At 34.0% G+C, this 57,671-nt stretch carries 48 protein-coding genes (2 of these 48 only partly in view); 32 read left to right on the forward strand and 16 right to left on the reverse strand.

Annotation, left to right across the window (positions count from 1 at the left end; all coding sequences use genetic code 11):
- The 3 genes from mutL to QO182_RS00815 form a co-directional block, all read right to left on the reverse strand.
- A protein-coding gene (gene mutL / locus QO182_RS00805) for a DNA mismatch repair endonuclease MutL (RefSeq protein ID WP_371559379.1) crosses the window boundary here: on the reverse strand, positions 1–780 show its beginning. Its footprint begins 1,077 nt before the window's first position; 780 of the gene's 1,857 nt are visible here — the first part of the coding sequence; the start codon lies at positions 778–780; its stop codon lies off the left edge, out of view.
- A gap of 161 nt (positions 781–941) precedes the next feature.
- Positions 942–1,517, reverse strand: coding sequence for a 6,7-dimethyl-8-ribityllumazine synthase (gene ribH / locus QO182_RS00810; protein WP_371535136.1), 576 nt, complete (start codon positions 1,515–1,517; stop codon positions 942–944).
- A 105-nt stretch (positions 1,518–1,622) separates the two neighbouring features.
- Positions 1,623–2,396, reverse strand: a complete 774-nt coding sequence (locus QO182_RS00815; RefSeq protein WP_371559383.1) for a tol-pal system YbgF family protein — start codon at positions 2,394–2,396, stop codon at positions 1,623–1,625.
- A 245-nt stretch (positions 2,397–2,641) separates the two neighbouring features.
- On the opposite strand from QO182_RS00815, the gene QO182_RS00820 reads away from it, so the two are divergent.
- The 8 genes from QO182_RS00820 (at position 2,642) to QO182_RS00855 (ending at position 9,750) form a co-directional block, all read left to right on the forward strand.
- Positions 2,642–3,721, forward strand: a complete 1,080-nt coding sequence (locus tag QO182_RS00820) for a DNA replication/repair protein RecF (protein ID WP_371535138.1) — start codon at positions 2,642–2,644, stop codon at positions 3,719–3,721.
- Between the two features lie 81 nt (positions 3,722–3,802).
- Positions 3,803–4,198: a rhodanese-like domain-containing protein gene (locus tag QO182_RS00825; protein WP_371535139.1), complete on the forward strand. Its 396-nt coding sequence runs from the start codon at positions 3,803–3,805 to the stop codon at positions 4,196–4,198.
- A gap of 170 nt (positions 4,199–4,368) precedes the next feature.
- Entirely contained in the window at positions 4,369–5,046 is a 678-nt protein-coding gene (locus QO182_RS00830) for a DUF2461 domain-containing protein (protein ID WP_371559386.1), read from the forward strand.
- A 9-nt stretch (positions 5,047–5,055) separates the two neighbouring features.
- Positions 5,056–6,126: a glycosyltransferase gene (locus tag QO182_RS00835; RefSeq protein ID WP_371559390.1), complete on the forward strand. Its 1,071-nt coding sequence runs from the start codon at positions 5,056–5,058 to the stop codon at positions 6,124–6,126.
- 177 nt (positions 6,127–6,303) lie between these two features.
- Positions 6,304–7,317: a UDP-N-acetylmuramate dehydrogenase gene (gene murB / locus QO182_RS00840; RefSeq protein WP_371559392.1), complete on the forward strand. Its 1,014-nt coding sequence runs from the start codon at positions 6,304–6,306 to the stop codon at positions 7,315–7,317.
- A 70-nt stretch (positions 7,318–7,387) separates the two neighbouring features.
- Positions 7,388–8,002 (forward strand): FMN-binding negative transcriptional regulator, encoded by a 615-nt coding sequence (locus QO182_RS00845; RefSeq protein ID WP_371559394.1) that lies wholly within the window; start codon positions 7,388–7,390, stop codon positions 8,000–8,002.
- Positions 8,003–8,101: 99 nt separating this feature from the next.
- Complete coding sequence (locus QO182_RS00850) at positions 8,102–9,208, forward strand: glycosyltransferase (RefSeq protein ID WP_371535146.1); 1,107 nt, start codon at positions 8,102–8,104, stop codon at positions 9,206–9,208.
- A complete protein-coding gene (locus tag QO182_RS00855; RefSeq protein ID WP_371559396.1) occupies positions 9,199–9,750 on the forward strand; it encodes an RNA polymerase sigma factor in 552 nt (183 codons plus the stop codon). Before QO182_RS00850 ends, QO182_RS00855 begins: the two co-directional genes overlap by 10 nt.
- A gap of 223 nt (positions 9,751–9,973) precedes the next feature.
- Here QO182_RS00855 and QO182_RS00860 read toward each other — a convergent pair whose 3' ends face one another.
- Positions 9,974–10,096, reverse strand: coding sequence for a hypothetical protein (locus QO182_RS00860; protein ID WP_371559400.1), 123 nt, complete (start codon positions 10,094–10,096; stop codon positions 9,974–9,976).
- 522 nt (positions 10,097–10,618) lie between these two features.
- Between QO182_RS00860 and QO182_RS00865 the strand changes: the two genes are divergently transcribed.
- From QO182_RS00865 to QO182_RS00880, 4 genes are all read left to right on the forward strand, one after another.
- Entirely contained in the window at positions 10,619–11,446 is an 828-nt protein-coding gene (locus tag QO182_RS00865) for an energy transducer TonB (protein WP_371559403.1), read from the forward strand.
- Between the two features lie 219 nt (positions 11,447–11,665).
- Complete coding sequence (gene lipA, locus QO182_RS00870) at positions 11,666–12,535, forward strand: lipoyl synthase (RefSeq protein WP_371535151.1); 870 nt, start codon at positions 11,666–11,668, stop codon at positions 12,533–12,535.
- Between the two features lie 29 nt (positions 12,536–12,564).
- Complete coding sequence (gene gap / locus QO182_RS00875; RefSeq protein WP_371535152.1) at positions 12,565–13,566, forward strand: type I glyceraldehyde-3-phosphate dehydrogenase; 1,002 nt, start codon at positions 12,565–12,567, stop codon at positions 13,564–13,566.
- 26 nt (positions 13,567–13,592) lie between these two features.
- On the forward strand, positions 13,593–15,761 hold the full coding sequence (locus tag QO182_RS00880) for an ATP-binding protein (protein WP_371535153.1): 2,169 nt from the start codon (positions 13,593–13,595) through the stop codon (positions 15,759–15,761).
- 1 nt (position 15,762) lies between these two features.
- On the opposite strand, the gene QO182_RS00885 is transcribed toward QO182_RS00880, so the two are convergent.
- A complete protein-coding gene (locus tag QO182_RS00885) occupies positions 15,763–16,575 on the reverse strand; it encodes a purine-nucleoside phosphorylase (protein WP_371535154.1) in 813 nt (270 codons plus the stop codon).
- Positions 16,535–17,572: a tetraacyldisaccharide 4'-kinase gene (gene lpxK, locus QO182_RS00890; RefSeq protein ID WP_371535155.1), complete on the reverse strand. Its 1,038-nt coding sequence runs from the start codon at positions 17,570–17,572 to the stop codon at positions 16,535–16,537. The genes QO182_RS00885 and lpxK overlap by 41 nt, the downstream gene beginning before the upstream one ends.
- Before the next feature lie 112 nt (positions 17,573–17,684).
- Here lpxK and QO182_RS00895 point away from each other — a divergent pair, with 112 nt between their 5' ends.
- The 4 genes from QO182_RS00895 (at position 17,685) to rluF (ending at position 21,399) form a co-directional block, all read left to right on the forward strand.
- A complete protein-coding gene (locus QO182_RS00895) occupies positions 17,685–18,779 on the forward strand; it encodes a Nif3-like dinuclear metal center hexameric protein (protein WP_371535156.1) in 1,095 nt (364 codons plus the stop codon).
- 3 nt (positions 18,780–18,782) lie between these two features.
- Positions 18,783–19,562 carry a zinc ribbon domain-containing protein gene (locus QO182_RS00900; RefSeq protein WP_371535157.1) on the forward strand — a complete coding sequence of 260 codons (780 nt, stop codon included), beginning with the start codon at positions 18,783–18,785 and terminating at the stop codon, positions 19,560–19,562.
- 38 nt (positions 19,563–19,600) lie between these two features.
- A complete protein-coding gene (locus tag QO182_RS00905; protein ID WP_371535158.1) occupies positions 19,601–20,443 on the forward strand; it encodes an alpha/beta fold hydrolase in 843 nt (280 codons plus the stop codon).
- A gap of 143 nt (positions 20,444–20,586) precedes the next feature.
- Entirely contained in the window at positions 20,587–21,399 is an 813-nt protein-coding gene (gene rluF / locus QO182_RS00910; RefSeq protein WP_371535159.1) for a 23S rRNA pseudouridine(2604) synthase RluF, read from the forward strand.
- A gap of 41 nt (positions 21,400–21,440) precedes the next feature.
- On the opposite strand, the gene QO182_RS00915 is transcribed toward rluF, so the two are convergent.
- From QO182_RS00915 to argS, 5 genes are all read right to left on the reverse strand, one after another.
- Positions 21,441–22,367 carry a magnesium transporter CorA family protein gene (locus tag QO182_RS00915; RefSeq protein ID WP_371559406.1) on the reverse strand — a complete coding sequence of 309 codons (927 nt, stop codon included), beginning with the start codon at positions 22,365–22,367 and terminating at the stop codon, positions 21,441–21,443.
- A 230-nt stretch (positions 22,368–22,597) separates the two neighbouring features.
- Complete coding sequence (locus QO182_RS00920; protein WP_371559410.1) at positions 22,598–22,993, reverse strand: DUF1801 domain-containing protein; 396 nt, start codon at positions 22,991–22,993, stop codon at positions 22,598–22,600.
- Positions 22,994–23,038: 45 nt separating this feature from the next.
- Positions 23,039–23,929 (reverse strand): bifunctional 5,10-methylenetetrahydrofolate dehydrogenase/5,10-methenyltetrahydrofolate cyclohydrolase, encoded by an 891-nt coding sequence (locus QO182_RS00925; RefSeq protein WP_371535163.1) that lies wholly within the window; start codon positions 23,927–23,929, stop codon positions 23,039–23,041.
- A 115-nt stretch (positions 23,930–24,044) separates the two neighbouring features.
- Entirely contained in the window at positions 24,045–25,400 is a 1,356-nt protein-coding gene (ffh, locus tag QO182_RS00930) for a signal recognition particle protein (RefSeq protein WP_339921147.1), read from the reverse strand.
- A 150-nt stretch (positions 25,401–25,550) separates the two neighbouring features.
- Positions 25,551–27,329, reverse strand: coding sequence for an arginine--tRNA ligase (gene argS / locus QO182_RS00935; protein ID WP_371559412.1), 1,779 nt, complete (start codon positions 27,327–27,329; stop codon positions 25,551–25,553).
- 201 nt (positions 27,330–27,530) lie between these two features.
- Here argS and QO182_RS00940 point away from each other — a divergent pair, with 201 nt between their 5' ends.
- Both QO182_RS00940 and QO182_RS00945 read left to right on the forward strand, forming a co-directional pair.
- Positions 27,531–31,814, forward strand: a complete 4,284-nt coding sequence (locus tag QO182_RS00940; RefSeq protein WP_371559414.1) for a choice-of-anchor L domain-containing protein — start codon at positions 27,531–27,533, stop codon at positions 31,812–31,814.
- 212 nt (positions 31,815–32,026) lie between these two features.
- Complete coding sequence (locus tag QO182_RS00945) at positions 32,027–34,441, forward strand: TonB-dependent receptor domain-containing protein (protein ID WP_371559416.1); 2,415 nt, start codon at positions 32,027–32,029, stop codon at positions 34,439–34,441.
- Between the two features lie 95 nt (positions 34,442–34,536).
- Here the strand turns inward: QO182_RS00945 and QO182_RS00950 are convergent, their stop codons facing one another.
- On the reverse strand, positions 34,537–35,544 hold the full coding sequence (locus QO182_RS00950) for a 3-oxoacyl-ACP synthase III family protein (RefSeq protein WP_371535168.1): 1,008 nt from the start codon (positions 35,542–35,544) through the stop codon (positions 34,537–34,539).
- A 244-nt stretch (positions 35,545–35,788) separates the two neighbouring features.
- Between QO182_RS00950 and QO182_RS00955 the strand changes: the two genes are divergently transcribed.
- The gene (locus QO182_RS00955; RefSeq protein ID WP_371559418.1) at positions 35,789–38,200 is read left to right on the forward strand and encodes a prolyl oligopeptidase family serine peptidase; all 2,412 of its coding nucleotides are present in this window, start codon (positions 35,789–35,791) and stop codon (positions 38,198–38,200) included.
- A 46-nt stretch (positions 38,201–38,246) separates the two neighbouring features.
- Here the strand turns inward: QO182_RS00955 and QO182_RS00960 are convergent, their stop codons facing one another.
- From QO182_RS00960 to QO182_RS00970, 3 genes are all read right to left on the reverse strand, one after another.
- Entirely contained in the window at positions 38,247–39,197 is a 951-nt protein-coding gene (locus QO182_RS00960) for an ABC transporter ATP-binding protein (protein WP_371559420.1), read from the reverse strand.
- A 142-nt stretch (positions 39,198–39,339) separates the two neighbouring features.
- Positions 39,340–40,035, reverse strand: a complete 696-nt coding sequence (locus QO182_RS00965) for an OmpA family protein (RefSeq protein ID WP_371559422.1) — start codon at positions 40,033–40,035, stop codon at positions 39,340–39,342.
- A 21-nt stretch (positions 40,036–40,056) separates the two neighbouring features.
- On the reverse strand, positions 40,057–40,533 hold the full coding sequence (locus QO182_RS00970) for a lipocalin family protein (RefSeq protein WP_371559424.1): 477 nt from the start codon (positions 40,531–40,533) through the stop codon (positions 40,057–40,059).
- A gap of 180 nt (positions 40,534–40,713) precedes the next feature.
- Here QO182_RS00970 and htpG point away from each other — a divergent pair, with 180 nt between their 5' ends.
- The 6 genes from htpG to QO182_RS01000 all read left to right on the forward strand — a co-directional run bounded on the left by htpG (position 40,714) and on the right by QO182_RS01000 (position 48,085).
- Positions 40,714–42,618 carry a molecular chaperone HtpG gene (gene htpG / locus QO182_RS00975; RefSeq protein ID WP_371535177.1) on the forward strand — a complete coding sequence of 635 codons (1,905 nt, stop codon included), beginning with the start codon at positions 40,714–40,716 and terminating at the stop codon, positions 42,616–42,618.
- Positions 42,619–42,876: 258 nt separating this feature from the next.
- The gene (locus tag QO182_RS00980; RefSeq protein WP_371559427.1) at positions 42,877–43,719 is read left to right on the forward strand and encodes an aldo/keto reductase; all 843 of its coding nucleotides are present in this window, start codon (positions 42,877–42,879) and stop codon (positions 43,717–43,719) included.
- 229 nt (positions 43,720–43,948) lie between these two features.
- Positions 43,949–44,542, forward strand: a complete 594-nt coding sequence (locus QO182_RS00985) for a hypothetical protein (RefSeq protein ID WP_371535180.1) — start codon at positions 43,949–43,951, stop codon at positions 44,540–44,542.
- 340 nt (positions 44,543–44,882) lie between these two features.
- Positions 44,883–45,410 carry a DUF4833 domain-containing protein gene (locus tag QO182_RS00990; protein ID WP_371559429.1) on the forward strand — a complete coding sequence of 176 codons (528 nt, stop codon included), beginning with the start codon at positions 44,883–44,885 and terminating at the stop codon, positions 45,408–45,410.
- A 605-nt stretch (positions 45,411–46,015) separates the two neighbouring features.
- Complete coding sequence (locus QO182_RS00995; RefSeq protein ID WP_371559431.1) at positions 46,016–47,473, forward strand: FAD-dependent oxidoreductase; 1,458 nt, start codon at positions 46,016–46,018, stop codon at positions 47,471–47,473.
- Positions 47,474–47,695: 222 nt separating this feature from the next.
- Positions 47,696–48,085: a DUF2721 domain-containing protein gene (locus QO182_RS01000; protein WP_371559433.1), complete on the forward strand. Its 390-nt coding sequence runs from the start codon at positions 47,696–47,698 to the stop codon at positions 48,083–48,085.
- 77 nt (positions 48,086–48,162) lie between these two features.
- On the opposite strand, the gene QO182_RS01005 is transcribed toward QO182_RS01000, so the two are convergent.
- The gene (locus tag QO182_RS01005) at positions 48,163–50,280 is read right to left on the reverse strand and encodes a TonB-dependent receptor domain-containing protein (protein WP_371559435.1); all 2,118 of its coding nucleotides are present in this window, start codon (positions 50,278–50,280) and stop codon (positions 48,163–48,165) included.
- 144 nt (positions 50,281–50,424) lie between these two features.
- Here QO182_RS01005 and QO182_RS01010 point away from each other — a divergent pair, with 144 nt between their 5' ends.
- The 7 genes from QO182_RS01010 to QO182_RS01040 form a co-directional block, all read left to right on the forward strand.
- Positions 50,425–51,810 (forward strand): DUF1800 domain-containing protein, encoded by a 1,386-nt coding sequence (locus tag QO182_RS01010; RefSeq protein WP_371559438.1) that lies wholly within the window; start codon positions 50,425–50,427, stop codon positions 51,808–51,810.
- A 24-nt stretch (positions 51,811–51,834) separates the two neighbouring features.
- Positions 51,835–53,001 (forward strand): DUF1501 domain-containing protein, encoded by a 1,167-nt coding sequence (locus QO182_RS01015; RefSeq protein WP_371559440.1) that lies wholly within the window; start codon positions 51,835–51,837, stop codon positions 52,999–53,001.
- Between the two features lie 68 nt (positions 53,002–53,069).
- Positions 53,070–53,969, forward strand: a complete 900-nt coding sequence (locus QO182_RS01020) for a DMT family transporter (RefSeq protein WP_371559443.1) — start codon at positions 53,070–53,072, stop codon at positions 53,967–53,969.
- A gap of 61 nt (positions 53,970–54,030) precedes the next feature.
- Positions 54,031–54,384 (forward strand): MauE/DoxX family redox-associated membrane protein, encoded by a 354-nt coding sequence (locus QO182_RS01025; protein WP_371559448.1) that lies wholly within the window; start codon positions 54,031–54,033, stop codon positions 54,382–54,384.
- A 608-nt stretch (positions 54,385–54,992) separates the two neighbouring features.
- The gene (locus tag QO182_RS01030; RefSeq protein WP_074724370.1) at positions 54,993–55,271 is read left to right on the forward strand and encodes a DUF2805 domain-containing protein; all 279 of its coding nucleotides are present in this window, start codon (positions 54,993–54,995) and stop codon (positions 55,269–55,271) included.
- Positions 55,272–55,404: 133 nt separating this feature from the next.
- Complete coding sequence (locus QO182_RS01035; protein ID WP_371535192.1) at positions 55,405–57,267, forward strand: peptidase M61; 1,863 nt, start codon at positions 55,405–55,407, stop codon at positions 57,265–57,267.
- A 125-nt stretch (positions 57,268–57,392) separates the two neighbouring features.
- Positions 57,393–57,671, forward strand: partial view of a DUF4369 domain-containing protein gene (locus QO182_RS01040; RefSeq protein ID WP_371559451.1) — the 5' portion only. The gene runs 441 nt beyond the window's last position; only the first 279 of its 720 coding nucleotides appear in the window; it begins with the start codon at positions 57,393–57,395; its stop codon lies beyond the right edge, outside the window.

The following is a 57,671-nucleotide window of genomic DNA, read 5'->3' on the forward strand; positions in this document are numbered from 1 at the left end:
TTTAATAAATCTATCATTCACAAAGAAAAACTGTTCTCCTCTATTTTTTTTAGCAAATTCAGGCTTACTGACAAAACCTTGAATCGTTACGATTTCAGTCTCTTCTTGAACTGGAACCAGCTTTTCATTGGTTTTACCAGAAAACACATTTACAATTCGCTGTCTCATACTTGAAGGAGGCAAATTGAACATTTCACTTCCGTTATGAAAGAAAGTAAAATAGATATTTGGGTGTGCCAAAGCAACACGTTGAAACTCATCGATAATATGACGGTATTCAACCGTATCCGACTTTAAAAAGTTACGGCGTGCAGGAATATTGAAAAACAGATTTTTAACCGCAAAAGAAGTCCCTTTAGGCAGTACTGCTACTTCTTGAGATACAAACTTACTACCTTCAACAATAATTTGCGTTCCTAACTCTTCTTGATCTTGTTTTGTTTTCATCTCTACATGAGCAATCGCAGCAATAGAAGCCAACGCTTCCCCACGAAACCCTTTTGTATGCAAAGAAAATAAATCCTCAGCTTGACGTATTTTTGAAGTAGCATGACGCTCAAAACACAATCGCGCATCGGTAACAGTCATTCCAAGTCCATTATCAATAACCTGAACTAATGCTTTCCCTGCGTCTTTTATAATTAGCTTAATATCACTTGCTTTTGCATCGACTGCATTTTCAAGCAATTCTTTGACAACAGAAGCAGGTCTTTGTACGACTTCTCCAGCAGCAATTTGGTTAGCGACATGATCAGGAAGCAATTGAATGATACTCGACATTAAAAAATATTTATTTAAAGTTTACGTTTTATTTTTAAAACCAAAGTGCACAAATTTAATGAATTTATGTTGGGTTTTAGGGTTTACCCAGTCATAAATAAAACAAAAAACCTATACTATTAACTAAAATAGTATAGGCCTTATAATAATAATTTACTGTTTTATTCTTTTAACTCTAAAGTTGTTCCCTCCTCTATTCTCAAAGGACCGGTTGACAATAAATTTTGATTTCCTTTTTGATGCGTTAATGAAGCCTGCTGACGAATAAAAGCCATTTTAATAGCCGCTATTGCAGCTTCTGTTCCTTTATTACCATGAATTCCACCACTTCGATCAATTGATTGTTGCATGGTATTATCTGTAAGAACACAAAAAATAACAGGAATATCCGTTTGAACATTCAAGTCTTTTATTCCTTGAGTAACTCCTTCACACACAAAATCAAAATGCTTAGTTTGCCCCTGAATCACACAACCTATAGCTATTACAGCATCTACGTTCTGAGTTTGCAGCATTTTTTTACATCCATAAATAAGTTCGAAACTTCCAGGAACATTCCAACGAATAATATGTTCCTTCGGAACACTATTTTCTAAAAATGCCTTTTCTGCTCCATTGTATAACCCTTCTGTTATATCTTCGTTCCATTCGGCAACAACGACTCCAAAACGAAAATTTTTCGCTTTTGGAACACTGTTTTTATCATAAACGGATAAGTTTTTATTTAAGGTCGCCATTTGATATAGTTTTTAAAATTGAATTTTTATATTTCATCAGTTAAAGATAGAATTTTGAAATCAAAAAACTGTAATCTTAATCCAGAAACTTAAACCCTTTTTTTACTATTGTGCTAAACCGATTAAAACATCAACTGAAGCAGCCTCTGGAGACGCCTCGTAATTGTCTTTAATATCAGTGAAATATTTTAATGCATCTTCTTTTTTATCTAAAGCCAAAGCTGTTTTTCCAGCTTTCAATAAAAAACGTGGTGTAGTAAAATCATTTTTATTTGTTTCAGCAGCTTTAACGTAATTTTTCAATGCGTCTTCTGGCTTATTGTTTTCTGCATAAGCATCTCCCATTGCACCAATTGCTAAACTACTCAAAATAATATCTTCTGATTTGAATTTACCTAAATAATCAATTGCTTCAGCATATTTACCTGTGTTTAGGTAAGCCATTCCAGCATAATAATTAGCCAAATTTCCAGCATCAGTACCTGAATACTCATCTGCTATTTTAATGAATCCAAATTTACCTTCAGAACCGTTTAAAGACAATTTATATAATGAATCGCTCGCAATACCGTCTGTAGCTTGTTGAAAGTTTTGTTGTGCGACAAACATTTCATCTGCAGCTTCCAGTTGTTTTGGCTCAGCAATAAATTTTTGATACACTAAATAACCAATAGTTACTAAAGCAACAGCTCCTACAACACCAATAATCCAATTCTGATTTTTAGCAACAAAATCTTCCGTTTTTGAAGCCGTTTCATCTAATGTTGAAAAAACACCAGCAGTCGTACTGTGTTTTTCATCGATGATTACATCCTCAACAGAATCATCTACTGCTCTTTCTTTTGGTGCTTTATATCCTCTTTTACTGTAAGTAGCCATTTATTTTTAATTTAGTGAACGGCAAAAATAAAATTTTTATTCAAACCCACACAAAAAAACTAGGATTTTATATTTAAATAAAAAAAATATTTTGTTTTAGGCATCTCTCATTCTGTTATAACTAAAAATAATTAGCACACAAAAGCTTTAAAACTCCTTTATATCAATAATTTTCAATAATTTGCACCCTCTTTAAAAAAGCCCTTTAAAAATAATAAACTCCTCAATACCTGTAAGCCCTAAAGATGTATTTAAAAAAGATTTCATTATTCAATTACAAGAACTTTTCAGAAGCAAATTTCGAATTTGACGGCAAGATAATTTGTTTTGTAGGTAAGAACGGCATCGGAAAAACAAATGTATTGGATGCTATTTATCATTTGTCCTATGGAAAAAGTTATTTCAATCCATTAGCGGTCCAGAATATCAAACACGGCGAAGAGTTTTTTGTTATTGATGCCGAGTTTATCAAAAATGAAAGAAACGAACAGGTTGTATGCAGTTTAAAGAAAGGACAAAAAAAAGTATTGAAACGCAATGGCAAAGCCTATGACAAATTTTCAGACCATATTGGTTTTATTCCATTAGTCATCATCTCTCCGGCAGATCGCGATTTAATTGTTGAAGGCAGCGAAACCAGAAGAAAATTCATGGATAGCGTCATTTCACAGTTAGACCCGCAATACTTACAACAGCTAATTCAGTACCAAAAAGTACTAAACCAACGCAATGCTTTACTGAAATACTTCGCACTGAACCGCGTTTTCGAAAATGACACACTTTCTATATATAATGAACAACTTGATAGTTATGGAAAATCCATTTTCGAAAAAAGAAAAGAATTCGTAGCGCAATTCATTCCTATTTTTAATAGCCATCACCATGCGATAACGGGATCTCAAGAAACAGTTCAACTGGTTTATGAAAGTCATTTATTCGAAAATAACTTACTGACACTTTTACAAGAAAACATAAATAAAGATAGAGCGTTACATTATACCAGCGTGGGCACACACAAGGATGACTTATCATTTGAAATCGACGGCCACCCTATTAAGAAATTTGGCTCCCAGGGACAACAAAAATCTTTCCTGATTGCCTTAAAGTTGGCACAATTTGAATTTCTAAAAAAACAAAGCGGCGTAAAACCCATTTTGTTATTTGATGATATATTTGATAAGCTAGACGAAAGTCGGGTAGCAAAAATAATAGCAATGGTCAATAGTGACACCTTTGGACAACTGTTCATCTCTGACACACACCCTGAGCGCACCGAAGCAATTGTAAAATCGACACATCAATCTTATAAAATATTTAACTTATAGCATGCTTATTTTAAGATATAAAATGCTCCTTTGCTGATAATTTACTTATTTTAGCCTATTCAAATTTAAAAACAAATTCCAATGAAATTTCGTTCAATATTATTCTTACTAGTTTCTTTCGTTATACTATCATGTAACGGTCAAGCTTCAAAAAACATAAAAATAATTGAAGCAAAAGATTTTGCTGAAACAATTAACACAACCCAAAACCCACAAATCCTAGATGTACGTACTCCTGAGGAATTTACAGAGGGACACATTAAAAATGCTGAAAATGTAAATTGGCTTGGAGACCGTTTTGTTGCTGACGCAGAAACATTTGATAAGACAAAACCAGTTTTTGTTTATTGTAAAAGTGGTAATCGAAGTAGAAAAGCAACTGAAAAGCTTCAGGAATTAGGCTTCAAAAACATCTATGAACTAGAAGGTGGCTATACAAAATGGAGCGCTGCAGGTCTTAATAAATCAACAGACTAAATCATCGATATAAGAAGCTAATATTGCTAGTAAAAAATCATTGATTTTCTCTATGTAAACCGGTCTGCTCCTTAAAAAAGAACGACGCCTTGCCTTACAAAGATGTAAATAGAATTATTCTAACTCTAGAAGTGACGAAGATTTAAGAACATAATTACAACAGCAACAGCATGCTTTCAAAAGACTCACTACAATTCCTCGAAGATTTACGAGCAAACAATAACCGGGATTGGTTTTTAGACAATAAAAAAAGATACGAGATTTTCAAAAAAGACTACCATCAATTGGTCGCTGACTTTCTTGATATCATGAAACCTTTAGACTCTTCATTAGAACTGTTAGAGGTGAAAAATTGCACTTTTAGAATCAATCGGGACATTCGGTTTTCCAAAGATAAATCACCCTACAAATCACATATAGGAGTCTGGCTTTCGTCAGGAACAAAAGGACAAAGTCGTGCTGGCTATTATGTTCATATCGAAAAAGGAGCCAGCTTTATCGCTGGCGGATTCTATGCGCCGCTAGCAGATGACTTAAAAAAAGTTCGCAAAGAAATTGCCTATTTTCATGATGATTTAGAAGAAATTTTAAATGAAAAAGAATTTAAAAAGGTATTTGGAGATTTTGATCGAAATGAAAAAAGCACACTCAAGAACCCACCAAGAGGATACGATAAAGAACATCCAGCAATCGAACTATTAAAATTAAAAAGTTTTGAAGCCAGTGTTCCATTTGACATATCAGAAATCCTGCAAAAAGATTTTGTTTCAAAAACGAGTGAAAAACTAATCCTTTTAAAGCCTTTAAATGAATTTATCAACCGGGCATTTACCACTGATGAATTTTAATTTATTTCGATGAAAAAAAGAAAAATACTTTTTCTTGGCGAATCTTATAGAGCTGATGCCTTAACTTGGACAAATGGTCTAAAAGAATTTGGCGATTTTGAAATAATTAGTTGGGAATTAAAAACACCAAGCGATACTTTTCCCAACAGAATACTACGCATTTTTGAATTTACCTTTGCACTGATTAAAATTAAGGAAATAATAAAATTACAACAACCAGATATGGTCATTGCCGAAAGGACAACAAGCTATGGCGTTCTTGCTGCTTTGTCTGGTAAAAAACCAATGGCAATAGCACAACAAGGCAGAACTGATTTATGGCCTGAAAGTTCTATTTTATTACCATTCAAAAAGATAATTCAAAAACACGCCTTTAAAAACGCGACACTCATTCATGCCTGGGGACCGGTAATGACTATCTCTATGGCTGCTGCCAATGTAGACATGAACAAAGTTATGGTCCTGCCAAAAGGAATTGACCTGACTAAATTTGTAAACAAAAATACCGCAAATCCTGAAAAAATTAGCGCAATTGTCACTCGTTCTCTATTGCCTGAATACCGTCATGATATTATTTTAAAATCATTTGGTCTTTTAAACAAAAAAGGAGTTGACTTCAGCCTTACTATTGTTGGGGATGGAAAGCAGCTTTCTAACTTAAAAGACTTAGCAAAAAAACTAAATATTGAAAAGAAGGTTTTCTTCAGGGGAAGAATTCAAAATACAGAATTACCTAAATTACTACAACAATCAAATTTCTATATTAGCATGCCTATTACCGAAGGGGTATCAGCATCATTATTTGAAGCTATGGCCTCAAATTGCTATCCTATTGTTACTGATATAGCTGGGAATCAAAGTTGGATCACCCATCGCAAAAACGGACAGTTAATCACGGTTGATGATTCAAACATGCTTGCTAACGAAATACTGTGGGCTTTTAAAAACACGACCTACAGAAAGGAATGTGTTTTAAATAACAGAAAATTTATCGAAGACCATGTTGATTACAAAATCAATATGGAAATAATCGCCAACAAATACCACGAGTTAATCAACAGCGCCAAAACAACTAGCTAGGTCTGTAATTAGATAGGATGTTTTTTTTTCTATTTGAGAGATATCAAAAAGACTACTTAAAATGACTCCTTATATAATGCCCTAATTTATGATGCATATCTAGTTAAAAAGCTATGCAAATAAATTTTAATCCTTACTTTTGACTCCTGAAATCATTTATAAAAAGCACTTTCTTTCATGGAAATACAAACTAATTTTTCTCTAAAAAATTACAATACTTTTGGTATTGAAGCTAAAGCAAAACAATTTGTAGCCGTGCACAGTATAGCCGAATTGACAACCGTTTTAAAACAAAACAAATCAGAAAAGAAATTCATTCTTGGTGGCGGTAGTAACATGCTCTTAACGAAGGATATAGAAGCTTTAGTAATTCACATTGATTTAAAAGGAAAAAGAGTTATTGATGAAAATGAAGATTATGTTTGGGTCGAAAGTCAAGCTGGCGAAAACTGGCACGAATTCGTACTTTGGACTATCAACCAGAACTTTGGCGGACTGGAAAACATGTCGCTTATCCCAGGTAATGTAGGAACTACTCCAGTCCAAAATATAGGAGCGTACGGAACCGAGATTAAAGATACTTTTGTTTCCTGTGACGCGCTAACCATTACAAATCAAGAAGTAAAGACATTCACAAAAGAGGAATGCCATTTCGGATATCGCGAAAGTGTCTTTAAAAACGAAGTGAAAGATCAATACATTATTACCTCGGTAGTTTTCAAATTAACAAAACGAAACCACGCTATTAATACATCTTACGGTGATATTACAAATGAATTAGCCAAAAATAATATTACAAACCCTAGTTTAAAGGAGGTAAGTAATGCTGTGATTACCATTAGACAAAGTAAATTACCAGACCCGAAAGAACTAGGAAACAGCGGTAGTTTTTTTAAGAACCCAATACTTTTAAAGACTGATTTCGAAAAAATACACCAACAATTTCCTGAAATGAAATACTATGATGTATCAGAAACTGAAGTAAAAGTACCTGCAGGTTGGCTTATTGAACAAGCTGGTTTTAAAGGAAAACGTTTTGGCGATGCAGGAATCCATAAAAATCAAGCTTTAGTTTTAGTGAATTATGGAAAAGCTACAGGACAAGAAATTCTAAATGTCTCAAAGCATATTCAAGAAACAATCTTTACTACTTTTGGCATTCATATTGAAGCTGAAGTGAATGTAATTTAGATCTTAATTACCATGCAATAATTTTAATTCAGGGATTTAACTTAACTAATCTAAAACCATAAATTAAGCCATGTATATTCCAGACCTTTACAAAAATGAAAACCGAGAAGAAATCCACGCTTTTTTACAATCAAATAGCTTTGGTATCCTCATCAATCAAACGGAAGGTAAATTAACAGCAACCCACATTCCGCTGGAACTGGACACTGACAAAAAAGGAAAAACTATTTTACATGGACATCTTTCAAAAGAAAACCCTCAATGGAAAGGTTTCTCTGAGAATGATCAAGTTCTAGCCGTTTTTTCTGGACCGCATTCCTATATTTCTTCCTCATGGTACGACCATGAAAATGTACCTACCTGGAATTATATCGCAGTACACGTTCATGGGAGAATTAAAATTATCGAAGGCGAAGCTGTTATAGCACATCTAAAGAAATTAGTGGATAAGTATGAGAAAGCATCTGAGAATCCAGTTTGCATTGAAGATTTATCAAAAAAAACCATGATGCAAACTCGCGGAATTGTTGCTTTTGAAATTGAAATCACCGAAATTAATGCGACAAAAAAACTGTCTCAAAATCGCGACGATAAAAATTATCAAAATATCATATCAGAATTAGAAAAAACCAAAGAAAATCAATCAGTTGCACTTGCAAATGAGATGAAGAAATGTCCTCGATAATTTTTTAAAAATTCAATAATTTATCATTTACAATTCACAATTCTATTCATACCTTTGCGCTTTCCCGAAAATTCGGGTTTAATAACTCATAAAACTCAGATGCTTATAATAATTCTTTACTTTTTTATTGTTGTCGTTGCCATTCAACTCTCCTATTATTTAGGTATTTTCGGGAAGTTTTCTTTTGCTAAAGAGCAAAAAACAACACCGAAAAGACTTTCTGTATCTGTTATTGTCTGCGCCAAAAACGAAGAAGAAAATGTGGTTAATTTTATTCCGCTTCTTGCTGAACAAAACTATCCTGATTTTGAAATCGTCTTAATTGATGACGCTTCAAGTGACGGTACTTTGGATATATTTGAAGACTTTGAAAAACAATATCCAAATATACGGTTGGTAAAAGTCCAAAATAACGAGGCCTTTTGGGGAAATAAAAAATATGCCCTTACTTTAGGAATAAAAGCGGCTAAAAACGACTATTTATTATTCACTGATGCTGATTGTTATCCTACTTCTAAAGAATGGATTACAGCAATGAGTTCTCAATTTACTATGCAAAAAACAATTGTGCTAGGATATGGAGGATACGAAAAAATAGCCAAATCTTTTCTTAACAAATTAATCCGTTTTGAGACTTTAGTTACAGCAATGCAATATTTTTCATGGGCAAAAGCAGGACTCCCTTACATGGGAGTAGGTAGAAACTTAGCCTATAAAAAAGAAGAGTTTTTTAATGTAAACGGATTTATAAATCACATTCAGATACGATCTGGTGATGATGATTTGTTTATAAATGAAGCCGCTACAGCAAAAAATACAACTATTGCTTATACTCCGGAAAGCTTTACTTATTCGAAACCAAAAACCAAATATAAAGACTGGATTACTCAAAAAAGAAGACATATAGCTACAGCAAACCATTATAATATAGTAGACAAATTGCAATTAGGCCTTTTCTATTGTTCACAGTTACTCTTTATCTTACTCCCTATTATCTTATTATCCTTTCAATTTCGTTGGATTCTAGTATTGAGTTTAATTGCCGTGAGATATATTGCTGTTTGGATTGTTGTTGGTTTTTCTGCAGCTAAATTAAAGGAAGACGACTTAAAATATTGGTTTCCTATTGTTGAGTTAGTGCTTATATTCACACAAATCAATATCTTTATATTGAATACTTTCTCAAAACCGGTACATTGGAAATAAATAATCAAATCGAAAAAGCAAAACAGGGCGATCAAGCCGCCTTTACCTTTCTATTGAATCATTATTGGAATGAGGTTTATGGCTTCATGTTAAAGCGAGTAGAGAACGAAACTACTGCTGAGGATATTACTATAGAAACATTTTCAAAAGCCTTTGATAAATTAGCTACTTACAATCCTGAATTTCAGTTTAATACCTGGCTCATTAGCATCGCAAAAAACGTCCATATTGATATGCTTCGCAAAAAGAAATCTAGTCTTTTTGTCGAAATTACAGACCAAGAAGACAAGAAAGCATATAACATTGCAGACACAACTCCGTCTAAAGAAGACGAACTAATCACAGAGCAAAATCTTTCTCAGTTACTAAGATATATTAAAGAGCTCAAACCACACTATCAGGAAGTAATCCAATTGCGATATTTTCAAGAAATGAGTTATCAGGAAATTGCTAATGCGATTGATGAGCCTCTAAGCAATGTTAAAATTAAACTACTTCGCGCTAAAAAATTATTGGCAGAAATCATTAGGGATAGAAGGTGATTTTCAACTATCTATACTCTCAAAAAATAATACAAGCTAAATAGAATTTCGCTTCTTTTTATAAGTGACAACAAGGGTTCTATTATTTACGGAAACTGTGGTTCATCTTTTAAATTATGACCTCAAAAAAATTAGTGCAGACAAAAAGTATCGACAATTTAACAGCCCCCATTTTTGATTTATCAGTTAGCCATCAAATGGCCTGAATAAAATTTAATTGACCTTAAAACTTTCCAGTGATCCCTAAAACAAAATCATCCCAGTCCTTAATTACTTGTACTATAATTATAAATAGTAAGGCAAAAAGATAAAGAATTGCTTTATTAGATTTTTTTTCTTTTTTCATTTTTAAAATATCTTATTTGTCTATTTCAGAATTTGCATCATGTCGTTTATCATAATTCACACAATCCTTTCCTAAATGATATATACCAAAGGTAATAATAGTAATTAATATAATGACAGACATAACTTTCGTTGGTTTTGCAGCTCTTAATTTAGAGGATAAACCAAAAATCAAATAATCCATATTCTAAGTTTTAAAAATTAAACATCTATAGTTATTAAAAACTGCTAATGGGTTTATAATAAAACCAATTCATTTGCTTACTTCAAATCTACAAATAAAAATCGCAAAAAAACTGGCAATATTGGATTTCGGCTCTTTAGAATTATTTAAATCTAACTCTGCTTATTCCATTTACCGCAGCACATGTTATTTTAAAAAAAATTGCTATTTAAGTTTAAATTCGGTAATTATACAATAAATTAACATTTTAAACAATATAATTCTCACCATTTGCGTTAGTATCTAAAACAGCACATGCCTATGATTTAACTGATACTTAACCCATTAAATCCATGAATTATGTCAAAACTAAGTCTTTACGAAGCCAACTGGATTAATCTAGTTTTCGAAAACAAAAACAAAGAATACGGGGCATATCAATTGCGTCAGGAAAGCGCCAAAACTTCCTTGCTTGCACTTTTTACGGGTTTATTATTATGTGCCACCCTTGCTAGTATCCCAAGAGTCATCAGCCTAATTAATCCTGAGAAAGACATTCCTGCACTAACTCCTGAAAGTATTGACCGCATTATTCAGGTCACAAAAATTTTCCCGAGTCAAGTAAAGAAAATTAAAGAACCAGTAGTCTCGAAGGTAATCCAAAAAAAAACGGCGGTCCTCATTGAAAAACAACAGTTCACAAATCCAACAATAGTAAAAGCTGAATTAGCAACTCCAAATATTGCAAAAAACATTGAAAACACAGCAGCTATAAGTGACAGCTCTGATGGACTTGCTATAATTGGCGTAAATCCCACTTCATCAGAAGGAACAGGAAATGGTACTCCGGCAATCATTGATTTCGGAAACACGGTTGTAACTAGTGCAGTATTAGACAAACTTCCTGAATTCCCCGGAGGAATAGCTAAATTCTACACTTACATCGGTAAGAATTTTGAAAGTCCTGAAATAAATGAAGCAAGAAATATCAGAATATATGTTTCTTTTGTGGTTGAAAAAGACGGTAGTATGACTGATGTACAAGTAAAAAATGATCCAGGTTACGGACTAGGAAAAGAAGCAATTCGAGTACTGAAATCTTTGAGAACAAAATGGACTCCAGGAATGATTGGCTCTAAACCAGTACGAACTGCTTACAACCTCCCCATTACAGTTCAAATGAATTAAGTTTCAATAAAAAAGCAGAATCGAGAGGTTCTGCTTTTTTTTAATACTAATTATCCAAGACAAAATACGAAAAACCACCCATAACGACATCCCAGATTGCAATGAGTAGCTATAAAAAACAGTACAAAAAAGCAATATAAAAACCAAGCTCAAGCTTCATGCCCGAAATACCTAATTTTAAATCAACATTCCTTATATTTGCAGTCTGAAAATTGATTTATGGAAACTGTTTTAGAAAATACTTTACCTGTTCAAAAACCAAAATGGTTAAAGGTAAAACTCCCGATAGGACAAAAATACACTGAGCTTCGAGGCTTAGTCGATAAATATAGTTTGAATACGATTTGCGCGTCAGGAAGTTGTCCAAACATGGGCGAATGCTGGGGCGAAGGAACTGCTACATTTATGATTCTAGGAAACACCTGTACCCGTTCATGTGGTTTTTGTGGTGTAAAAACTGGTAGACCCGAAACGGTAGACTGGGATGAGCCTGAAAAAGTAGCGCGTTCGATAAAAATCATGAATATCAAACATGCTGTAATTACTAGTGTAGATAGAGATGATTTAAAAGATGGAGGTTCTATTATTTGGATAGAAACAGTAAAAGCCATCCGAAGAATGAATCCAACCACTACTTTAGAGACTTTAATTCCTGATTTTCAAGGTATCGAAAGAAATATAGATCGTATTGTAGATGCTAACCCTGAAGTAGTTTCCCATAATGTGGAAACGGTACGCAGACTAACTCGTGAAGTGCGTATTCAAGCAAAATATGACCGAAGCTTAGAAGTTTTAAGATACCTAAAAGAAAAAGGAATCAAGAGAACAAAGTCTGGTATTATGCTTGGTCTTGGCGAGCAAGAAGAAGAGGTTTTCCAAACTATGAGAGATCTCCGTGACGCTAATGTAGATGTAGTTACAATAGGTCAATACCTGCAACCAAGTAAAAAACACTTACCTGTTAAAGAATTCATCACACCGGATCAATTTGCCATCTATGAAAAATACGGATTGGAATTAGGATTCCGTCATGTAGAAAGTGGCCCATTAGTTCGTTCCTCTTATAAAGCACAGAAGCACATTTTATAATTATGTTAACTGTTGAACGTTATTTTTAAATGAATAAAAAAACAAAAATTGCCATAAATGGTTTTGGAAGAATTGGTCGAAATTTATTTCGATTGCTTTTAAACCACCCTACTATTGAAGTTGTTGCCATAAATGACATTGCCGACACAAAAACAATGGCCCATTTATTAAAATACGATAGCATTCATGGCGTTTTACCTTACAAGGTAAGCGCAGATGAAAAAGGAATTCTTGTAGAAGAAGACCATTTTTTATTTTTCCATGAGAAACAAATTGCAAATTTAGATTGGAAAAGTTTAGATATAGATTATGTAATTGAATCTACTGGAAAATACAAAACTTTTGAAGAATTAAACGCCCATATTATCGCAGGAGCTAAGAAAGTAATTCTATCCGCTCCTTCTGAAGTTGATAGTATAAAGACTGTCGTTATAGGTGTAAACGATAACATTCTTGATGGTACAGAAACTATTATTTCTAATGCCAGTTGTACGACGAATAATGCAGCACCTATGATGAAGGTAATTGATGAGCTATGCGGCATAGAACAAGCCTATATCACTACCATTCATTCTTATACTACAGACCAAAGCCTGCACGATCAACCCCATAAAGATTTACGCAGAGCTCGTGGCGCGAGTCAATCCATTGTACCTACAACAACTGGAGCAGCTAAGGCATTGACAAAAATTTTCCCTATATTAGACGGCAAAATAGGTGGTTGCGGTATTCGCGTACCCGTGCCTGATGGATCACTAACAGATATTACATTCAATGTAAAGCGTGCTGTTACCATAGATGAAATCAATGAAGCCTTTAAATATGCTTCCCAAAATAATTTAAAAGGAATTTTAGATTATACCGAAGATCCAATTGTGTCAGTGGATATTATTGGAAACAGAAACTCATGCTTATTTGATGCACAACTTACATCCGTAATCGATAAAATGGTAAAAGTAGTGGGATGGTACGATAATGAAATTGGATATTCATCAAGAATAATAGATTTAATATTATTAACACTAAAATAAAAATTGCTTAGAAAAATAAATAACAGATGAGATACCTTTTGGTTTTTATGTTTTTTATTAATTCACTTCTTTATTCTCAAACAAAAGAGAGTACAGATAGTATTTCCTATTATACTAACCAAGCGAATTCTAGTATCAAAGAAGACAAGTACAAAGAAGCCTTACTTTATACTCAGAAAGCAATAGATTATTGCGAGAAGAATAATGAAATAGAATCTCAAGCCATCCAAACGTATAATCTAGGCAAAATTTATTATGACCTTCATAAATACAATGATGCAAACGACATCTTTAAAGAAAGCATCTCTTTATTCCAATCTTTGCCTACTTCGGCCGAAGCTGCTAAAAGTTACTATTATTTGAGCCTTTCTTATATTGAAAAAAAGAATTACAAAGCTGCTGAAACCGCACTTAATAAGGCTCTATCAATTTATAAACAATTGAATATCGATACTTATGACGATCTACTAAATCTTCAAAAAGGAATTATCTACAGAGCAAACGGCAATCTTAATGCGGCATCATTCTGTTTTAATTCGATAATATCTAAACCAGACTCTCCGGCTATTCTCAATAGTAAAACAGAAGCATTATACCAAATGGGGCTTATCGAAGCCTCTAACAACAGAAACAATCTAGCACTAAGTTACCTTACCAAAGCCTACGACCTTAACTCCAAAGAGAGCAACTTATATCAAAAATCTACAATTTTATTAGCACTAAGTAAATTATATGAAAAAATACTTGATAAGAGTAACGCTTACTTGTATTTAAAACAACACCTAAACTTAAAAGAAAGTTTAGAAATTGCTAATAATGAAAAGTTAGGCATCGATGATTATGAAAATTTTAAAGAAATGCAGCGCCTTGCAAAAATAGAACGAGTCAACGAAAAAAATGCAGAAGAAGAGAAAACAAATAAATTCTCTAAACTGATCAACATCTTGGCAATTGCGTTAATCACCATTCTATCGCTGTTAAGTTTATCATTGTACAAAAACAACATCATCAGAAACAAATCGAATCTACTACTAAAAGATAAAAACAAGGAATTATTAATTGAAAAAGAAAAGACAGAAAAAGCCTCAAAAGCCCGATCTGAATTCTTATCAACAGTAAGTCATGAGCTTAGAACTCCTTTAAATGCTATAAACGGAATTACCCATCTACTGCTTTTAGAAAACCCAAGGAAGTCACAATTACATTACTTATCCTCTTTAAAATTTTCAGGGAATTACTTAGCCACCTTTATCAATGAAATTCTTGAAATCAATAAAATTGACTCTAATAAAACTGAAGTAGAATACACCCATTTTAATATCAAAAAACTTCTAGAAGACATAAAGAACTCCTTACAAGGACTAGCAGTTACAAATAATAATACTTTCACGCTTAATATCGATTCAAAGATTCCCGATAATGTAATTGGAGACCCCACTAAACTATCTCAGATATTCATGAATTTGATTAATAACGCATTAAAATTCACCAAGAACGGTAGCGTTACGGTTACAGCTAAAGTAACCCAATTCGAAACTGAAACCGTTATCCTATCTTTTGAAATCACTGATACCGGAATAGGAATATCCAAAGACAAATTAGAAACTGTATTTGAGAGTTTTTCACAAGGATCAGTAGAGATCAATCGTAAATTTGGAGGAACTGGCCTTGGATTAACCATCGTAAAAAAACTAATTGAAATACTGGGAGGCGATATAAAGTTGCAAAGCATCTTGGGAGAAGGCTCTACTTTCTTTTTTGATCTGCAATTTAAAGTAGACAAAAATCAACTACCTAAAGAAGCTCCAGTACAAACTTATGATGATGACACATTAAAAAATAAAAAGATACTGATTGTTGAAGACAATAAAATCAACCAAATGATTACCAAAAAAATGCTTGAAAACAAGGGTGTTTTTTGTGAAATTATTGATAATGGTGAAGAAGCAATTGAAACGGTTAGAAACAATAATTACGACATGGTTTTAATGGACGTTCATCTACCTGGAATCAATGGTACCATTGCAACAGAGCAGATCAGAGAATTTGACACGCTTATTCCAATTATTGCAATAACAGCCATTTCTCTTGACGAAAACAGAGAAATGCTGCTATCCTTTGGGATGAATGATGTAGTTACTAAACCATTTGCTCCTGAAGTTTTCTATACTGTAATTGCAAATAATCTTTCTTAGCTTAGTATTTTAAAATCAACTCTCTGATTAACTTTCTTACATTAGGTTCCGCGTTTTGCGCTGCCTCTAACACTTCGTCATGAGAGATTGTATCAATATTAGCTTCATCCCCTATATCTGTAATTACTGAAATTCCAAAAGTTTCTAAATCCATGTGACGTGCAACAATAACTTCTGGCACAGTAGACATCCCTACGCAATCAGCACCTAGAATTTTAACCATTTTGTACTCTGCTAACGTTTCAAAGCTAGGCCCTTGTAACCCTAAATAAATCCCGTCTTTAACTTCGATATTTAATTCTAAAGCTAGCTCTTTTGCTTTTGCAATCATTTTTCTAGAATAGGGCTCACTCATATTTACAAATCGAGGACCAAAACGTTCGTCATTTGTACCACGTAACGGATGCTCTGGCGTAAAATTAATATGATCCTTTATGATAATAATTTCTCCAATCTTATAAATAGGGTTTACTCCTCCTGATGCATTTGAAACTATTAGCTTTTTAACTCCTAAAAATTTCAACACGCGCACTGGAAAAGTCACTTCTTTCATCGAGTATCCTTCATAGAAATGAAAACGACCTTGCATCGCTACTACTTTTTTATCCCCAATAGTACCAAAAACCAAAGCCCCTTTATGACCCTGAACTGTAGATACCGGAAAATTAGGTATTTCATTATACGGTAACGTAAATTCTATTTTAATGTCTTCCGTAAAACTTCCTAATCCCGAACCTAAAATAACTCCATATTCTGGATTGAAATTATTTATTTTATTGATATAACTTACCGTCTCTTGTACTTGTTCCCACATAATTCATAATTGTTTTTCTAAACAGTTCATCTCCTTTGAGAAAACGACTTTTTATCGGTAAATAAAAAAGTTGATCAGCAGGAATTCTCCCCAGCAATCGAACATAATCCTTTTCAGTAGTAATAATGATCTTGTTTAATGATTTATTTTTAATGTCTAAAATATCTTTTTCACTAAAATGATGATGGTCTGGAAAGGCTATACTTACATCATTTGCAGCCTGCAAATATGCAAAAAAAGATGCTGGTTTTGCAATACCAGCCAAAAGTAATTTATCTGTACCTAAAATATCCTGTACTGCTCTTACTCCCTTTTCTGAATAAACAAATTCATCATACTCAATAGTCGTAAAATACAGCTCTTGGTTTTTAGCTGTTTTCAATCTGTTTCTAATACTATTTTGCTCTTCTGTTGATAGGTTTGAAGGGCATTTTGTAACGATAATCACATTGGCTCTTTTTGCGCCACTTCTACTCTCTCTTAAATTCCCCGTAGGAAGCATAAAATCATCACAATACAACTCGCCATAAGAAGTAAGCAAAATATAGAAACCCGCTTTTACTTTCCGGTGCTGGTACGCATCATCAAGTAATATCACTTCTGGCTTTTGTGCTTTCGAAAGTAATTGTTCAATCCCGTTCTTACGATCAGCATCAACAGCCACTTGAATGTTCTTAAATTTTTTATAGAATTGGAATGGTTCGTCACCCAGCACTTCAGCATTAGATGAAGCATCAGCTAATAGAAAACCTTCAGACTTTCGTTTATATCCCCGACTCAATGTAGCAACGCTATACTCCTCAGATAGCAATCGTATTAAGTATTCGATTTGAGGCGTTTTTCCAGTACCACCCAAGCTTAGATTTCCCACAGCTATAATAGGCAACTCAAAAGTATAGGATTTTAAAATTCCGAAATCAAACAGAAAATTCCGAATACCCGTTATGAAACCATATAAAACAGCAAACGGAAAAAGTATTTTTCGCAGTAAAATCATTATACGAAAGTATAATAAATTATCTTTGAAATAAATATTTTGTTTCTTTTGTTTAAAGTTTAAAGTTAAGCAATCATCAAACTTTAAACCTTAGACTTTAAACCAAAAAACCATGAAAATAAAAGAAATACTTTCAGTACTCGAAGAAATGGCACCGCTTGCTTACGCAGAAGATTTTGATAATGTTGGATTACTCGTTGGAGACCAAAATACAGAAGCTACAGGTATACTAGTATGTCATGATGCACTAGAAAATGTGATTGACGAAGCAATTGCAAAAAAATGCAATCTAGTGGTATGCTTCCACCCTATTTTATTTTCTGGTTTAAAGAAAATAACAGGCAAAAATTACGTAGAACGCTCTATAATCAAAGCCATAAAAAACGACATTGCCATTTATGCTGTTCATACAGCCTTAGACAATCACCAAAACGGAGTTAATAAAATATTTTGTGATGCTCTAGGACTTAAGAACACAAAAATCTTGATTCCTAAACAAAACTTCATTCGCAAATTAGTTACCTATACTATACCTGAAAATGCCGAAAAACTGCGCAATGCACTATTTGACGCTGGAGCAGGAAACATTGGCAACTATGAAGATTGCAGTTTCAACTCTAAGGGCATCGGAACTTATATGGGTAACGAAAACAGTGATCCGCAATTAGGCGAGCGATTTGAATTTGTAGAAACTACAGAAATTAAAATCGAAGTAACATTCGAAAAACATTTAGAGTCAAAAATACTAAAAGCGCTATTTAGTCATCATGCCTACGAGGAGGTCGCGTATGAAATTTATCAATTGCAAAATAGCCATCAAAATATAGGTTTAGGAATGATCGGTGAGTTTGAAACGCCAATGGACGAAAAAGAGTTTTTAACGGCTGTGAAACAAAAAATGCAGGCAGAAGGAATTCGCCATTCGGCATTCACAGGAAAGCCGATAAAAAAAGTAGCGGTACTGGGTGGATCTGGAAGTTATGCGATAAAAAATGCAATTATGGCTGGAGCCGATGCTTTTTTAACCGCTGATTTGAAGTATCATCAGTTTTATGAGGCCGAAAATCAGCTTCTTTTGGCCGATATTGGACATTTTGAAAGCGAACGCTATACAAAAAATTATATTGTTGATTATCTTCGGAAAAAAATCCTTAATTTTGCAATCATTTTATCAGAAGAAAATACAAATCCAGTTAAGTACTTATAGAATATGGCGAATACGAAAGAATTAAGTGTTGAGGACAAGTTAAGAGCAATTTACGATTTACAACTTATTGACTCTAGGATTGACGAAATCAGAAACGTAAGAGGTGAACTTCCTCTAGAAGTGGAAGATTTAGAAGATGAAGTTGCAGGTTTAAGCACACGTTCTGAAAAATTGAAAAGCGAACTCGAAGTTATCGAAGACCTTATCAAAGGAAAAAAGAATGCAATTGATGAGCACAAAGAGTCTATCAAAAAGTATACAAAACAACAAGAAACTGTTCGTAACAATAGAGAATTCAACTCTTTGACTAAAGAAGTTGAGTTCCAAGAGCTTGAAATTCAATTAGCTGAAAAGCAAATGAAAGAAATGAAAGCTTCTATTGAACACAAGAAAGATGTTATTTCTCAATCTAAAGAAAGATTAGAAATAAAATCAAATCACTTGAAACATAAAAAATCAGAATTAGACGCAATTATGTCTGAAACTGCAAAGGAAGAGGAATTTCTAACAGAGAAATCTAATGAATACCAAAGCCAAATTGAGCCTAGATTAATGGCTGCTTATACTAGAATCAGAACAAGTGTTCGTAATGGTTTAGCTGTTGTTTCTATCGAAAGAGGAGCATCTGCCGGATCTTTCTTTACAATTCCACCTCAAACACAGGTTGAAATTGCTTCTAGAAAGAAAATCATAATCGACGAGCATTCAGGAAGAATATTAGTTGACAGCGTTCTGGCTGATGAAGAAAAAGAAAAAATGGAAAAGTTATTTTCTAAATTTTAATTATATTTAAGTCCCGATAAACATCGGGACTTTTTTTTATGAAAAAAACAATCTATTTTCTCTTTACTAAATCTGTTGGAATATATATCAATGTTCTGAGTTTTTTATTACCTAAAAAAGCGACCCAACTTGCGTACACTTTATTTAGCGAACCCAGAGATGGAAAACTCCTTAAGGACAAACTCCCTACTATTCTACAAGAAACCGAAAAAGAAACGTACCATCACAAGGGATCCCATTTTCAAACCTACACTTGGAAAGGAAATGACACTATTATCCTTTTAGTGCACGGCTGGGAAAGTAATGCATCGCGTTGGGAAAATATTTTACCTTATTTAAGAAAATCAGGAAGTACTGTCATAGCTATTGACGCACCTGCTCACGGTCTTTCGAGTGGTAAGGAATTCAACATTCCACAGTATGCTGCATTTATTGACATTCTAATGCAAAAATTCAAACCACAATATCTTATCGGCCACTCTTTAGGAGCCAAAACCTGTTTGTATTATCAATCTACTTACCAAAACAACAGTATTAAAAAGACTGTTATATTAGGCTCACCAAGTGATTTCAAAATAATTCTCAATAATTATATCGAAATGCTTAGCTTAAATTCGATAATTTCAGGAGGTTTAGAAGCGCACTACCTCAAACATTTCCAACTTAAATTAGAAAATTTTTCAGGAAAAGTATTTGCTGCCGACATACAAACAAAAGGATTTATCGCTCATGATAAAGATGATACAGTCGTTTTATTTCAAGAAGGAAAAAAAATAGCAAGTACCTGGAAAGATTCTGTTTTCATTGAAACCAGAGGCCTTGGTCACAGCATGCACAGTGCTGAATTATACACAAAAATCGCTCAATTTTTATTTGAGTAACTAAAAAAACCTGCTTCCTCAATTTCTACATTCCACCTTCTATAGTAAACATTCAAAATTAAAAAAAGTTGAATATCGTAATGCGAACAATGAATTTTTAAGTTATACCCTTATCTATTTACCAAATTGATTACTTTTGCAGAATGGAAGATAATCTAAAACGCCTTAATAAATTCATAGGAGAAACTGGCTATTGCTCTCGTCGAGAAGCTGATAAACTAATCGATGAAGGACGTGTCACTCTAAACGGAGTTATTCCCGAATTAGGAACTAAAGTTTCGCCGCATGACGAAGTGCGTATTGACGGTAAATTGATCCGTGAAAAACACGAGAAGCCCGTTTACTTGGCCTTCTACAAACCTGTAGGAATTGAATGCACAACCAACTTAGATGTGCGCAATAATATCATCGATTATATCAATTACCCAAAACGTATTTTCCCAATTGGCCGACTAGATAAAGCTAGTGAAGGATTAATATTTATGACTAACGATGGTGATATCGTCAATAAAATATTACGCGCTAGAAACAATCACGAAAAAGAATATACAGTAACTGTAAACAAACCTATTACAGATCGTTTCATTGAAAGAATGGGAAATGGAATTCCTATCTTGGATACGGTGACCAGAAATTGTAAAGTGGAACAAATCAGTAATGACATCTTTAAAATTGTTCTTACGCAAGGTTTAAATCGTCAAATTCGTAGAATGTGTGAATATTTAGGATACGAAGTTATCGGTCTAAAACGAATTCGAATCATAAATATCTCACTTGATATCCCGATGGGAAGATTCCGTGATTTGACTGATGCTGAAATAAAAGAACTGAACGAACTTATCGAACCTTCAAGCAAAACAGAAGAAGCTAGTTTGCCAAAAACAGAAACTCCAAAAAGAAGAACAGAGTTCATCAAAAGAGATGATCCAAGATTCAAGAAAAGAGGCGATTATTAAAACAAAAACGGTGTAAAATTATTTACACCGTTTTTTTATTTTTAAAACCATCTTTTTCTCTTAAACAAGAACACACCAAAAATAGAGAGAATAATGGAGACCAGCACCAACACCCATAAACCCATCGGATTATCCTGCAAGCCATTAGGAACATTCATCCCGTAAAAACTGGCAATTACCGTAGGAATCATCAAAATAATTGAGATAGAGGTCATTTGTTTCATGATATTATTCATGTTATTAGAAATAACTGAAGCATACGCATCCATGGTTCCAGTCAAGATATCACTATAAATATTAGTAGTTTCCTGGGCTTGACGCAATTCAATTTCTACATCTTCCAGTAAATCAAGATCATAATTAACGCGTTGTGATTTGATGTTTTTAATTCGATGCAACAAAATATCATTCCCTTTTAAAGAAGTCATAAAGAACACTAAACATTTTTCTATTTGCAACAAAGCCTGTAGCTCTTCATTTTTTATGGATTTCTCCAAATTGTCTTCGGCTAGTTTAATTTTTTGATTGACTTGTTTCAAATATTTTAAATACCAAATACTGGAGGACAACAATAGTCTTAAAACTAAATCGAAATTATCTTTAATATCGATATTCTTTCTTTGTGTATAAGTAACAAAGTCCGTTAACATCTCTGTTTGATGAAAGCTAACGGTAACACAAACCTCATCTTTAAATACAATCCCTACAGGAATAGTATGAAAAGGAAGTTTCACATCATTACTCTTCACAGGAATGCGCATGATGATTAATGTCCATCCATTTTCTACCTCAATACGAGGTCTTTCGTCAATATCTTCAATGTCGTTGTAAAAGGCTTCCGGAATTTGAAGCTCTTCAAGTAAGTATTTTTTTTCGGCTTCCGTTGGACATTCGATATTTATCCAACAGTTAGGAAACCATTTTTGCACTGCAATTAATCCGTTATTATTTTTGTAAAAAGCTCTCATTTCAAAATTCTATAGGTTTAGCATAGCCTCTTGAAATATCACAAGCGCTACAATTAGTTCAACATTTCCGAATAATAATCGTCCATTATAAAGTACTATTTTTTAGTGCTGCAAAAGTATTCTTTATTTTACACCGCCTAACCATTTGCATTTTTTTTAAGAAAAATTTAAGTTAGTAATGAAAGAAAATATAACCTTACCATATTCCCCTTCCTAGACTGCAAAGAAGATTATTGTATTTTTCTTCTTCTGGCTTTTACAATTTTATCATCAATCACAATAGCATTCTCGATTTGCTTTTTTAAAACTGCTACATCAATATCTTGTATTGCATGATATATGAATTTTGTTTCCACAAAAGTTTCATCCAAAAAATTTTCATTTTTACAAAAACCTATTCCAACACCACTATTAACTTTCTCTGAGGGAATGGAAGCAGGCCATATATAACAAATTCGTGAATGGCGATAATAAAACGGAATGCTGTAAGCTAATTTTTCTTTGAAATCTGGCATACATTCCATCACAATGTTGCGAAGAAAAAGAACGATTTCTAATTCTTTTTCAGGCAAATAGTCTAGAAATTCTTCTGTAGATTTGAACTCTATTTCTTGTGGGTTTTCCATAATTCTAAAAAAAAGCCTATTCAGAAGAATAGGCTTTGTATTTATTTATTTTTCTAATTTCAACATTTTCATTTCTCTTGCCAACAGTGTGTTTTTCAACAACATTGCTATTGTCATAGGTCCTACTCCACCGGGAACTGGAGTAATAAAACTTGCTTTTTTACTTACATTGTCAAAATCTACATCACCAGTAATTACATATCCTTTTTCTGTTGATTCATCTGGAACACGAGTAATTCCCACATCAATAACAACAACTCCGTCTTTAACCATATCTGCTTTAAGATAATTAGGCACTCCTAAGGCTGTGATTATGATATCAGCTTGAATAGTGATCTCTTCAATGTTTTTAGTGTAGCTATGTGTCAACGTAACTGTTGAATTTCCAGGAAACCCCTTTCTACCCATTAAGATACTCATAGGTCTTCCCACAATATGACTACGACCAATTACTACGGTATGTTTTCCTTTAGTCTCTACTCCATAACGTTCTAATAATTCTAATATTCCGTAAGGTGTTGCAGGAATAAAAGTACTCATATCCAAAGCCATTTTTCCGAAATTCTCAGGATGAAATCCATCGACATCTTTACTTGGACTAACTGCCATCAATACTTTTTGCTCATCAATTTGCTCTGGAAGCGGTAATTGAACTATAAATCCATCGATATTATCGTCTTCATTTAACTCCTTAATTTTTTTAAGTAATTCAGTTTCAGAAGTAGTGCTTGGTAATTTCACCAAAGTAGATTCAAAACCAACTCTTTCACATGCTCTTACCTTACTTCCTACATAAGTTAAACTTGCTCCATCGTTCCCCACAATTACTGCGGCTAAATGAGGAACTTTCTCCCCATTATTTTTCATCTTTTGTACTTCGGCTGCGATTTCACTTTTAATATCTTCCGCTGTTTTTTTTCCGTCTAGTAGTTGCATTTTATTTTTAGTTTCAAGTTTTACTTTCTGTTTTTTTTACAAGAACTGATATTCCTATAAAAGAGTAAGGTTTAAAATTTCATTAAACATGAAACTTTAAACCTTAACCAAATATTTAGCGCATCGCTCCGCCTCCAGGCATTCCTTTCATTCCGCCCATCATCTTCATAAGGTTTTTTCCGCCTGGCCCTTGCATCATTTTCATCATTTTGCTCATTTGCTCAAACTGTTTCATCAATTGATTGACTTGCTCAATTTTAGTCCCTGAACCTTTAGATATCCTTGCTTTTCTTTTCACATCAATCAAAGAGGGTTTACTTCTCTCTGCTGGAGTCATCGAGTGAATAATAGCCTCAATATGCTTGAATGCATCATCTTCTATCTCGACGTCTTTCATGGCTTTAGAAGCACCTGGTATCATCCCAACCAAGTCTTTCATATTACCCATTTTCTTCACTTGCTGAATTTGAGAAAGGAAATCATCAAAACCGAATTCGTTCTTCGCGATTTTCTTTTGAATTTTTCTAGCTTCTTCTTCATCAAATTGTTCTTGTGCTCTTTCCACTAACGACACAACATCTCCCATTCCCAGGATACGTTCCGCCATACGAACAGGGTAAAATACATCAATCGCTTCCATTTTCTCGCCTGTACCTACAAACTTAATCGGTTTGTTAACTACAGTTTTTATTGAAAGAGCGGCTCCACCACGTGTATCACCATCTAATTTAGTTAATATAACACCGTCGAAATTTAATATATCATTAAAGGCTTTTGCTGTATTTACTGCATCTTGACCTGTCATTGCATCAACAACAAACAAAGTTTCTTGTGGTTGAATTGCTTTATGAACACGTGAAATTTCATTCATCATCTCCGTATCAACAGCTAGACGTCCAGCTGTATCCACAATAACAACATCAAATCCTTTTGCTTTAGCATGCTTAATTGCATTTTGTGCAATTTCAACTGGATTTTTATTTTCAGGTTCTGAATACACCTCAACACCAATAGAATCTCCAACAACGTATAATTGTTGAATTGCCGCCGGACGATAGATATCACAGGCAACTAAAAGTGGTTTTTTATTCTTTTTAGTTAAAAGGTAATTAGCCAATTTTCCAGAAAAAGTTGTTTTTCCAGAACCTTGTAAACCAGACATTAAAATAACAGTAGGGTTTCCAGAAAGGTTTATTCCCGCAACATCACCACCCATCAATTCTGTCAGTTCGTCTTTCACTAACTTAACCAACAATTGTCCTGGTTGAAGTGTCGTTAAAACGTCCTGCCCTAAAGCTTTTTCTTTTACTTTATTCGTAAAATCTTTCGCGATTTTAAAATTCACATCGGCATCCAGTAAGGCTCTTCTAACTTCTTTTAAAGTTTCAGCCACGTTTACTTCGGTGATTTTTCCGTGCCCTTTTAATATATGAAAGGCCTTGTCTAGTTTATCGCTTAAATTATCGAACATAGTTTTTTATTTTATTGAAATGCAAAGATAAACTAAGTTAGATTATTAGGCAATTAGATTATTAGATAATTGGCAGGTTCCATATCATATTATTTCAAATAAAAAGCGGCCCCAAATTGGAGCCGCTTTTCTTTGATTATTTTGGTTTAATTACATACGCTCAGGAACATCTATCCCTAGCAAGCTAAAAGAAGCTGCAATGGTATCTGCTACCTTTTTTGATAACTGCACTCTGAATATTTTTTCAATTTCTATTTCTGAACCTAAAATTGGTACCGCCTGATAAAAAGAATTGTATTCACGTACTAAGTCATACACAAAATTAGCCAATAAAGCTGGACTATGATTTTGTGCCGCATTTTGAATCACTTCTGGAAATAATTCAAGTTGTTTCAATAATTCTTTCTCTTTTGGGTGAAGTTCCACCATTCCTGATTTATTCGAAAAATCAAAATTAGCTTTACGAATGATCGACTGGATTCTCGCATAAGTATATTGTATAAACGGCCCTGTATTCCCTGCAAAATCTACTGATTCTTCTGGGTTAAAAAGGATTCGTTTTTTAGGATCTACTTTAAGTATATAGTATTTTAAAGCACCCAGACCAATCGTATTGTATAATTTCGTTTTTTCTTCGGCAGAATAACTGTCTAATTTCCCTAAATCTTCAGAAATTTTTTGAGCAGTATCTGTCATTTCTTGCATCAAGTCATCTGCATCTACTACAGTTCCTTCACGACTTTTCATTTTTCCGGAAGGTAAATCTACCATTCCATACGATAAATGATATAGGTTTTTAGACCAGTCAAAGCCTAATTTTTTCAATATTAGAAACAACACTTTAAAATGGTAATCTTGCTCATTACCTACAGTGTAAACCATCCCTCCTACATCTGGATAATCTTTCACACGCTGGATAGCTGTACCAATATCCTGCGTCATATAAACCGCAGTACCATCAGAACGCAAGACGATTTTACGGTCTAAACCTTCATCAGTTAGATCAATCCAAACAGAACCATCAGGATCTTTTTCGAAAACACCTTTTTCTAAACCAATCTGAACTACATTTTTCCCTAATAAATAGGTGTTGCTTTCATAATAATAACAATCAAAATCAACTCCTAAATTTTTATAGGTAGTCGCAAATCCGTCATAAACCCATTGATTCATTTTTTTCCAAAGTGCAATAACTTCTTCATCACCAGCTTCCCATTTCAAAAGCATTTCCTGTGCTTCTAAAATAATGGGGGCTTGCTTCTTGGCTTCTTCTTCGGTTTTTCCTTCGCTCACTAATTGAGCTATTTCCACTTTGTACGCTTTGTCGAAGGCCACATAGTAGTTTCCCACTAGTTTATCTCCTTTTAAGCCTGTACTTTCAGGGGTTTCTTCGTTTCCAAATTTCTGCCATGCCAGCATCGATTTGCAAATGTGAATTCCTCTATCGTTTATGATTTGGGTTTTGTACACTTTTTTACCCGAAGCCTTAATAATTTCAGCTACAGAATAACCCAATAGATTATTACGCACGTGACCTAAGTGCAACGGTTTATTCGTATTTGGCGAAGAGTATTCTACCATTACTGCTGTGTCTTCAGGGCTTGGAGTTACGAAACCAAATTTTGCATCGTCCTTTATTCCATTAAAGAAATTTAAATAATACTCATCAGAAATAATAATATTCAAAAAACCAGAAACCACATTAAAACGGCTTACTTCGGCTATATTCTCCACTAAATAGTTTCCTATTTTATTTCCTAATTCTACAGGATTACTTTTGATAACTTTCAATAGAGGAAAAATTACCATGGTGATATCTCCTTCAAATTCCTTCCGTGTAGTTTGAAACTCTACTTTGTCAATAGCAATATCAAATAAGGCTTGGACTGCTTTTTCAATTGAAGGGGTAAGAATTTGTGATAATGTCATTTTGTAAAGGTTTTAAGGGTGCAAAGATAATTCTAATTCCTTAATATGGTCGTAAAAAAAATTCTAATCCATTTTAAAATGGAAACCAAAGCAATATAGCATTTTTACTACTATGAAAATTAGATAGTTATAAAATTCGCTGAATGTCAAAATATTCATTTTATAAATGTTATTTTTGTTAAGGACATAAATTTTAAACACATGAAAAAGATCTTTATTTTTGGATTGTTAATGGTTTTTTTTTCTTCTTTTTCACAATCAATAACTGTTAATACAACTAAATATACCGCCGATGAGCTTGTTAATCAAGTATTGATTAACTCCCCATGTGTTAATGCAATTAATATAAATGTAAAATCAGGATCGCAATTTGGCTCAACTAATAGCATTGGCTATTTTGAAAACACCAATTCTAATTTCCCTTTTTCCAGTGGTGTAGTACTATCTACTGGTGATGTGACTAAATCACCTGCTCCTAATGACAACATATTGAGTGATGGAAACAGTTCCTGGACTGGTGATACCGATTTAGAAAACAATCTTCTTTCACAATCAGGAATTACTATTAATTCCGTTAATGCAACCTATATCGAATTTGACTTTCAACCCAAAACACCCAACTTTGATTTTTCCTTTTTATTTGCTTCAGAGGAATACGGAACTTCACAATGCAATTTCTCAGATGCTTTTGCTTTTTTATTAAAAGATGTAACCGCAAGTGGAATAAATAGAAATATAGCAGTAATTCCTGGTACTAATATTCCGGTTTCTGTTGAAACTATTCGAGACGATACTTATAATTCAGATTGCCCTTCTGCAAATCCAAGTTATTTTGGCGCATACAACCCGAGTGGCTTTGGACCTGCAATCAATTTTAATGGTCAAACAGTTGAGATGGTGGCTTCGGCATCAGGATTAGATACTACGCATACATACAGAATCAAATTAGTAATTGCCGACGGAGGTGATAATGTAGCCTATGATTCTGCCATTTTCTTGGAAGCTAACAGTTTTAATATTGGACAAGATGTTTTAGGCATGGATTATACCACTGCCAACAATAGAGCTATCTGTCCATCAACAGTTTTACCAACTCTAAACGCAACTGGTTTACCTGCGGGAACTACTTTTATATGGAAAAAAGAAGGAGTCCCATTTTCGCCAGCACAAACAGCATCCACGCTAAATCTAAATTCTCTTCTACCACTTATCAGCTCTGGAATTCATAATTATAGTGTGAGTTATATCGAACCTGGATGCACAGAAGTGACCGATGAAATAAAGGTTGAAATATACCCCGAAATTGGAGTAATGACAACTGTACCTCCCATTTACCTTTGTAATACTGGCTTATTAACTTATGATTTTGATCTGACTAAAAATACAATAAAAATATTGGCAGGAAAAAATCAATCTACTTCGGCTAGTGGTGTTTTAGATGACTTAACTTCAGGAACACTAATAACATATCACCTTAGCGATACCGACGCCATAGCTAACAATAATGCGATAACGAGTCCGCATAGTATTTCTAACGCTGAAAACGGAAAAACTATTTATGCTAGAATTCAAAACCCTACTACTAACTGTTTTGAAATCCGTTCTTTCCAATTACAAATTGTTAATAGTCCCATAATTGCAACCACCCCCAGCAACATCACTTTATGCGCCCTAAGTGCATCCGAAAATCCACCAAAAGCTGATTTCGACCTGAACACCTCAATAGCTTCTATTCTGGGATCGCAAGATACTACATATAATATCTTAACTTTCCATACAACCCTGGCAGGCGCAAATAATAACACTGCTATTTTAGCTATAAAAACTAACAATTTTTTATTATCCTCGAGTCGAACCATATGGGCCCGAATTCAAAACATTTCAAACCCAGATTGTTATATCACCACAAGCTTCGATCTTATTGTGACTCCTTTACCAGAAGTTGACATTCTGCCAGACGTATTTGTATGTACTGCCTATTCACTGCCTATATTGACTAAAACTGGAGCACAATACTGGACTGGCGCCAATGGAACTGGAACAGAATTATTTGCGGGAAACAGCATTAATACAAATACTACCTTGTATGTTTACAATCAATCAGGAGGCTGTACAAATCAAGAATCCTTTAAGATTACGATCACCGATTTAAATACGGTCACCCCAAAGTCAGAATCTTACTGTACACAATATAAGCTTCCCTCTTTGCCCTACGGAAAATATTTCACCCAAAGTGGAGGGACGAAGACTAGTGGAAATACAGAACTTCCGGCTGGCATTACTATAAAAACAGCCGGAATAAATACTATTTATGTCTGGTTTGAAGACACAACTGTAACCCCATCTTGCACTGAAGAAAGGATCTTTACAATAACAATTATCCCGTTTACAGCACTACCTGATTATCCAGATCAGTTTGCCTGTAGTTCTTATACTTTACCCAGTGATCCAAATGGAGCTACTTATTATTCAGGGACTAACAAAGGAATGCCTATTCTCGCTCCAGGAACAGTTATTACAAATACTACTTCGGTATTTGCGTATAAAGAATCAGGAACAGCACCATTAAACTGTAGTTCAGAAAAAAGTTTTACAGTTTACGTAGACCTCTCCAACATTACTCCTCCAGCGGATGTTAATTCTTGCTCTGCTTACACGCTACCCAATTTAAATTTTGGTCAATACAGAACTGCAGTTGCCGGCGGAGGAATTGAAGTACCTGCAGCAACAGTAATTAATACCACAACAACTTTATGGTTCTACGTTCCTGGTCAAAACTGTACAGATAACCTCCAATTTACTATTACTGTCAACATACCACCATTACCTACATTTAATGATACGCCACCACATTGTGATGTTTATTACCTTCCTTCTGTTGCTCACAGTGGTGATTATTTTACAGGACCATTAGGAAGTGGAAGTAAAAGAGACGTAGGCTATCCAGTAACGGCAACTCAAACTATATATTTTTATGACAAAGCTGCGGTAGGCGCCTGTTATGTAGAAGATAATTTTCTTATTACAATTAATCGTTCACCTACAATTGATGCAAGACCTATAGAAGTTATAAAATGTGGTGCAAATTTTGTACTCGATGATTTACGGAATGGAGAATACTATGAATTTGCCGGTGGTCCCTCTTCGACAAATCCAATCCTACCCCCAGGGTCTGTAATTACAACATCAAAAAAAATATATGCATATGCTGCTGCTACCGCTCCAAATAATTGTACAAAGGAATACGCAATTGATATATTCATAACCAAAGTAAATCTTATAGACGATCAATATGCTTGCGACTCCTATATCCTCCCTGCAATAGTTGGACAAGGTGATTATTATACTGCTACTGGAGGCCCAAATGGAAGTGGAGTTAAATTATCCCAACCTTATGCACCTATCACAAATACTACAACGCTTTACGTATATGCTGAGGACAACAGTAGAGTTTCTTGTTTTGATGAAGATGAATTTACGGTAACTATTTACAATACTCCTATAGTATCAAGTTACCCTCCCGTAACAAGATGTGAATCGTATGCCCTGCCTCCTTTTGTTGCTCCTGTAAACAAATATTTTACTCAACCCGGTGTTCCTAGCGCTACAAATACAGAGAAGTTTCCAGGAGATTTGATCACTTCTTCTACAACTATTTACGCCTATGCCGAAACAGGAACAGCTACTACAAAAATATGTTTTGATGAACAACCAATGGAAATTACCATTCTTTCAAAACCAAACCCTGTTATTAACACCACCCCTATTTGCCACGATTTTGCTAATGGAAATACAAGCAACTCCTACAGTATAAGCAATTATACAACGCCGCAATATGCTTTTGAATGGAGAGCGGCTGATGGCACACTATTAAGTAGTGCTAAAGATTTCTCGACTAATCAAGCCGGCAATTACACATTAACCGTAACCGATCTATCGATCTTTAGCTGTTCATCAGATTCAGTTGATTTCACCGTTGAAGAAATATTCCCGCCAATATCAATCACTTACACTACTGAAGATTGGTTTTCTGATCGTCAAACCGTTATTATAAATGCAATTCCAATTTCAGGTGATGGAAGTAATTTTCTTTACTCAATAGATGGAAATTCTCCCCAAACGAGTAATACATTTACCAATGTGCAATCTGGAACTCACGAAATAAGTATTAGCGATGCTAATGGGTGCGGAAGCACAATTCCAATTGTAATTCAATTAATAAATAGTCCTAAATATTTTACTCCAAACGGAGATGGTTTTAACGATACTTGGAATGTTACCGCACTGCCTAACCAAGAAAACCCTAATATATATATCTTCGACCGATATGGTAAACTCTTAAAACAACTTACCCCTAATGGAACTGGTTGGGATGGTACTTTTAACGGAAAACCTTTACCTGCCACTGATTATTGGTTTTCGATTGAGTATACAGAAGGCGGTGTTCTTAAACAATATCGATCTCACTTTTCATTAAAAAGATAAATCACAAACTATTTCACCTTAAGACTTTCTTCCCAGAAAGTCTTTTTTTTTTTGTAAAACTGTAACAAAACTAATATTCAACAGTCTATTAAGCATCTCCTTCTATTTTAGATATTTTTTTATGCATAAAACAGTACTATGTATTGCATATATTTAAAATAAAAACAATACCTTTGAAAAATCAATCAAATTTTTAATCAAAATCATCAATCATGAAAATCAAATTAATCTTAGTATGCCTCTTCGGGACCCTAGTTTCGATGCAAGCGCAAACTTCAGTCAAAACTTCGAACAATGAAAACCCTGGAAGTATCACAGGAAAAGTAATCGATAAAAACAGTAATGAATCTCTTCCTTATGTCAACATCATCATAAAAGATGGAGACAAATTTGTTACTGGTGGAATCACCTCTGATAAAGGAATTTTTTTAATCAAAAGTCTTGATTTAAGAAATTATAATATCGAAATACAATTTATGGGATACAAAACCATTTCAACAACGGTCATATTATCTACTGACAAAAAGAACGTTGACCTAGGTACTTTTGAACTTAAAGAAGACGCGATAGAACTTAAAGGTGTGGATATCGTCAGCGAGAAATCGACCATTGAACAAAAAATCGATAGAAAAATTATCAACGTTGGGAAAGATTTAATTTCGACAGGAGCAACAGCCAGCGAAATAATGAATAACATTCCTTCAGTAAGTGTTGATCCGCAAACAAATGCAATTAGTTTAAGAGGAAATTCAAATGTAAAAGTTTTAATAGACGGAAAACCATCTAGTATTGACGCTTCGCAATTATTGCAACAAATTCCATCGGCTTCTATCAAACAAATTGAGCTGATAACTAATCCATCTGCAAAATACAATCCAGAGGGAATGAGTGGAATTATCAATATTGTACTAAACAAAAACAGCAAAATAGGTTTTAATGGAAGTATCAATAATGGTGTCACATTTGGGAAAACGCCAAAAGTCAATTCGGCATTTGATTTAAACTATCGCAACGGAAAGTTTAATTTTTACGGTAACTATGGTCTTAATCACGGTAAACGCCTTAACCGCGGTCTAATTGTAAGTGAAGAAGAAGACAAAGAAAACACACAGCTTTATCAATTTAACAACCTCAGTACTTCACATCTTGCAAAAGTTGGAGTAGATTACTACCTTAATGACAACAATACCATATCGTTTTATACCAATCAGGTGTTTTATAAATTAAAAGGCTCTGGAGCTACGCAAGTAGATTATACTTCTAATACCACAAACGTAGATTTATTGCAACCTTATGAAAACGAACAAGACAACCAAGGTCAAACATATAATTTTGATTATAAGATAAAGTTCAAAAAAGAAGGACATAACCTAGAATTAGAAGCAAATTATGGTGAAGACGATAGTCGTGAAAACGCAATTTACACAAATTTAAATAGAGATAACAACACACTTATCAACTCCTTCACAAACGATGTACGTGTACTTAGCAAGAGTACAATTGTCAACCTAGACTATGTCAATCCTTTGAGCGAAACCATAAAATTAGAATTGGGTTTAGAACTAAGAGAAGAGACAACTGACAACAATTTATTTAGAGACAATGCGTATAGTTCTAATTTTACTTATGATCGAAATATCTACTCAGGATATACCACTCTGGGTAAACAATGGAAAAAATGGAGTTTTCAAGCTGGAGCCCGTGTGGAACAATACAAAGTGGAAGCATTATTTAAACAAGTCTCTGAAGCCAATGGACAATTTAAAGACGATATTTTAAGCATTTACCCTTCTACTTTCCTGAACTACAACCCTAGTGAAAACAACTCGTTTAATTTAAGCTTTTCAAGAAGAGTGGACAGACCAAGTATTGATCAGGTGAACCCAATTAGAGAATGGAGTACGGCGACTTTAGATTCAGAGGGAAACCCAAATCTTGTTCCGCAATTCACAAATTCATTTGAATTGAATTATACTAGAAAGACAAAAATTGGTTCTATTACTTCTGGCGTTTTTTATAGAAAAATTGAAGACGAAATCACCAGAGTTCTTTTTACCAATTTAGAAAACCCAAACAAGCAAGTGTTGTCTTATGCTAATTTTGACAACAACGATGCTTATGGATTAGAAGTATCTGGTAATTTAGATTTTAAAAAATGGTGGAGTGCTAATATTAGCTTAGACACGTATCAGAAAAAAGTAAAAGGAACCATTGAAACCACTCCTGGAAACTACGACTTTGAAGAAATTAATGCGACCACTTTTAATGCTAGAGTCAACAATACTTTTAAACCAACCAAAGATTTACGCATTCAGTTATTTGCCATGTACAGAGGAAGAGATCGTAGTCTTCAATTTGATGTTGCTAACATGTGGAAAATGGATATCGGAACCAGTTACACTATTTTAAAAGGCAATGGAACAGTTAGTGCACGTTTTAGCGATGTTTTTAATACCGTGCGTTTTGCTTTTGATAATAATAAACCTTACAAAACAAACGGACAATTCAATTGGGAAAGTCAAACAGTGTATGTAGGATTCAATTACCGTTTTGGAAGTGGTAAAAATAAAGCAATTGAGAGAAAGCAAAGAGACAAGAATGAAACCCAAGGAGGTGGACCCTTATAAGAATTAGTTTTAAATTTTGTTACCAAAGAAAAACCCAGAGTATGCCAACTCTGGGTTTTTTGATATAAACTATTTTTTTTAACTAAATAACATCCTTACCATTTAATAACAGCACTTGCCCAAGTAAATCCACTTCCAAAAGCAGCTAAAACTACAGTGTCTCCAGATTTAATTTTTCCTTTTTCCCAAGCTTCAGTCAAAGCAATAGGAATAGAAGCAGCTGTTGTATTCCCGTATTTTTGAATATTATTGTAAACTTGATCATCTGTCAATCCAAATTTCTTCTGTATGAATTGAGAAATTCTCAAATTTGCTTGATGCGGAATCAACATATCAATATTTGAAACCGATAGATTATTTGCTTCAAGCCCTTCATTAATCACCTCAGCAAAACGAACCACTGCATTTTTAAATACAAATTGTCCATTCATATAAGGGAAATAACTTTCATCATCAGGGTCGTTATCTGCTAAAATATCAGTTACCCAACGCCCCCCCATTCCTGGAGCTTTAACGATTAGTTCTTCAGCATGCTGCCCTTCTGAATGCAAATGCGTAGAAAGGATTCCTTTAGTCAGGTCCTCTTCTCTACTCAAAACGGCTGCTCCTGCTCCATCTCCAAAAATTACTGAAACACCTCGACCACGAGAGGTCATATCTAATCCGGTAGAATGTACTTCTGAACCTATTACCAAAACGTTCTTATACATTCCTGTTTTAATATATTGATCTGCAACAGACAAAGCATAAATAAATCCTGAACATTGATTTCTAACATCTAATGCGCCTACTGTCCTCAAACCTAAATCACGTTGGACTAAAACTCCTGGCCCAGGAAAATAATAATCAGGACTTAATGTTGCAAAAACAACAAAATCAATATCTTCTTTAGCCACTCCTGAACGTTCAATAGCAATTTCGGCAGCTTTAACTCCCATAGAAGTCGTTGTATCTTCTCCTTTTATAATGTGTCTTCTTTCTTGAATCCCTGTTCTTTCTTGAATCCACTCATCATTGGTGTCAATAATTTTTGACAAATCGTCATTGGTGACCACATTGGAAGGAACATAAAATCCTAATCCCGCAATTTTTGAATGATACATATAATTGTTATTTTATTATAATAAGATTGTAAATTTAAAAATACTTTAAAATATAAGACTACAAATTACTCTTTTTTTAGCAATTAACAATTTATAAATTTTCGTTCCTCTTTTTGCCACTTTAAAAAATGAAGCTTCAAAAGGAAAATTTACATATTTTTACTAAAAAAAAAGATAGAATGTAACAATCTAAATGCAAGTAAGACCAATAATTCTAATTAAATAACCAAAACAAAACCTATTTATGAAATCAAAATTTAGCCTAATTTTATTTCTTGGACTAAGCTTACATGCTTTTGCTCAAGAAAATATTACGTATCAAAAACCTTCTAAGTCAATTCTAGATTTAGTAGACTATGAAAGAGCACCATCTGTAAGCATGGATACAAAAAAGGAATACATGCTGCTAACCTACAGAAACACCTACAAGACTTTAGACGATTTAAATCAAGATGAGATGCGTTTAGGTGGTTTACGAATTAACCCTACTACAAATATTTCTAGTACGGTTACCTATATAAATAATATCAAGCTTCGCAAGATTAAAGATAAAAATGAAATTCAAGTTAGTGGATTGCCTACGAGCCCACGAATCTCTAACATCTCTTGGTCCCCTAGCGAGAAGAAAATTGCTTTCTCACATACTACAAACTCAGGTGTAGAACTATGGGTTATTGATATCGCTTCGGCAAAAGCAACTCAACTTACGGCAGACAATGTGAATGCTAACCTTGGAAATCCATTCAGCTGGTATAGCGACAACGAAAATATTTTAGTAAAAATGCTCCCAAAAAACAGAGCTGCTTTATTAGACGAAAAGAAAAATTTACCATTAGGCCCAATTGTTTCAAATGCAAGCGGAACAATTTCTCAAAATAGAACCTATCAGGATTTATTGAAAAATAAAACTGACGAGGCTAATTTCCAAAATATCTTGACTGCTGAGTTATACAAGGTAAATCTTAACGGAAGTAAAACTTTATTCAAATCAGCTGACATGTATGCAGGAGAAAACTTTTCTCCTGACGGGAATTACCTGATGATCAGCACCATTCAAAAACCATTTTCATATATCGTTCCCCTAAACCGCTTCCCTTCAAAAACTGTTATATATGACAAAGAGGGAAAAGAAGTTAAGGTAGTTAATGAAGTGGCCTTAAACGAAATTATGCCAAAAGGTTTCATGGCAACACGTACTGGGAAGAGAAATATGAATTGGAGAAATGACGAAGCGGCTACATTGTATTATGTGGAAGCGCTTGATGAAGGAAATCCAGAAAACAAAGTCGACTTTAGAGACGAAGTGTTCCAATGGAAAGCTCCTTTTGATAAAAATGCTACTCAAATACTAAAAACAGAACAACGCTTTGGAGGTATTATTTGGGGAAATGAAACTACAGCAATTGCTTTTGACCAGTGGTACGACACCCGAAATACTAAAACATATTTATTCAACCCGTCAGACGCTACTCAAGAACCGAAAATAATTACGGATAGGAACTCTCAAGACATTTACTCTGATCCAGGGAATTTTGAAACCATTAAAAATGCTTATGGTAAACAAGTTCTTGCGATTGAAAACAACAATCTTTATTTGTTAGGAGATGGGTTCACTAAAAATGGACAATTCCCATTCATAGACGAATTCAACCTAAAAAACCAAAAGACAAGCAGACTATATACCTCAACATATAAAGATAAAAAAGAGGATTTACTATCAATTGAGGATTTCAAAAAAGGAGAAGTTTTGGTACAAATTCAATCTAAGAATGAGTATCCTAATTATTACTTTAGAAATATCAAGAAGAAAGACCAACTTACTCCTATTACTAGCTTCAAGAATCCTTTTGAAAGTATAAAAAATGTAAGTAAAGAAGTAATTCAATATAAAAGAAAAGATGGTGTAGCACTTTCAGGGACATTGTACTTGCCAGCAGGATACGATAAAGTAAAAAAAGAAAAATTACCTTTATTGATTTGGGCCTACCCAGCAGAATATAAAGATAAAAACTCGGCAGGTCAAAACAATCAAAATCCAAATGAATTCACTTTCCCTTATTATGGATCGTTTGTTTACTGGGTGACTAAAGGATATGTAGTTCTTGACGATGCTTCTTTCCCTATTATTGGTGAAGGAACAACTGAACCGAACGATAACTTCATCACGCAGTTAGTTGATAATGCCGAAGCTGCAATTAACGCTGTAGATGCATTAGGATATATCAACAGGAAAAAAGTAGCTATTGGAGGACACTCTTACGGTGCTTTTATGACGGCTAATCTATTGACGCACTCTAATTTATTTGCTTGTGGGATTGCTCGTAGTGGCGCCTATAACAGAACGCTTACTCCTTTTGGTTTCCAATCAGAGCAACGCAATTACTGGGAAGTACCAGAGGTTTACAATACTATGTCTCCATTTATGAATGCAGACAAAATGAAGACGCCGTTATTATTAGTCCATGGAGAAGCTGATAATAATCCAGGAACATTCACATTACAAACAGAGCGTTATTTCCAAGCCTTAAAAGGTTTAGGAGCACCGGTAAGAATGGTTATCCTACCTAAAGAAGCACACGGTTATGCTGCTAAGGAGAATATCTTACACCTTCTTTGGGAACAAGATCAATTCCTAGAGAAATATTTGAAGAACTAAGAAAAAAAGAAAGCCCCGAAATACTTAATTTCGGGGCTTTTCTTTTTTACGCTATCATCAAAGTTACTTCCTGATTTAATTCTAAAGGGACATCATGTTCAAAGAAAATTACTTTTCTATCAAAGACAGCTTTAATTAAATAATGACTTCCTTTAAAATAAGACTGTTTCACTACTGCTAATAACATTCCGTTGTCGACTACTGTTAACTGATGTGGATACAACAAAAGTATTTCATCTTCATCTCCTTCTTCCAAGGAAATTAAATGTGATGCTTTTAACTCATTCACTTCTCCAAAAAGAGAAGCCACATATTTATTTATTGGATTATTATACAAACCATAAGAAGCTGCTTTATCAATTAATTTTCCATCTTGCAATACAATGGTCTCATCAGCAAAAGAAAGTGCATCTGTACTGTCATGAGTAGCTACAATACAGGTAACCCCATTTGATTTTAAATAGGCAAACAGATTTCGGCGAAGTGCATTTTTTCTAAAATTATCGATATGACTAAAAGGCTCATCAAGTAATAATATTTCAGGCTCTAAAGCTAGAACTCGAGCTAAAGCCACACGTTGTTGTTGTCCACCGCTTAAATATTTTGTTTTCACATCAGCAAATTCAGTCATCTCAACGATTTCTAATAATTCGTTTACGCGTTCTTTTTTCTTTTCGGGAAAAACGTTAGAAAGAAATTTACCCACATTCTCAGCAACTGTAGTGTAAGGCATCAGGTCAAAATCCTGCGATAAATATTTGATAAAAGGCATTCCCGGCACTAAATTGTGTTTTGGCCCTAACACTTCTGTTTCATTCCAGAAGATATGGCCTTCCTGCAAATCATGTAAGCCGTAAATCATTTTAAGCAGCGTGCTTTTTCCGCAACCACTTTCGCCAATTACGGCAACGTTCTGCCCTTTTTCTATAGTGAAATTAATGTTCTGGAGAACTATTTTTTCGGTATAACCGAATGTGATGTTTTGAACTTGAAGCATTTTTATGGTACTGAAATTTTGAGAATACAAAGATAGATTTAAATGACAAAAAGATTTAAATGAAAGTGAAATTTATGTAAAAATTAATGCCGTTTCACTTTTAAAGCGAAACGGCATTACTCTATAAAAACCAAATAACTTTCTAATTTCCTGCTTCTATCTTAGCATCTTCACGCATTTTATCATTTGCTGTAATAGCAAACTCAACACGACGGTTTTGACTTCTTCCTTCTACAGTCTCATTTGATGCAATCGGATCAGCAATACCTAAACCAGTAACATTAAATCTAGCAGAAGACACTCCTTTACTAACCAAGTAATTTTTAACCGATGCTGCTCTTTCTTTAGAAAGTTTTAAATTATAATCAGCAGGACCTGTAATATCTGTATATCCAAAAATAGTAATATCAGTATCAGGATATTCTGTAAAAACAGGAACCAATTTATCCAAGTTCGCTTTTGCAGATGCTGTAAGTGTAGACTTGTTAGTATCAAAACGTACTGCATTTTCATTTAATACTAATTGAATACCCTCACCTACTCTTTTCACTTCAGCTCCTGGAATAGCTTCATCAATTTGTCTGGCTTGTTTGTCCATTTTATTACCGATAACGCCACCGGCAACACCACCAACAACACCACCTAGTACAGCACCCATTCCTCCCTTACCACCTTTTCCTAAATTATTTCCTAGAATACCTCCTATTATTGCACCACTTGCTGCGCCAATTCCAGCTCCTCTTTGAGTATTGTTTGTGTTTTTTAACGCTTCACAACTTGTAAATAACGTCCCAATTGACATTACTAAACCTAATGTTATTATAGAAATCTTTTTCATAATTATTTTTTTTATATTTATTTAGTTTACTTTTTGAAATTGGTAAACTACACTGATGCTTTTACCTTCAACGTTTCCTTTATCAACTAATTGAAACGAAGTTTCAGTTTGATTTGCAACATTCAACACATAACCTTCTCTTACTTTTTTTGCTTTAATGTCAGCATTTAAAACTTTTAAAACAAACTCTCCACTTTTATTTACAAACCAAGTAATTTGTGAACTAAATGGTGCACATTTACTATTTGTTAAAGCCATATTCCCTTTGTTGTTATTAGAAACAAATTTCCATGTGCTTCCAACAAAACATTGTGAATCTGCAATTTCAAATGAGTTCACTTTAATATATTCTGATCCAGGATAAGTAACAGAACTGATTACCCAGTTTCCTTTCATTGCGACTTGCGCCCCTTTGTCTAATTTTGTATCAGTAATTGAAGTCGATTTGCACGAAAATAACACTAAGGCTATTGCTGTTAAAAATAATATTTTTTTCATTTTTTTTGGTTTTAGTATTAAACTATCACAAAGATACAAAGCATTTCAGGAGTTTTAGTTTCAAGATTTATATAATTTGTTTCAAAATTAACAGTTACGACAATTTGTCACCTTGCACTTAATTGGTATTCTATTTGAAAGAATTCGAGGAGATTGTAAAACTCTTTAAAAATTTTAAATATGACAACAGGAAAAATTAATGTTTCGGTCGAAAACATCTTCCCTTTAATAAAGAAGTTCCTATATAGTGATCACGAAATTTTTTTACGTGAATTGATTTCAAATGGAACAGATGCAACGTTAAAATTAAAGCACCTAACAAATATTGGCGAAGCCAACGTAGAGTATGGTAATCCAATAATTGAAGTAAAAGTGGACAAGGAAGGAAAAAAACTTCACTTTATCGATCAAGGAATTGGTATGACTGCAGCAGAGGTTGAGAAATACATTAATCAACTTGCTTTTTCTGGTGCCGAAGAATTTTTAGAAAAATACAAGGATACTGCTAAAGATTCTGGTATTATTGGTCATTTTGGTCTTGGTTTTTACTCCGCCTTTATGGTTGCTTCCAAAGTGGAGATCATCACTAAATCATACAAAGACGAGCCAGCAGCACATTGGACATGCGACGGAAGTCCTGAGTTTACTTTAGAGCCTGCTGACAAAACGAGTCGTGGAACGGAGATCATTCTACATATCGCTGAAGATTCTCTAGAATTCCTTGAAGAATCTAAAATCACGCAACTTTTAAACAAGTACAATAAGTTCATGCCTATTCCGATAAAATTTGGAACAAAGACAGAAAAAATTGAACAAAAGAAAGGCGAATCTGTTGACGCAGAAGATAAAGAAGAAACATTCAAAACTGTTGAAGTAGACAATATCATCAACAATCCTAACCCAGCTTGGACAAAACAACCAACTGAATTAGCAGATGAAGATTATAAAAGCTTCTACCATGAATTGTATCCATCGCAATTTGAAGAGCCTTTATTTCACATTCACTTAAATGTAGACTATCCTTTTAACCTAACCGGTATTTTGTATTTCCCAAAATTAAGTGGTGATTTACAAATCCAAAAAGATAAAATTCAGTTGTACCAAAACCAAGTCTACGTGACAGATAACGTAGAAGGAATTGTACCTGAATTCTTAATGATGCTTCGCGGAGTAGTAGATTCTCCAGACATTCCATTAAACGTTTCTCGTTCTGGATTACAAGCTGATGGTGCTGTGAAGAAAATTTCAAACTACATTACTCGTAAAGTAGCTGATAAATTGAAATCATTATTCACAGAAAACCGTGCTGATTTTGAGTCAAAATGGAATGACATTAAAATCGTTTTAGAATACGGAATGCTTTCTGAAGATAAGTTTTATGAAAAAGCAGGGGTTTTCTTTTTATACCCTACAGTGGACGACAAGTATTATACACTTGAGGAATTAAAGGAAAACCTAAAAGACAAACAAACGGATAAAGACGGAAAGCTTGTCGTTCTTTATGCAGGAAATAAAGAAGCGCAACACTCTTATATCGAAATTGCGCAAGAAAAAGGATATGAAGTTTTATTATTGGATTCTCCAATTATCTCTCACTTGATTCAAAAAATTGAAGGAGATAATAAAGACATCACTTTTGTACGTGTCGATTCAGATCACATCGATAATTTAATCAAGAAAGAGGAAAATACGATTTCTAAATTATCTGAAGAAGAGCAAACAAGTTTAAAAACAGTTTTAGAAGCAATTGTTCCAAAACAAAACTACCAAGTTCAACTAGAAGCAATGGACAGTCAAGCAGCTCCTTTCATCATCACGCAACCAGAATTCATGCGTAGAATGAAAGAAATGAGTCAGTCTGGCGGTGGTGGCGGAATGTTCGGGATGGGAAACATGCCTGAAATGTACAACCTAGTAGTGAATACAAATTCGCCATTGGCAACTACAATTTTAAATACTGCAGATAAACCAAGCCAAGAACACTTAGTAAAACAAGCCTTAGACTTAGCTAAACTATCTCAAAACTTATTAAAAGGAGAAGCATTAACTGCTTTTGTGAAAAGAAGTTTCGAAATGATCAAGTAATACTAGCATAGCGCTAAATTAAAAGCTGTCCACTGGGCAGCTTTTTTTTTGGAGCAGAACTAATGATTTCCATAAGAACTTCCCTCCCGCTATTCGCTACAATCTTTGCTTTTGGCTGTCGCCACAGCAAAGGATTTTTGCTGCTATCGGGGCTAGTTAGGAGGTTTTGTTTTTATAATGACATTTAGAAAATGCACTACCCAATTTGCACTATTTTTTTATACTTTTAACAAGAATAAAAAATGTACAAATGAAATTATGCAAAAATATTTCAAGCTGAACAATGATATCAAAATTCCATCAGTAGGCTTTGGTACTTGGCAAACACCTGATGGCGAAACGGGTATAAATGCCATAAAAGTTGCCATAGAAAATGGATACAAACATATAGATGCTGCTGCAATTTATGCCAACGAAAAAAGTGTTGGAACAGGCATCAAGCTTTCGGGCATCGCACGAGAAGACCTTTTTGTTACGAGCAAACTATGGAACACGGAGCGCGGATATGAGACAACCTTAAAAGCTTTTGAAAAAACATTACAAGATTTACAACTTGATTATCTTGATCTATACTTGATCCACTGGCCCGCTACTGCTTATCAATTTAGCGATTGGAAAGAAATTAATGCAGCGACTTGGAGTGCCATGGAAAAACTTTATAGCGAAGGAAAAATTAGAGCTCTCGGACTTAGTATTTTTTTACCACATCATCTTGAGCCATTAATAGAAAACGCAAAAATCAAGCCTTCAGTAAATCAGATTGAATATCATCCAGGATTTATGCAGAATGACTGTGTGAAATTTTGCAATGACAATAATATTCAGGTTGAAGGTTGGAGCCCCCTTGGAAGAGGTGAGGTATTGAATAATGAAATACTGAAAGAAATTGCTCTTAAATATAACAAATCAGTGGCGCAGCTTTGTATTCGTTGGGCATTGCAAAACAAGGTAATTCCGCTCCCTAAATCGATAACACCAAATCGAATAAAAGAAAACTTTGACGTTTATGATTTTGAAATTTCAGAATCTGACAGGATACTAATTAATCAAATGGATAATTTAGGAGGTTCAGGACTAAATCCAGATTCTATTGATTTTTAAAATTAAACCTCGATCGCAGATTTGCTTCAGAATTTTCATGACCGCGCCCATTTCAATTGGCTTTTAGACTATTGTAAAACGGAACCTGAACCATGATGCCTTGTTACCTCCAAAAACTATTTCAATATCACACCAAATTTAATTGTAGTTTTGACGTTCATTGATTAGGCACAAAAAAGGAGCACTACTTGCTTCATTAACTTGTCAATAAAATTAAAATTCCGAACACATGTGGTGGCAATATCTATTAGTTTTTTTTGGTGCTCTATTATTTGACATAGTCCCTTTTCCGTTTGCACCGGCGTTTACAATAATGGTATTTCTTCAAATTCTTTTTGATTTAAATGTTTGGGCAGTGATTGTCGTTGGAGTTGTGGGTTCGGTTTTAGGTCGGTTTATTCTTCTTCTATATGCTCCGTTAATGGCCAATAAATATTTAAAGGCATCTAAAAATGAAGACATTAAGTTTCTTGGAGATAAAATGAACCAAAATAAATGGAAAGGTATTTTAGTGGTACTTGCTTATTCTTTGTTGCCACTTCCTACCACACCACTTTTCTTAGGCGGGGGTATTTCAAAAATAAAGCCTATTTATATCATTGCTCCTTTTTTGGTCGGGAAATTTACTAGTGATTCTATTGCCTTACATTTAGGGAAATTCGCATCCGAAAATCAACAAAACATCATTGATAATATTTTTTCATGGCAGTCTATTGCTAGTTTTATTTTGGGTTTTGTAATGCTATTTTGTTTGTTTTTTATCAATTGGCGCACCTTAATTCATACTAAAAAATTAGTCTTTGATTTTAAGATCTTAAATTAAATTATTCTTACCTACCAGATCGATATATACAATACGAAATAGCTTACCACAACGATAAGAAGGATTTACATACTGAAGTTTCAGGACAGTATTCACTTGGTGCTTGTCTGCGACGAATACCTACTTAAATGAGATAACAAGTTATTGCGTTTGAAAGGAGGTTCTTGAACGATTTCAAGTCCTCTTTTTTATTGACTCCCTTATTTTATCTATTTTTGTGTTGCAGAACATACGCTGTTTTTAAAATCTGTAAACTCTCGAAAAGCCAAAAAACGTCGTGCCCATTTTAAACCAAACAATTCCTTAAAAAAGAATTACTCCAAACAAACTGTTAATCACCATGAAAGTTATCTTTTCTTTTTTTTATCTATTTTTTTGCTCTTATAGCTGCTTTTCACAAAGTAATTATCCAGAACCCGCAAAAACAGCGACACGTTTATTTTATATTCAACATAGTAACAACCACAATACATACGTGTATGATGCTAATATAAAAGGAGGGACTATTGATTCGTATCAACCAATCAACGAGTATCAAATAGTCTACACTGAAAAAGGCATACAGAAACCTTTATCTAGAATACAAAAAAGATCAGCTTATGGGATGATTCTAGCAGAATCCCAACCTAATTTATTCAAATTACACCTTGCTGCTTCAGAAAAAATATATTTCTATCTTACCTATAATGAAAGTGAAGGAGCTAGAGTATATGTTACCGTAAATAAGCACAAAGTGTATTTAGACAAGATGTTTGTCCAACTTAAAGAGGGACTTTTAGGCCTCAAAGCAAAAGCGGAATACGTACTGTTTTTTGGTAAAGATTATAATTCTGGCAAACCTATAACAGAAAAAATTATAATTGAATAAGTTCCTATAGCACTTCATTTATTCTATTAAAGATGCTTGGATTAAAAATACAAACTACTTAAGAAACCATGTAAAAGTAATAGCAAACAGAGGTTTATGTTTATTCATCAAGAACTGCATCCTCCCACTAGCATTCGAATTGACAAACGCTATAGAATTATATTGTAATAACTTTTCCAAATCCCTTCGAAACAAAACTTAAATACGCATATATACTAAACAAACAGAATGTAAGCAAGACAAAAACTGATATAACTTATATGTTAAAAACTCTACGTTTCCTCCGAGAATCTTTGCGAAACAAAACTTAGATGCGCTTCTAAATAACCAAACGTGTCAAACCTCCCCAAGACAAAAACTTACATGACTTATATGTTAAAAAGCTTTGCGTTTCCTTAGAAAATCTTTACGAAACATAACTTATATGCGCTTCTATAAATAACTAAACATATAGAATGTCAGCAAGACAAAAACTTATATGTTTAAAAAACAAAACTACTTTACTTTTACATTGTTAAAAATCCATACTATCTTTGTTCAATTCCATTCTTAAAAACTGATATAATGACCTCGGAACTTCATAACTATTATTTAAATAAAAAGAAGTGAAAAACCCTGAAAACACAGCCACAACCTGGACTATTTGTCAGGAATGTAAGGGACAGGGCAAAAAAAGCCGAAGAATCAGCAAGAAAGTACGACTCCAGTACCAGAAAGCATTTGAACAATTTGAAAAATCAAATGGCGAAGGAATAGCTCCTGTTCGTCCTAAAGCACACTTGGATTCCTGCTTAAATTGTTCCGGATCAGGATTGGTTCCTTCTGCTAGTCCTCCTATTGCGGACACAGAAAACTACCCACATGTTGCTATCATTGGTGGCGGTATTGGTGGCGTGGCCTTGGCCGTGGCTTGTTTGCACCGCGGAATCCCTTTCACTCTTTATGAGCGTGATAGTGGCTTTGAGGCAAGATCTCAGGGCTATGGACTTACTTTGCAACAAGCAAGTAAAGCAATTGAAGGATTGGGTATTTTCTCGTTAGAAGAAGGAGTGATTTCCACTAGACATTTGGTTCATACTACAGATGGAAAAGTGATTGGAGAATGGGGAATGAGAAAATGGATACAGTCAGAGGAGAAAAAGACTCCAAAGCGGACTAATGTGCATATCGCACGTCAGTCTTTACGCTTAGCGCTGCTGGAACAACTTGGCGGACAAGATGCTGTAAAGTGGGGACACCAACTAGTCGATTTTAAGAAATCTGACGACAAAGGTATTGATCTGAGATTTGAAGTTAACGGAGAGATAAAGAGCGCCAAGGCCGATCTTGTAGTTGGAGCCGATGGTATTCGTAGTGCAGTGCGGAAGCTATTGATTGGTGACGATATTACCCCTTTGTGTTACCTAGACTGTATTGTGATATTAGGCATTTGCCCTTTGGTAGCGCTAGAAGGTATTGATAGCTCTTTGCTTGACTCGGCCACTGTATTTCAAACTGCCAATGGCAACGAACGAATCTACATCATGCCTTATGACTCAGAATCAGTGATGTGGCAATTGAGTTTCCCAATGTCTGAAGAAGAGGCAAAAGCGTTGAGCGCAAAAGGTCCTAAAGCACTTAAAGAAGAAGCCTGTCGTAGAACACAATGGCACGATCCTATCCCTCAGATTTTAGCTGCAACTCTAGAAACTCAGGTTTCTGGCTATCCCGTTTATGATAGAGAACTACTTAGCGCAGAATTGCTGGAGAAAGGCGGGCCAGTTACTCTCATAGGTGATGCGGCTCACCCTATGAGTCCATTCAAAGGACAAGGAGCAAATCAAGCGCTGCTCGATGCGCTGGCGCTGGCTCGGGGAATCACAAGAGAATGCAGACCTTTATCTCAATGGAGAGAAGCTGGCGTGCGCAAAAGTGTGTTAACAGCGTTTGAATCAAAAATGTTAGAACGTAGTGCTACCAAAGTGAAACATTCAGCAGAAGCCGCACAGTTCCTACATTCTGAAATTGTACTCCATGAGGGTGATGAACCTAGAGGACGATACCTAACGAGAAAAGAGGAATAACAGCCAAAACCCACGCTAAACTATCTCAAAACCTATAAAAGGAGAAGCATTCGCTGCTTTTTTTAAGAGAATTTTTGAAATGATTAAGTGCTTTTTTTTATAAATCATTCTATACAAAATAACCTGTACGTGAAAACGAATCCGCTTTTTTTATACAAAAAGGTAGTTATCCAAAAAGTTTATCGAAATTTGGTTATTCAACCTCACCAAATCAATTAAAAAATGACACTACATATAGAAACTCCAGCCTTATTATTCTCTGCTACTTCATTAATACTTTTAGCCTATACCAATCGTTTTTTGACCATCGCCACTATTATTAGGAGCTTAAAAAAAACCTATGATGAAAGTGAAAACAAGAGTATTTTGATTGAAATTAAAAACCTCAACTTGCGATTAACACTAATTCGCTATATGCAACTTTTTGGCGTACTTAGTTTGTTTCTTTCCGTTTTCACGATGTTATTGCTGTTCGTTGATTTTCAACTTAGTGGTCTATACCTCTTTGGATTTAGTTTATTAAGCCTACTTATTTCATTAGCACTTTCTTTCTGGGAAATCAGCATTTCTGTAAAAGCACTACAAGTGCATTTAAGTGATTTGGTTCAGTAACTATGTACCAAAAAGTACTATAACTAAAAAGAGCTGTGAATATATTCCACAGCTCTTTTTAGTTACATTCAATAAAATTATTGGTTTAAAATACCGTTATCTTCTTTTTTATCTTTATTCAATAAGTTTGGATTTTCTTTAGCCAACTTGTTTTTTGTTGGAATCTTATAATTCAGGCTAAAGCCAAATTTTCTAGTGTCCATTTTATTACTAATTAACAATGGTGTCTCATACGAATTAAAAGCATTTTCATTGGAATTCAAGATATCATCCGCATAAATTGAAAGTGTTAATTGGTCCTTTAAGAACTTTTTTGAAAAACTTAAGTCCAAAGCATTTCTGAAAGGCTTAACAGCAATGAAATAAAAATAATTCCCTTTTGGAATAATGTAATTATAATTGGCTACAAATTTTATCTTTTTTGGCAATACAATTTGCGACATGAAGTTAAACATCCAGAATCCATTAGTATCTACATTGGGAATTTGATGGTATTGATAACCCGCGTACACATATAAAAAATTCATTGTATCTGGATTCACATTCATTTTCATAGTTTCAGCCAGTCCTTTGGTAAACAACATATAAGGAATAGGCATCCCTACACTAAAATTATGAATCTTTATCTCTGGAATATTTTCGTTAGTATTTATCACCAAATCATTCTCTAAAGAGACTCTATTAATCACTTGATTTTTAGCAGAACTGATATTATAACTAATAAATGCATAATCATACGCACTTAACTTCACCTCATAATTATCAAAAATGGTAGGTTGCAGGTTTGGATTACCAGAATAATCAATGTTTGGATTTTGATAATTGGTGTTGTTTGGGTTTAATGCTGATGTACTTGGCAACGTTATCTTTTTATTGTAATTCACATTAAAATAGATCGAATTATTAAAATTATACTGTGCACTTGCATTTGGGAAAAAGCGAAATTGCTTGAATGCGGTTAATTCAGCTGTCTCCGTTTTACCTGTAATATTATAGTCTTCGGCTCGACCACCAAGAATAAAATTTACTTTATCAAACTTAGATTGCAGCTCCACATAAGACGCCGCTGTTCTACGTTTATAATCTAAATTAGTAACTCCTTTACTTGCTGCATCAAAAAGCAATTCTTCATACAAACTACCAAAACTCAGCTTTCCTTCATCAGAAAATTTAATCGGTTGCGAATAATCAAACTTAAAATTATACAAGTTCTGGTTTGAGGAATTATCTAAAGTAGAAGCCGAATTACCAACTGGACTTAATGCAAAATCATTTGTATTGTTGTTGTAATTAAATTTAAATTCCAGTTTTTTTGCTGTGTTTTCAAATTTTTTCTGGTAAGTTACTACGGCATCTTGGCGCAAGCCAGTGCTTACTGAGGCATCATTAGTACTAAAACCGGGTCCGTTTCCTAGAGTATAGCTATCATTATTGTTTTGAGTTAAATCATAGTTTAATAACAAGCGATCTTTACCAATATCAATTGTCACCGCTGATTTTACAAAATTATTTCTACCAATACGATCTGCATCCGTTTTTGACAGTAATGAAGTCGTACCGTTTTCTTCTTTCTCCAGAGAAGTCCAAATCGCGCTTTCTCTATAATTCTGACCTACATTTAACTGCCAACCAAAATACTTATTTTTAGCACTCAATAAAAGACTATTATTCATCCTCCACCGTACATCATTGTAACTTGTAAAACTTGTACTATTAGTGTAAGTAGCACTCAAATAGTTCTTAGCATTTTTGTTAGTAATGATATTCAAAATCGCACCTCCAGAAGTAGCTGGGAATTCGGCACCCGGTTGTGTAATAATTTCGATTCTTTCAATCGCATTTGCTGGCATTCCTTCTAAAAAAGCATTCAGTTCAGTAGTCGAGATATTAAGCGGTCGCCCATCCATAAAAACGTCTAATTGCTTTCCTTGATACATCATTCCAGCAATATCAGACGCGATTAAACCAGGTAGCTTTTTTATTCCTTCTAAAACCGAACCTGTATTTAAACTAGGCTGGTCGACAAAGTTAAAAATTGTTCGATCTGCTTTTTGCTCTACCGCTTTTTTAGTCCTTACAATAGCAACTTCATTTAGTTCAGTCGTTTTTTCGACAGATTTTTCAGGATTAATTTGTGCAGAAAGCGAAGAAAGACTTCCTATAACTATTAGAGCAATTAAGTATATTTTTTTCATATTTTTTGTACTATATATCACATAAGTCAACGTTATCGTTTAGATGTTACAGCTTTAGTAAAAAAAATAATCAATTAAGCATTTAAACCTTTTTTGATTTTAAATATCTAAATAAACACCCCAAGTTAATAAAAATCAATTATTATGAATCAAAGCGCACTATGGTCTCTACGATTAGGTTTTTCAAATAAGGAAAACAATAAGATTACACAAAAAGGACTACACTCCTTTTTAGAAGATTCCTTTAAAGTTTCTTTTGATAAAAGTATACCTGATTTTTTAAATGATTCTCCAAAAACGACTGTCGAACTCAAAGAGCTGAGACAAATGTTTAAAAACGCTTCAGCTGAAGACAAAAAAGAAGCAAGGCAAAAAGAAAATCAAACGGCAGAAGCCATGAAACAATGGTGGGTTGAACGAATGATTGATGCCGAATATCCACTTCAAGAAAAAATGACATTGCTGCTACACAATCATTTTGTTTCTACTTATCAAAAAGTAAAAGTGAATTACTGGGTGTTTCAGCATAACCAAATTTTACGTAAAAATGCTTTTGGGAACTACAAAACGTTAACTAAAGAAATTTTAAAAACTAATGCCATGGTACGTTATCTTGACAACACCGATAATAAAAAGGGCAAAATAAATGAAAATCTAAGTCGGGAATTACTAGAACTTTTCACCCTTGGAATAGGGAACTACAGTGAAGATGATATAAAAAACGGTGCAAAAGGACTTGCCGGATTAAATCTTGGTGAAGAAGCCGCTACCTATAGGAAAAATTTTGAGGACAACTCACCCATTACCTATTTAGGAAAAACGGGTGTCTTTAAATCAGATGCGCTGGTAGATATTATTTTCGAACAAAAAAATATTCCGTATCGCATGACTCGCAAAATACTGGAATGGTTTATTTATGATAATCCAAAAGAGGAATTGGTGCGTTACTATGGCGATTATTTTAGAGAAGTGAATTTTGAATTCCAACCTTTATTAGTGAAAATTTTCACCGAAGAATTTGATAAAAACACTGCGGGTTCTAAGATTAAGAACCCAGTAGAGTATAGCTTGCAACTGCTCGATGAATTGCAGTTAAAGAATGTAAAAAGTAACACAATTGTCAACTTTTTAAAACAGCAAAGCATGGATTTATTCAATCAACCTAATGTGAAAGGATGGGAAGGTGGCAAATCTTGGTTAACTACACAAATCTATTTGCAGCGCGCCATTGTTGCTGATAGTTATTGTCAAGGCCGAATATCCAACCAGCAAAAAAGGGAAGGTAAAATGGACAGAAAGACAAACCTGTCTAAAGACAGACCTACAACCTTAAACTGGCAAAAAGGAACAAATAAAATCATTATAAAAGAACTCACGGACCGTCTGTTATTTGGCGTAAGCCCAGAATCTCAAAAAGATTTTGAAACCGTTTTGAAATATGATTTTGATCCCAATGCTCCTAATGCTAATCAGGCCGTTTTAAGATTATTTAATGCCATAATCAAAGAACCTGAGTTCCAACTAATCTAATAACAGCACCTAATATTTACTATTATGAACAGAAGAAATTTTTTATCGTTAACGGGTACTTTTACAGGAGGATCGTTGTTATTGCCTGATTTTTTATTCTCTTTTAGCAAACACGAAAGTCTAATTATAGGCGAACAATGTGTTGTATTTGTTCAATTAAACGGCGGTAACGACGGCTTGAATACTTTTATCCCTTACTTAGATCCTTTGTATTATGAAATGCGTCCTAAAATTGCGCTGTCAAAGGATGAAGTGATAGCTGGAAACAAGGAAATGGCATTTCATCCTGCTCTTAAAGGTTTTGCAAAAATGCAGCAAAATGGCGATTTATCCGTAATTCAAAATGTAGGTTATCCAGAACCTAATCGTTCGCATTTTAGAAGTCAAGAAATCTGGCAGACCGCATCCGATTCTGATCAATATATAAATGAAGGTTGGCTAGGACGTTATTTGGATTTACAATGCGCAACCCACACACCTACTGCCGGCATTAATATTGACAATATTGATAATCTGTCTCTAAAGGGAGAAGTCCCTAATGCTATTACGATCAAAGATCCGGAAAAATTCAAAATAAAAAATGGCAAGGAAGAAAACAATAAACTATCAGATAATCCCGAATTAGATTTTGTTCGAAAAATAGCCAATTCTGCTGTAGAAGGCTCTGAGCAAATCCAAAAAGCACTAATGCAAACTACTCAAGAAAATTCATACCCTAAGACTAGTTTAGGAAAAAACTTAGCTTGGATTGGTCGGTTAATAAAAGGGAATCTGAATTCGAAAGTGTATTATACTTCCCTTAATGGTTTTGACACCCATGACAACCAATTAGCACTTCATAAAAACAAATTATCAGAACTAAACGATGCTTTATTTAGTTTTTACACCGATATGAAAAATGCAAAAATGCTTCAAAACGTTACTATTGTTGTTTTCTCTGAATTTGGACGAAGAGTAAAAGACAATGGAAACGGAACAGATCATGGAACCGCGGCTCCTATGTTTGTCATTGGCGGAAGCAATAAAGGAAAAATAATTGGGAACAACCCCAATCTTTCCGACTTACAGCAAGGCGATTTAAAACATCAGATTGACTTTAGAAGTGTTTACGCTACCCTACTAAAAGACAAATTAAACTTTAACCCAAGCTCTATCGGAATTAAAAATCCTTTAGTAAATGACTTATTTTAAAAAATAATGACTCCTCTAAAGTCGCGTTACACTTGAAAGCGTACCTTTGCCCCTCAAAAAAATAAAGAATGTCAAATAATAACGTTTTAAAAGGAGTTTTTTTAGTGGGTTTTGGAGCTACTAGTTATGGTATGCTTGCTACTTTTGTGAAAATGGGCTATAATGAAGGGTACACCACGGCAGAAGTAACCACTTCTCAGTTTGTACTAGGTATTTTAGGAATATTACTTATTAATTTATTCCAAAAAACTAAAAATAAGAATACTGCTGTAAAAGCATCTAGCCGAAACATTTTTCACCTGATGCTCGCTGGAACGTCACTTGGAATGACAAGTGTTTTCTATTATTTGGCCGTGAAATACATTCCTGTTTCTATAGGTATTGTATTGTTGATGCAAACCGTTTGGATGGGTGTATTACTCGAAATGATTTTAGAAAAGAAGCTTCCTTCGACTCAAAAAATAATATCCGTTGTTATTGTGTTAATAGGAACCGTTTTAGCTACTAATTTAATTCAAAATGAAGTTAAATTAGACTGGCATGGTATCATGTGGGGTATGCTGGCCGCTTCGTCTTTTACCACCACAATGTTTACTGCAAATCGTGTTGCAACCAATATTTCTTCTGCACAACGCAGTTTATATATGCTTCTGGGTGGTGCAATAATCGTGTTTTCATTTTCGATAGCTACTCAAGTTACTCCATTTAATTTTGAAATTTTTCTTAAATGGGGAATTATTCTAGCTCTTTTTGGTACAATAATTCCGCCAATGTTAATGAACGCTGGGTTTCCACTTACTGGAATCGGTTTAGGAAGTATTGTCTCTGCGCTTGAACTTCCAGTCTCAGTAATGATGGCATTTGTATTATTAAACGAGGATGTAAAACCAATTCAGTGGTTTGGAATTGTCCTTATTATTATTGCAATAGTAATTATGAATGTTAATTTTAAGAGGAAACAAGTGTAATAATACAGTTTGATCCTAAAAAAATACTACATTCGTAAACCTCATATTTAATTTTATCATTGTGATCTTTCCTTGGCATTTGTACTTAATGGCTTTTATTTATACACTAGCCGGAGTAAATCATTTTAGAAACCCTAGAATGTATCAAAAAATTATACCTGAATATTTTAGCAATCCTAAATTACTAAATATCCTGAGCGGATGTGCTGAAATAGTTTTAGGTATAGCACTAATTGTACCTTTATTATCCACTTATGCTGCTTGGGGAATCATTGCGCTTTTAATTGCCGTTTTTCCGTCTCACCTCTACATGTATCAGAATGAAAAGGCAAGAATGAAACTTCCTAAATGGGTCTTAGTAGTTCGTATGCCATTCCAACTCGTTTTGATTTATTGGGCTTACCTATACACATAACAATAAAGCCTATTACAAACAAGACGGCACCTTTTGTTTTTATCTAAAAAATCAGTATTTTTGGAATAAACAATGGTATTATGAATGAAATAATTAATTATTTTTCTACTATTCCATCGGCACATAGGAGCATGATTTTGGCAAGCAAATTGTTGGAAGTCCGATGTGAATCGTATTCCTCTGCCAAACCTTTTCAGTAATTTTTATAAAATTTAACCCTGCTACTATTGCCTTACCTAAAAAGGGGGACATTATTATGAGCTACTTGATTGTATTTCCAGACCTACAAAAGTAAACCATCATTATAAATTACCCTATATTGACAATAATTACGGAAATACATTCTCCGCTTGGTACATTCAAAATACTTAAAATAGAAGAAATTGGATACTGAATAGTTACTCATATGAAGAATGAAGAACACAATGAGTTGAAGAATTTATTAAAAATTCCTTTTCAAAAACAACGTTCTTTAGAAAAGAAATACACCCCATAAAAAAAAACCGCTTTTATGGTAATAAGTAACTATATTTTTATTAATATTGTTCTATCTAATTTAGAATCAATTATATTAATCATTAAAAACAAATTGAATTAATTTTCACATGATGAAAAAGAGTAACCGCAAAGAATTAACCTGGGAACAAACAGAAAAACTTGTTACATTGGCCTTAGAGGAAAAAAATCCTTTTGAAATTATTAAAAAGGAATTTGGCTTGGTCGAAAAAGAAGTTTTGGAAATAATGAAAAAGAAGATGCCGGCAGAGAAATTTGAGATGTGGAAAAAGAAAGCTACTGCAAATAAGCCAAAACCAAAACCCATCAAAATCGATGATTTTGATGAAGACTTGGATGGTAAATACTATATCAAAAACAAATTGGACTAACCAATTAAAAAACACCCTCATTTTAGGGTGTTTTTTTTTTACAATAATTTCACCTTTTTTTAACTGTTTTCTCTGCTCATAAAGTGTAACATCTAGGCATTTTATCAGACCAATAACAAAAATCACATAGATAATGAAAAAAATAATTTTTGCATTTGCATTTACATCGATCCTGTGGAGTTGTAAAACTGTCAATTCGGTGGCGAATTCAGCAACAAAAGAGCAGGTTCAAGTCGCAATTAATCTAGACAGCATAACGAATGACCAAGTACTGGTTACGGTAAATGCTCCTTCAATCAAAACAGACGAAATCACGTACCACATTCCCAAGACAGTTCCAGGAACCTATTCAGAAGATAACTACGGTAGATATATCGAAGATTTAAAAGCTTATGATGCAAAAGGGAATCTATTAACCGTCAAAAAACTTGACGTTAATTCATGGTCCATTTCAAAAGCAAAAACCCTTGACAAAATTACTTATTTAGTAAATGATTCCTTTGACACGGAGAAAGGCACAAAATTTGGCGATGAAGATATTTTTTCACCAGCAGGATCAAATATAGATGCCGGTAAAAACATAATGTTAAACACACATTGTTTTGTAGGTTACTTCACAAACTTCATGTCAATTCCCTATAAAGTTACGATTGCACACCCTGCAACACTGTGGGGAAGTACTTCAATGACTGACCAAGACTCCAGCACTACCGCAGATACTTTTATTACGGCTCGCTATGCAGAACTGGTAGAAAATCCAATTATGTATTCAAAACCAGATTTCACGACGTTTACTGTTGACGGAATGGAAATCCTAATAAGCGTTTATTCTCCTTCTGGAAAAGTTACTGCTGAAAGCATTACTCCAGAGATGAAAACCATGATGACGGCACAAAAAACCTTTTTGGGTAAAATAAACGCCACTAAAAAATACAGTGTCTTATTGTATTTATCAACAATGCAGGAAAATGACGCAAAAGGTTTTGGAGCTTTAGAGCACCCTACGGCCACTACAGTTGTTTTACCAGAATTAATGCCTAAAGAGGAATTGGTGAAATCCATGATGGATGTAGTTTCACATGAATTTTTTCATATTGTAACTCCGCTTAGTATTCATTCGAAAGAAATTCAATATTTTGATTATAACAATCCAAAAATGTCAGCTCATTTATGGATGTACGAAGGAGTTACTGAATATTTTGCAAACCTTTTCCAAATCAACCAAGGGTTAATCACCGAAGAAGATTTTTACAGTCGTCTTGCAGACCAAATGGAACGCGCAGCTGCAATGAACGACACCATGTCTTTTACCACAATGAGTGCTAATGTATTGAAACAACCATACAAAGACCAATACATAAACGTATATCAAAAAGGATCATTAATAGGAATGTGCCTGGACATTATTATTAGAGAAAAAAGCAATGGCGAAAGAGGAATTCTTGATTTGATGCAAAAGCTTTCTAGTGAATATGGAGTTTCAAAACCATTTAATGATGACGAACTTTTTGCTAAGATCACCTCTTTAACTTACCCTGAAGTAGGTGAATTTCTAGCAACTTATGTAGCTGGAACTACCCCTATTCCTTATGAAACTTACTTGGCAAAAGTTGGAATTACAAAATCCACAGTAAAATCTCCTGGGAATGTATTCCTAAAAGGACAAGTACCTTACATCACTGTAAATCCAGAAACAAAAGAAATTGTTGTTATTCCGAATATTGAATTAAATGCTTTTTATACTGCCTTAGATCTTAAAGGAGGCGATATAATAATAGCTATTAATGACAAAGCTTACAACTTGGACAACATCTATGATATGATTAGCGAAAGCCAAAACTGGAAAGAAAACGACGCTATTACTGTTAAGATTAAACGCAACGGAGCCGAACAGATTCTTAAAGGAAAGGTAAATCTTCCTTATGAGGAAAAAGAGGCCCTTAAAGCAACTGACGAAACAAAAAAAGCGTTAAAAGAAGCTTGGTTAAAAGGTTAAAAATAGATATCAGACAAAAAATCCCAATTTAGAAATAGATTGGGATTTTTTTTATGAAATTCACCTTATCAAGCAAGTAAACATTCAAACAATTTTCTTTATTTTGCAACAAAATATTTAACCAAATGAAAAAATCAATTCTTGCATTCGTTTCCTTATTACTTTTGGCATCATGTACTAAAAACGAATCAAAAACAAACCTGCATGTTACCGGGAATATTAAAGGACTAAAAAAAGGTACTTTATATATCCAAAGAGTAGTTGACAGCGCTCTTGTTGCTATAGACACAATTACAATCGACGGTAGCTCTGCTTTTGAAAGTGATATCGATTTAAAATCACCTGAAATGCTGTACTTATTCCTTGACAGAGGAGTAAGCAATTCATTAGACAACAACTTATTG

The organism is Flavobacterium sp. Arc2 (assembly GCF_041431385.1).
GTDB lineage: Bacteria > Bacteroidota > Bacteroidia > Flavobacteriales > Flavobacteriaceae > Flavobacterium.

Bases quoted from the DNA above. Each gene is read 5' to 3' on its own strand.
- QO182_RS00815 (WP_371559383.1), bottom strand. From the start codon at position 2,396: ATGGCTACTTACAGTAAAAGAGGATATAAAGCACCAAAAGAAAGAGCA.
- QO182_RS00945 (WP_371559416.1), top strand. From the start codon at position 32,027: ATGAAAATCAAATTAATCTTAGTATGCCTCTTCGGGACCCTAGTTTCG.
- QO182_RS00905 (WP_371535158.1), top strand. From the start codon at position 19,601: ATGAAAAAAACAATCTATTTTCTCTTTACTAAATCTGTTGGAATATAT.
- argS (WP_371559412.1), bottom strand. From the start codon at position 27,329: ATGACATTATCACAAATTCTTACCCCTTCAATTGAAAAAGCAGTCCAA.
- QO182_RS00985 (WP_371535180.1), top strand. From the start codon at position 43,949: ATGTGGTGGCAATATCTATTAGTTTTTTTTGGTGCTCTATTATTTGAC.
- QO182_RS00920 (WP_371559410.1), bottom strand. From the start codon at position 22,993: ATGGAAAACCCACAAGAAATAGAGTTCAAATCTACAGAAGAATTTCTA.
- QO182_RS00940 (WP_371559414.1), top strand. From the start codon at position 27,531: ATGAAAAAGATCTTTATTTTTGGATTGTTAATGGTTTTTTTTTCTTCT.
- QO182_RS00860 (WP_371559400.1), bottom strand. From the start codon at position 10,096: ATGAAAAAAGAAAAAAAATCTAATAAAGCAATTCTTTATCTTTTTGCC.
- htpG (WP_371535177.1), top strand. From the start codon at position 40,714: ATGACAACAGGAAAAATTAATGTTTCGGTCGAAAACATCTTCCCTTTA.
- QO182_RS00820 (WP_371535138.1), top strand. From the start codon at position 2,642: ATGTATTTAAAAAAGATTTCATTATTCAATTACAAGAACTTTTCAGAA.
- QO182_RS00830 (WP_371559386.1), top strand. From the start codon at position 4,369: ATGCTTTCAAAAGACTCACTACAATTCCTCGAAGATTTACGAGCAAAC.
- QO182_RS00990 (WP_371559429.1), top strand. From the start codon at position 44,883: ATGAAAGTTATCTTTTCTTTTTTTTATCTATTTTTTTGCTCTTATAGC.
- QO182_RS00845 (WP_371559394.1), top strand. From the start codon at position 7,388: ATGTATATTCCAGACCTTTACAAAAATGAAAACCGAGAAGAAATCCAC.
- lipA (WP_371535151.1), top strand. From the start codon at position 11,666: ATGGAAACTGTTTTAGAAAATACTTTACCTGTTCAAAAACCAAAATGG.
- QO182_RS00825 (WP_371535139.1), top strand. From the start codon at position 3,803: ATGAAATTTCGTTCAATATTATTCTTACTAGTTTCTTTCGTTATACTA.
- QO182_RS00915 (WP_371559406.1), bottom strand. From the start codon at position 22,367: ATGAGAGCTTTTTACAAAAATAATAACGGATTAATTGCAGTGCAAAAA.
- QO182_RS00850 (WP_371535146.1), top strand. From the start codon at position 8,102: ATGCTTATAATAATTCTTTACTTTTTTATTGTTGTCGTTGCCATTCAA.
- gap (WP_371535152.1), top strand. From the start codon at position 12,565: ATGAATAAAAAAACAAAAATTGCCATAAATGGTTTTGGAAGAATTGGT.
- QO182_RS00900 (WP_371535157.1), top strand. From the start codon at position 18,783: ATGGCGAATACGAAAGAATTAAGTGTTGAGGACAAGTTAAGAGCAATT.
- ffh (WP_339921147.1), bottom strand. From the start codon at position 25,400: ATGTTCGATAATTTAAGCGATAAACTAGACAAGGCCTTTCATATATTA.
- QO182_RS01035 (WP_371535192.1), top strand. From the start codon at position 55,405: ATGAAAAAAATAATTTTTGCATTTGCATTTACATCGATCCTGTGGAGT.
- QO182_RS01005 (WP_371559435.1), bottom strand. From the start codon at position 50,280: ATGAAAAAAATATACTTAATTGCTCTAATAGTTATAGGAAGTCTTTCT.
- QO182_RS01000 (WP_371559433.1), top strand. From the start codon at position 47,696: ATGACACTACATATAGAAACTCCAGCCTTATTATTCTCTGCTACTTCA.
- QO182_RS00895 (WP_371535156.1), top strand. From the start codon at position 17,685: ATGAAAATAAAAGAAATACTTTCAGTACTCGAAGAAATGGCACCGCTT.
- rluF (WP_371535159.1), top strand. From the start codon at position 20,587: ATGGAAGATAATCTAAAACGCCTTAATAAATTCATAGGAGAAACTGGC.
- QO182_RS00885 (WP_371535154.1), bottom strand. From the start codon at position 16,575: ATGTGGGAACAAGTACAAGAGACGGTAAGTTATATCAATAAAATAAAT.
- QO182_RS00980 (WP_371559427.1), top strand. From the start codon at position 42,877: ATGCAAAAATATTTCAAGCTGAACAATGATATCAAAATTCCATCAGTA.
- QO182_RS01030 (WP_074724370.1), top strand. From the start codon at position 54,993: ATGAAAAAGAGTAACCGCAAAGAATTAACCTGGGAACAAACAGAAAAA.
- QO182_RS00880 (WP_371535153.1), top strand. From the start codon at position 13,593: ATGAGATACCTTTTGGTTTTTATGTTTTTTATTAATTCACTTCTTTAT.
- QO182_RS00970 (WP_371559424.1), bottom strand. From the start codon at position 40,533: ATGAAAAAAATATTATTTTTAACAGCAATAGCCTTAGTGTTATTTTCG.
- QO182_RS00965 (WP_371559422.1), bottom strand. From the start codon at position 40,035: ATGAAAAAGATTTCTATAATAACATTAGGTTTAGTAATGTCAATTGGG.
- QO182_RS01010 (WP_371559438.1), top strand. From the start codon at position 50,425: ATGAATCAAAGCGCACTATGGTCTCTACGATTAGGTTTTTCAAATAAG.
- QO182_RS00960 (WP_371559420.1), bottom strand. From the start codon at position 39,197: ATGCTTCAAGTTCAAAACATCACATTCGGTTATACCGAAAAAATAGTT.
- QO182_RS01015 (WP_371559440.1), top strand. From the start codon at position 51,835: ATGAACAGAAGAAATTTTTTATCGTTAACGGGTACTTTTACAGGAGGA.
- QO182_RS00865 (WP_371559403.1), top strand. From the start codon at position 10,619: ATGTCAAAACTAAGTCTTTACGAAGCCAACTGGATTAATCTAGTTTTC.
- QO182_RS00835 (WP_371559390.1), top strand. From the start codon at position 5,056: ATGAAAAAAAGAAAAATACTTTTTCTTGGCGAATCTTATAGAGCTGAT.
- QO182_RS00950 (WP_371535168.1), bottom strand. From the start codon at position 35,544: ATGTATCATTCAAAAATTGCGGGATTAGGATTTTATGTTCCTTCCAAT.
- QO182_RS00955 (WP_371559418.1), top strand. From the start codon at position 35,789: ATGAAATCAAAATTTAGCCTAATTTTATTTCTTGGACTAAGCTTACAT.
- ribH (WP_371535136.1), bottom strand. From the start codon at position 1,517: ATGGCGACCTTAAATAAAAACTTATCCGTTTATGATAAAAACAGTGTT.
- lpxK (WP_371535155.1), bottom strand. From the start codon at position 17,572: ATGATTTTACTGCGAAAAATACTTTTTCCGTTTGCTGTTTTATATGGT.
- murB (WP_371559392.1), top strand. From the start codon at position 6,304: ATGGAAATACAAACTAATTTTTCTCTAAAAAATTACAATACTTTTGGT.
- QO182_RS01020 (WP_371559443.1), top strand. From the start codon at position 53,070: ATGTCAAATAATAACGTTTTAAAAGGAGTTTTTTTAGTGGGTTTTGGA.
- QO182_RS00925 (WP_371535163.1), bottom strand. From the start codon at position 23,929: ATGCAACTACTAGACGGAAAAAAAACAGCGGAAGATATTAAAAGTGAA.